We start from the raw sequence: 57,671 nt of genomic DNA, 5'->3' as shown, positions 1-57,671 counted from the left end.
GGCTGTTGGAGGAGCGCATCGGCACGCCGCTCTTCGTTCGTCTTCCGCGCGAGGTTCGGCTGACGGCGGCCGGGCGGCAGCTGGCGCCGAAGGTGACGGAAGCGATCGACCTTCTCGGGGCGGCCTTCTCGGAGATTGCCGACAAGACCGAACACCACCTGCACATTTCCGTGCTGCCGACCGTCGTGTCGAGCTGGCTCGGCCAGCGGCTCGCCTCGTTCCAGACGGCCCATCCGAACATCAGCATCCGGGTGCACATGTCGACCGAGCTGATCGACTTCAAGCGTGACGCCATCGATCTCGTGGTGCGCAGCGGCAACGGCGACTGGCCCGGCAACGACGTGTTCCCGCTTTTCCCTATCGATTACATGCCGGTCTGCACGCCGTCTTTCATGGAGAAGCACCAGCTCAGGCATCCCTCGGACGTCCTGCGTGTACGGCGCTTCGGCAACGCCAGCTGGTGGCGGCGATGGATGATCGAAACCGGGGTGGAGCCACCGGCGAGCAACGGTACCGAACTGATCTTCGACGTCCAGGCGATGGACGTCACGACGACTTTGAACGACCATGGCATCGCGATTGCCGTTTCAACCTTCCTGATGGACGAACTGAAGAGCGGCAGGCTCATCCGGCCCTTCGACCATGTGGTAAGAGATGGTCGCGCCTATTGGCTGGTCTATCCGCAGAGCAGCAGGCGGCAGAAAAAGATCCAGGCTTTTCGCGATTGGATTATTGCCGAGGCCGACGCATCGAATGCGCTGCTGGCGACAGTCGTGGGCGATTCCAGGTCGGCATCACCTCAAGCCGGGGTTGGAGCGAGCGCGCTCATGAAACCTGAATAGGGCTTGCTGAGCGGCGACGCATAGGCCCCGCGCTTGCTGGTCATAAGTCCCTGTGACACGAGTGCTTCCGCCTGCTTGACCGCGGCCGAAACGCCGTCGATGACAGGGACGTCATAGTCCGCTTGGAGCGCCCGGGCGAGATCGGCCATGCCGGCGCAGCCGAGCACGATCGCTTCTGCGCCATCCTGATTGAGCGCCAGCTCGATCTCGCGCCGGAGTTTGGCGAGCGCGTCTGATGCCTTGTCCTCCAGTTCGAGCACCGGGATGTTGGCGGCGCGGACCCTTGCCCGGTCGCCCATGCCGTAATGCCGGACGAGATTCTCGATCAGCACCCGTGACCGTTCGAGCGTGGTGACCACGGTGAAACGTTGCGCCAGCATGGCAGCGGTCGCGACGGCGGATTCGCAGAGCCCCACCACCGGTATGCGGGCGAGCGCACGGGCCGCCTCGAGGCCGGTGTCGTCGAAGCAGGCGATGACCGCGGCATCGGCGCCTGCGGCCTCGCCGTCGCGGATTTCGGCGAGCAGGCCCGGCAGGGCGACGGCGCCGTCATAATGCCCCTCGATCGAGGCCGGTCCCGATCTGGAGGTGCGCGCGAGAATTTCCGTGGCAGGGTTGGCGACAGTCCGAGCGGCCGCGGCTGCCTTGGCCGTCATCGACGCGGTGGTGTTGGGATTGATGATCAGGATGCGCATCTAGCCTAGCTCAGCTTTGCCTGGCGGCGTCGCAAGGTCAGAATGACTGCGAGCGCGACGAGGATGATGGTGAAGGAGAAGAGGGTGGTGACCGTGCCGAGCGCATAGAGCACCGGCGTCGTCACATTCGTAGTCATGCCGTAGATCTCGAGTGGCAGAGTGTTGTAGCTGCCCGAAGTCATCAGCGTGCGGGCGAATTCGTCGTAGGAGAGCGTGAAGCCGAAGAGGCCGACGCCGATCAGGCTTGGCGCGATCATCGGCAGGAGAACGTGCTGGAAAGTCTGCCAGGACGTCGCCCCGAGATCGCGCGCCGCTTCTTCGTAGGCCGGTGAGAACCGGTTGAAGACCGCAAACATGATGAGCACGCCGAAAGGCAGTGTCCAGGTGAGATGCGCGCCGAAGCCGGAGGAGTACCAGGCGGGCTTCAGGCCGAACTGCTGGAAGACGACGCCGATGCCGAGCGAGATGATGATCGACGGCACGACGAGACTTGCGACGGTGAGATAGAAGAGCGCGGTTGCGCCGCGGAAGCGTCGGCGGAAGGCAAGGCCTGCAAGCAGGGCGACCACGACGTTGACCGTCATTACCATCAGGCCGAGCGTAAAGGAGCGCCGGAATGAGGCGCCGAAGTCCCCGACCGCCTGCCGTTCGAAAAGGTTGTAGAACCAGTGCAGCGATAGGCCGTTCAGCGGAAAGGTCAGGCCGCCGTCCGGTCCCTGGAAGGACAGGATCAGCACGGCCGACAGCGGGCCGTAGAGAAACAGCACGAACAGCGTGAAGAAGATTGCGAGCAGGTAGAATTCCTTGCCGCGTCTCTCGTGGTTCATGTCAAAGCTCCTTGCGGATGTCGACGACGCGCAGGATCGCGGCGACCATAAAGAGCACGACGATCAGAAGCACCACGGCATTGGCGGCCGCTGCCGGATATTGCAGCAGAGACATCTGGTTTTTCATCATCAGCGCGACGGAGGCGCTCTGGCCGCCGGACATGACCTGCACCGTTGAGAAATCTGCCATGACGAGCGTGACGACGAAGATCGAGCCGATCGCGATGCCCGGCTTGGCGAGCGGCAGGATGACGTTCCAGAGGATCTGGCCGCCGGAAGCGCCGCAGTCGCGCGCCGCCTCGATCAGCGAGCGATCGATCCGCATCAGCGTATTGAAGATCGGCGTGACCATGAACAGCGTGTTGAGATGCACCATGGCAAGCACCACGGCAAAGTCGGAGTAGAGCAGCCACTCGATCGGCTGTGGGATCAGGCCAAGCTCGATCAGGGTCGAATTGACAAGGCCGTTGCGGCCGAGCACCGGGATCCAGGAAATCATGCGGATGATGTTCGAGGTCAGGAACGGCACGGTGCAGACGAGGAACAGCACCATCTGCATGGTTGTTGTGCGGACATGGAAGGCGAGGAAATAGGCGACCCAGAAGCCGATTAAGAGCGTCAGCGCCCAGACGAGGACGGTGAATTTCAGCGTGTTGAGATAGGTCTTCCAGGTGACCCACGAGCCGAGCGTATCGGCGTAGTTCATCGTCAGGAAGTCCGGATAGAGACCGGCGAAGTCATAGTCCCAGAAGCTGACGACGATGATGGTCAGGATCGGCAGCACGAAGAAGAATCCGAGGATCAAAAGGAGAGGGGTTGCCTGGAGATGGGAGGCCAGCGCGCGCGGAGCGCCCCGGCGACGTGATGCCTTCTCTGTCCTGATTTCCCCTGGCTGGGACGTCGCAAGTGTCGCCATCGTCGTTCCTCTCTGGATTTATGCGATCGGGGTCCGCCCCTCATCCGCCTGCCGGCACCTTCTCGTCGCTTGCGGGAGAAGGGAGATGCGTCGCCGTCCCGCTCATTCTTGATCGCCTATGTGCACGCTCGGCCGGCCGATGTGGCACGTCCCCTCTCCCCGCCTGCGGGGAGAAGGTTAGGGTGAGGGGGCGCTTCCGCGCCGGCGATTACGCCGCGATGAACTCGTTCCAGCGCTTGATCATGTAACGGTCCTCGTCCATCACAGAGTTCCAGCAGGCGACCTTGCCCATGCGTTCCTCGAACGAGCCGCCGTCGCGCACCGCACCCGCTTTCTCCATGATCTTGCCCTCCGGCGAAAGGATGTCGCCTTGGGCGGGCTTGCCTTCCACCCAGAAACCCCACTCGTCCTCGGACATGAAGCCCTTGGCGGTCTCCATCGCGGCGGAGTAGTAGCCCTGACGGTTGAGGTAGGCGCCGACCCAGCCGGAGAGGTACCAGTTGATGTACTCATAAGCCGCGTCGAGCTGTGCGCCCTGGAGATGGGCGGCAAGCCCGAGGCCGCCGCCCCAGGCGCGATAACCTTCTTTCAGCGGCTGGTACTTGCAGGCGATGCCCTTGGAACGGACGGCGGCGACGGCCGGCGACCACATGGACTGGATGACGACTTCGCCCGAAGCCATCAGGTTGACGCTCTCGTCGAAGGACTTCCAGAAGGCACGGAACTGGCCGTCCTGCTTGGCCTTGATCAGGAAGTCGATCGTCTTGTCGATCTCGTCCGTGGTCATGTTGCCCTTGTCGGCATATTTGATGTTGCCGAGCGCCTCCATGATCATCGCGGCGTCCATGATGCCGATCGAAGGAATGTTGAGGATCGCGGTCTTACCCTTGAACGCCGGGTCCATGATGTCGGCCCAGGTCGAGATCTCGCGCCCGACGAGATCGGGGCGAATGCCGAGCGTGTCGGCGTTGTAGATCGTCGGGATCAGCGTCATCCAGTCGGTCGGCGACTTGGCGAAGGTCTTGGAATCTTGCGCCTCGACGAAGCCGACGGTGTGCGGTGCGGTCCCCTGGGCGACCACGCTTTCGGGTTTCAGCTTGCCGTCGATGAACAGCGGCACGATCTTGTCGAAGTACTTGATCTTTTTCACGTCCATCGGCTGCATCACGCCGGCTGGGAAGACCTTCTTGGCAATCCAGTATTCGATGTCGGCGATGTCGTAGGAATCGGGCTGGGTCACCGCACGCTGGGCGGCGGCGTCGGAATCGGTCGCCGTCATTTCCAAGGTGATGCCGAGGTCCTGTTTGCACTTCTCTGCAATCGCATTGATGTTGGAAACGCCGGTGCCGAACTGGCGAAGCGTGATCGGGTTCTGGGCCCAAATGGTCGGGAAGCCGGTAATGGCACCCGATCCGGCGATGGCGCCGACGGCGGCAGCGCCGGTCTTCAACAACGATCGGCGTGTCAGGCCGGCGCCAGGCTTTTCGGTTTTAGTTTCAGTCGTCATGTGCAGTTCCCCTTCTTGTGATGGTTGATTAGCTCATGCGGAAAGGCGGCCGAGGGGGACGACGTCCTCCAGGGTCCAGCTCAGGGACACCGCGTCACCGACCGCGACAGGCTTCCTGAAATAGTCAGCGTCGCTGACGATCAGCGTGAAGTCGTCGCTGCCGGCACCGATGGCGGTGAGCTTCACCGAGGCGCCGCGGTACTCGATGTTGGAAACCACCGCCTGGAAACCGAGGCCCTTCTCGCCCGGCGGGTCGAGCCGCACGCGATCGGTGCGGATGCCGATGTCGATGGGCCGGCCGACCTCCTGGGCGATGTCGCGCACCGCGAAGGTCTGGCCTTCGGCGGTCTCCATTTCGACGACATCGCCGCTGATCGCGCGGACTTTTCCGGAGAGAACGTTGTGGTCGCCCATGAACCGCGCGACGAAGGCAGTGGCCGGGTGCTCGAACACCGTACGAGGTGCGGCCGCCTGCTCGATCCGGCCGCTGTTCATGACGACAATAAGATCGGCGAGCGCCATCGCCTCTTCCTGGCTATGGGTGACATGCACGAAGGTGATGCCGAGCGTCTTCTGCAGCTTCTTCAATTCCGCCCGCATGCGGATCTTCAGGAACGGGTCGAGCGCCGACAGCGGTTCGTCGAGCAGCAGCGCTTCCGGCTCGGTGATGAGCGCACGGGCGAGTGCCACGCGCTGCTGCTGGCCGCCGGAAAGCTGGGCCGGGCGCCTGGAAGCATAGGCCTCCATCTGCATCAACTTCAGCATCTCGAGTGCCTTGGCGCGGCGCGCGTCGCGTTCTACGCCCTTCATCTTCAGGCTGAAGGCAACGTTGTCGACGAGGTCGAGGTGCGGGAACAACGCATAGGACTGGAACATCATCGCTGTGCTGCGCCTGGCCGGCGGAAAATCGGTGACGACGACGTTGCCGAGCCGCAGGTCGCCTGAGGAGATGCTCTCGTGGCCGGCGATCATGCGCAGCGTCGAGGTCTTGCCGCAGCCCGAAGGGCCGAGGAAGCAGCAATAGCTTCCGGCGGGGATTTTCAGGCTGATGGAATGTACGGCGGTGGTCGAGCCGTAAATCTTGGAAACGGATACGATATCGATCTCTGCGGCTTTCGACATGAGCGTTCTCCTTGCACCAGAGAAGAAGCATCAATCGTGCCAATTTCGTTCGCCGAGCCTAAGGCTATGTTTTCGCGCGAGAATGGCCGTTTCGGTTGCCGGCTGCAGTCGTTATCGGTTTAGGGCGACTGCTCACGAATTGAGCTTTTCGTCGTCAATATGCGCAATTATTGTATACAATAGTATGAAATTTTGAGCACACCCACCGCAACGCTTCCATCGGGACGCGCAAGGGTGAACTTCGCGACCGGTTGGCTTTCCTGAAGGTGACGCTTTCATGGAGAAACTGAAAATCAGCTGAGAACGACTGTTACCAAACTGACATGGCAAGCCCCTAAAGACTGCGGCCAACCGCATCGGAGGGGAGAGAAATCCATCCGATGAGGCACGCCTTGAAGCCATCGTCGGAGGCCCGTTCCCATGAAGATCGTCCAGATCAGCGACACCCATCTCAGCCCCTCCAAGAGCCATTTCAACAACAATTGGGAGCCGGTTCGCGCCTGGATCGAGGAAATGGCGCCTGATCTCGTCATCCACACCGGCGACCTCACGATCGACGGCGCCGACCGTGAAGACGACATCACCTTTTCGCTGGGCCTGATCAACCGGCTCTCGATGCCGGTGCTCGTCGTTCCCGGCAATCATGACGTCGGCCATCTGCCGGGCTCGCACCAACCGGTCGACCCGGAGCGTCTTGCCCGCTGGCGCGGACTCGCCGGCCCGGACTACTGGGTCTCCGATCACGGTGATTGGCGACTGGTCGGCTTCAACAGCCTTCTTGTGGGCTTCGAGGACGAGGAAGAGGAGAAGCAATTCGCCTGGCTGGAAGAGCAGTTGCGAGACCGCGACGGGCGCAAGGTGGCGGTCTTTGCCCACAAGCCGCTCTTCGTCGATGGACCGCAGGAAGGCGACACCGGCTACTGGGGCATCCGCCCCCGCCAGCGCCGGCGTCTGTTTGATCTCTTCGCCGCGTCCGGCGTGGCGTTGCATGCAAGCGGCCATCTGCATTGGGCCTGGACGGGGGAACACGCCGGAATGTCGCTCGTCTGGGCGCCGCCGACCTCCTTCATCATCGACACCCTGGAGCGGCCGATGCCGGGCGAACGGCTGGTCGGTGCCGTCGTGCACACGTTCAGCGAAGCCGGCGTCGTGAGCGAGATCGTTGCCGTTCCGGGGCTTGTCAGCCACGTGCTCGATCCGATCGTCGAGGAGGTCTATCCGCTCGCCGCCAAGAAGAAGCTTAAGGTGGAGGCGGCGCAATGAGCGTGCTTTCGCTTGATGGCATCACCAAATCCTATGGCGGCAACGCCATCCTGAAAGGCGTCAGCCTGGAGGCCGAAGTGGGCGAATTCATCGCGCTTGTCGGTCCTTCCGGCTGCGGCAAGAGCACGCTTCTTCGAATCGTGGCCGGGCTTGATCACGGCGATACCGGCGAGATCGTCATCGGTGGCCGCAGCGTCGTGCGCAAGGCTGCGGCCGATCGCAATGTCGCGATGGTGTTTCAGTCCTATGCCCTCTATCCGCACCTGACCGCCGGAGAAAATATCGCTGTGCCGCTCGCCATGCGGCGCTTGACGGCGGCGCAGCGTCTGCCGTTCGTTGGCAATGTCCTGCCGGGGCAGAAACAGATCCGCACCGATATCCAGCGTCAGGTCAAGGAAATGGCTCTGGCGTTGAAGATCGACCACCTGCTTGACCGCAAACCGGGCCAGATGTCGGGCGGCCAGCGCCAGCGCGTGGCGCTCGCCCGCGCCATGGTGCGGCGTCCGGCCGTCTTCCTGATGGACGAGCCGCTCTCCAATCTCGATGCCAACCTGCGCGTCCATGCCCGCGGCGAGATCGTCGATCTCCACCGCCGCGCCGGCGTGCCGACGCTCTATGTCACCCACGACCAGTCGGAAGCGCTGTCGATGGCCGATCGGGTCGCCGTCATGATCGGCGGCAATCTGCTGCAATTGGCGAACCCGAAGGAGATCTACGACAACCCCTCCCATGTCGAAGTCGCGCGCTTCCTCGGCCAGCCGAAGATCAACGTGGTGGAAACCCGCACTGATGCCGCCGGCATCGTCCGCTTCGGTGATCTGGTGCTGATGGCGAACCGGGGGCAGGCACCTGACGCGCCGGTGAAGCTTGCAGTCCGCCCGGAATTCGTTCGCTTTAGTCCGCAAGGTGCCGGCCGGCTGAGCGCGCGGGTCGAGCGGATGGAATTCCTCGGCTCGGAAGTGATCGTCCATGCCCGCCTCGATGCGATCGGCGAGGTGATGACCTCCAAGTCGGCGCCTGCCGAGGCCGCATCGCTTGCGATCGGCCAGCCTGTCGACGTCGAGATCATGCCCGAACGCGCAATGCTCTTCGATCACGAAGGTGCGCGGCTTCCGGCCGAACCGCTTGCTGTTGCGGCGACGCGGGAGAAGATTCATGGCTAGCGTCGCGGCCTTCGAAACCGCACTCGCCGAGCCCGCGACGCGCGAGGCTCGCATCGCCTGGCTGCTCGCGCTTCCGGCGATCCTCCTCCTCTTTCTCTTCATCCTGCTGCCGACGCTTGCGGTGATCGTGCTCGGTTTTACCGATTTCGAGCTCGGCTACGGCAGCTTTCGTTTTGTCGGCTTCGAGAATTACGCCGAACTCTTCGGCGACCGCACCTTCCGCCGGTCGCTCTGGAACACCGCGGTCTACACGGCGATCGTCACGCCGGTCTCGATCGTTCTGGCGCTTGCGATCGCCATGCTGATCGAAGCGGAAACCAAGGGCCGGGCTTTCTTCCGCACGGTCTATTTTCTGCCGGTCGCCTCGCTGCTCGTCGCCATGGCGACCGTTTGGCAGTTCCTCTTCCATCCGACCATCGGCCCGATCAACACCTTCCTTGCCCTCTTCGGCATTGCCGGCCCCAACTGGCTCGGCGCCTCCGGCACGGTGCTCTACGGCCTCTCGATCATCGGCGTCTGGCAGTCGGTCGGCTTCAACATGGTGCTGTTCCTCGCAGGTCTCACCGCCATCCCGCGGGAGCTCTATTCAGCGGCCGAAGTCGACGGTGCGAGATCCTGGTTCGACCGCTTTCGCCTGGTGACCTGGCCAATGCTTGGGCCGACGACGCTGTTTGTCACCACCATCAGTATCATCAATTCGGTGAAGGTCTTCGAGACGGTGAAGACGCTGACCGAGGGCGGGCCAAACAAGGCATCGGAAGTGCTGCTCTTCACCATCTACCAGGAGGGCTTCGTCTACCTGCGCGTCGGCTACGCCTCGGCGATGACCGTCGTCTTCCTCTTGATCCTCGTCGTCCTGATGTTCCTGCAGTACCGCGTGCTCGACCGGAAGGTGCACTACGCATGATCACGAACGCTCTTTCCGTCGCCCGTATCGTCCGCCTCGCGGTCCTGTCGCTTGGCGCGCTGCTCTTCCTCGCGCCCTACATCTTCATGGTCTCGACCGCGGGCAAGGCGCAAAGCGAGATCTTCTCCTCGTCGCTGTCGCTGATCCCGGAGCAGTGGTCCTACATCGAGAACTTCTCCAAGGCTCTGTCGCGCGTCTCGATGACGACCCTGCTTTTCAACGGCGTTGTCGTCTGCGCACTGATCTTCGTCATCCAGATCGTCGTCGCCATTCCGTGCGCCTATGCCATGGCGAAGCTGAAGTTTCGCGCGGCCCGCGCCATGATGGTGCTGGTCATGCTCGGACTGCTGGTACCGATCCATGCGACGGCGCTGCCGATCTATGTCGCTTTCGACAAGCTGTCGGTGCTGAACAGCTACGCAGCACTTGTGGCGCCGTTCTCGATCTCGGTCTTTGCGATCTTCCTGTTCCTGCAGTTCTTCCGCGCCATGCCCGACGACCTGATCCACGCAGCAAGGCTCGACGGCATGTCGGAGGCGGGCATCGTCGCACGGGTCATCGTGCCGAACGCCTGGCCAGCGATCACCGCCTTTGCGATCTTCTCGGTGGTCGCCCACTGGAACGACCTCTTCTGGCCGCTGATCGTCGTCACCAACCAGGACTACGCGACTCCGCCGCTCGGCCTTCTCTTTTTCCGCGCGGCTGAAGCCGGCGACGACTACGGCGCGCTGATGGCGGCGACCCTCATCATTACCCTTCCCCTCGTTTCTGCATTTCTGCTGGCGCAGAAGCGCTTCGTCGAGGGCATCACCATGACCGGTCTCAAAGGCTGAACGGTCCAACCTGGAGCGCACCCCATGAAACATCTGAGACAGCTTTTCACCGCGGCTGCCGCATCGCTGATGCTCGCAGCCCCTGCCTACGCCGAGACCCAGCTTACGGTCCACTATCCGATGCCCGGGTTCTTCAAGGACGTGATGGACACGATCTCGAAGAAGTTCATGGAAGAAAACCCCGACATCAAGATCACCTTCGCCAACCCGTCGGCCACCTATGAGGAAGGCATCCAGACGATCATGCGTCAGGCAGGCACGGCCGAGATGCCCGATCTGACCTTCATCGGCCTCAACCGCCTGCGCATGGTCAACGAGCGCGACATCCCCGTCGATCTCGGCCCGTTCATTGCCAAGGACGGCAATATGGCCGAGCAGGGCTTTTCAGAAAACATCCTGAAGCTCGCCCAGGTGGGCGGCAAGCAGGTGGGCCTTGCCTTCGCCACCTCCAACCCGATCATGTACTACAATGCCGATCTGGTGCGCAAAGCCGGCGGTGACCCGGACAGCCCGCCGAAGACCTGGGACGAGGTCATCGCGCTCGGGGCAAAGATCAAGGCGCTCGGCGACGGCAACGAGGGCATCGACTTCCGCTGGCAGGGCGACGACTGGATGTTCTCCGCACTGCTCTTCGGCGCCGGCGGCGACATGCTGAGTGCAGACGAGAGCAAGGTTGCCTTCAACGGGCCGGAGGGCCAGAAGGCCGTCGACGTGCTCGACCGCATGGTCAAGGAAGGTGGGCTGCCGGTTCTGACCAAGCAGGCTGGCGAGCAGGCCTTCGTTGCCGGCAAGACCGGCTTTGCGTTCCAGACGACCGGGGCGCTGCGCAACACGATCAAGAATGTTGGCGGCAAGTTCGACCTGCGCACCGCGCACATTCCGCTGATCGATCCGGTAAACGGCAAGCTGCCGACCGGCGGCAATGCCGTCGTCATCCTGACGCGCGATGCCGAAAAGCAGGAAGCGGCCTGGAAATTCGCGAAGTTCGCCGCCGGCCCCTATGGCGCCTCGGTCGTCGTTCCCGGTACCGGCTACGTGCCGAACAACGAGCTCGCCGCCAAGTCGCCGGAGTATCTCGCCAACTTCTACAAGGAAAACCCGTTGTTCCGCGCCGGTCTCGAGCAGATGCCGCTGATGCGCCCCTGGTATGCCTTCCCCGGCAGCAACGGCGTGAAGGTCACGCAGACGATCGTCGAGAACCTGTCGCGCATCGTTGAGCAGTCGACGACGCCGAAGGAAGCGCTGGACGAGGCTGCAGCCGAAGTCGAAAGCCTGCTGCCGCGTAGCTGATACTATTTCCTTGATGATTGTCGCCGCCCCGGAGGAAATTCCGCGGGCGGCGTTCCTGTGTCGCTCAGACGAGGTGGCGAACGGTCCCGCCCGCGTAGAGGCGGCAGTCGAGGTTGAGATGGCGGCAGCCGGAGGCGTTCTCGGCCATGTCGAGCAATAGCGCCGCCGCCGCAAGCCCCATGTCTCCGTCGGGCATCGCTATCGTGGTGAGTGTTGGGCTCATCAATCGCCCGAGGGCGATGCCGTCGAAGCCGGCGACCGAGACATCATCCGGTACGGAAAGGCCTTCGCGTCGGAGCGCCGCGATTACGCCGAGGGCGAGAAGGTCGTTGGAGGCGATGATCGCCGTCGGGCGGTGATGCGCGAGGACCGCCGCGAGGTCGAGGTTCTCGTAACCGTCGACGAAGGGGATCTCGACAGCCTCCATCGGCTGGACGCCCGCCTCCTGCATGGCGGCGGAATATCCGTCGTAACGCAGGCGCGCCCGGTCGGAGGAGTGGAAATGGCCGGTGACCACGACAATGCGATGATGCCCATGCGCAAGGATATGCCGGGTCAATTCGTAGCCTGCGCGGTAATTGTCGACCGTGACGGCGGCGGCGAAGCGGGCGACGGGCCGGTTGTTGAGAAGCACGGTCGGCGGCAGCGCCGCCGAAAGCGCCTCGCTGGTGCGGGCGTCGCAGAGCGTCAGGATCAGCCCGGTCGGGCGCTGCTCGAGCAGCGAGCGCACGGCGCGCGCCTCGAGTGCTGGATCATAATTCGATTGCGCGATCAGAACGCCATGGCTTGCTACCTGCATGCGGTGCTGGATGCCGGCAAGCGAGGCGGCGAAGACCGGGTTGGTGACGCTCGGCACCAGCACGCCGACGACCGGTTGGCTGCGGCTGGCGGTGCGCCCCGCGGCCGTCGCCGGCCGATAGCCGAGCTCGGCGGCGGCCCGACGCACGCGCCGTACCATCTCGTCGCTGACGGGGCCTTCGCCGTTGAGCACGCGCGAGACGGTCGCCAGCGAGCAGCCGGCATGAAAGGCGATCTGTTGCAGGGTGGCCATCGCTGCCCTCTAGCCGATCCCCGTGACAGCAGATTGAAGGCCACCCCTCGCTGTTTTTTCACATCGCGCATGAATTATTATTCATGCCATGAATTATATTGACAGACGGTGAGTCCGCGGCTTTAATCGCAATCGTCGGAAGTCGAGGAGGAGTTCCGGCGAACTCACATATTCAGCGGCCGCAAACAGGCGGTCCATCGGTTTTTGGGAGGGGCTTCGGCCCCGAGGAGGAACGCGTGCGCAAATTTTTCAGCACGACCGCTCTGGCGGTCATTGCAACGTCATTCTGGGCCGGTTCGGCAAGCGCCGAAACGACAAACCCGTTTCGCTGCCAGCCCGGCGAAAAATACGTCATGAACGTCATGGTATCCGGCGTCGAATACTGGTTCCCGGTCTATGAGATGTTCAAGCAGGCCGGCCAGCAGTTCGGCTGCGAGACCGAATATACCGGCACGCCGGAGTATGACGTCAACAAGCAGATCGCCACCTTCGACCAGGCGCTCGCCCAGAATCCGGCCGGGATACTGGTGCACCCGATGAACTCCGATCCGTTCATCGAGCCGATCAACCGGGCGATCGACCAGGGCACGGCCGTCGTCACCTTCGCCGCGGACTCGCCGCTGTCGAAGCGTGTTTCCTTCATCACCTCGGACAACAGCCGCGAAGGCACCTACGCCGCCGACGCGATCGCCGAGAAGATGGGCGGCAAGGGCGAGTACGCGGTTCTCGAAAACCCCGGCCAGGACAACCACGACAAGCGCATCACCGCCTTCGTCAATCGCATGGCCGAGAAGTGGCCTGACATGAAGCTCGTCGGCCGCGCCGCCTCGAACCAGGATCCGAACAAGGCCTATCAGGGCCTGATGAGCATCATCCAGGCCAATCCGAACCTCGGCGCAGTCTTCATGCCGGAAGCGAACTCTGCCATCGGTGCGGCCCAGGCCAGCAAGGAAAGCGGCGGCAAGGTGCTCGTCATGTGCGCCGACGTCAACGCCAACATCCTCGATATGATCAAGGCCGGCGAAGTCTTCGGCTCCATCAACCCGAACCAGGGCATGCAGGGCTATATGGGCTTCATGCTGCTGTGGATGGCCAAGCACCCGGAACTGATCGACCCGATGAACGACGCCAAGCGCGCCGGCTTCAACCCGATGAGCATCCCCTTCGTCGACAATGGTCTCTCGATCGTCACAGCCGAGAATGCCGACGACTTCTACTGGGACAAGTACCTGAAGCGTCGTGGTACCAAGGGTATCGACGAGTAAGGGCGAAAAATGGCTGCCCGGTCCGCTCCGGGCAGCCAATGATACGGGTGGAGGACGGCATGACAGCACAACCGGTTCTGGAGGTCCGGCGCGTCACCAAGCATTTCGGTGCGGTGAAGGCGTTGACCGAGGTGAATTTCCAGCTGGAGCGGGGAGAAATCCACGCGCTCTGCGGCGAAAACGGCGCCGGCAAATCCACGCTGATGAACATCATTGCCGGTGTGCTGCAGCCGAACGAGGGCGAGATCCTCGTTGACGGAGCACCTGTCAAAATAGGCTCTCCGGCGATCGCCCAGACGCTCGGGATCGGCCTCGTCCACCAGGAGATCGCGCTCTGCCCGGACGCGACGGTGGCAGAAAACATGTTCATGGCCGCCACCAATCGCCGCCGCTCGCCGCTGATGAATTACGGCGCGCTTGAGCGCGAGGCGCAAGGTGTGATGAACCGGCTGGCACCGATCGACGTCCGCCGGAAGGTCGCCGACCTCGGCATTTCCAGCCAGCAACTCGTCGAGATCGCCAAGGCGCTGACGCTCGACTGCCGCGTGCTGATCCTCGACGAACCGACGGCGGCGCTGACGGAAGCGGAAGCCCAGGCGCTGTTCGGCATCGTCCGCGATCTCAAGGCCGCGGGCATTTCGATCATCTATATCAGCCACCGCATGGCGGAGATCTTTTCGCTCTGCGATCGGGTCACCGTGTTTCGTGATGGTCGCCATGTGGTCACCGAGAAGATTGCGGACGTCACGCCTGATGACGTCGTGCGCCGCATGGTCGGCCGCGAGATCAGCCAGCTCTATCCGCCGAAACAGGCGCCGGAAGCGCGCTCGGGCGAACCCATCCTTTCGGTCCGCAACTTGAGCGACGGCGACCGCATCGACAGTGTTTCCTTCGATCTGAAGCGCGGCGAAATCCTCGGCATCGGCGGCCTGATCGGTTCGGGGCGCACCGAAATCGCCGAAGCGATCTGTGGTCTGCGGGCGAAATCGACGGGCGAGGTCGCTCTGCGCGGAAAGCCGCAGCGCATCGCCAATTACCGCGACGCGGTCAACGCCGGCATCGTCTACCTCTCCGAGGATCGCAAGGGCTCAGGCGTCTTCATCGACCTGTCGATCGCCCAGAATATCTCGGTCCTCGATCTGAAAACGCTGACTGGCCCGCTCGGATTGTTGAATTCCAGGGCCGAGGCCGATCTGGCGCGTGAGTTCGTCCGCCGCCTTGGCGTGCGCATGGGCGGCATCGACATGCCGGTCTCGTCGCTTTCGGGCGGTAACCAGCAGAAGGTGGCGATCGCCAAGCAGCTGGCCGTCCGCCCCCAGGTGATCCTGATGGACGAGCCGACGCGGGGCATCGACGTCGGCGCGAAATCCGAGATCCACCGGTTGCTGCGCGAGCTTGCGGAAACCGGCATCGGCATCGTCGTGATCTCGTCGGAACTGCCGGAGCTGCTCGGGCTCTGTGACCGGGTGCTGGTCATCCGCGAGGGCACGATTGCTGGCGCACTCGATGACACTGAAATGAGCGAGGAGGCGGTGATCCGCCTGGCGTCCGGCGTGACGCCGACGGATCGGATCGCGGTAGGCAGGGCAGCAAATGTCGCCTGAAAGAACGGAAAGAGCCGAGGAGGCGGAAATGGCAGTTGATACGATGGTTGCAACCGAGAGGGCGGTGCCGGCCTGGAAGCGCATTGGCACGATGCGCGAAGCCGGGCTGATCGCGATCATCCTGGCGCTTGGGCTCGTCATGAGCTTCGCATCGCCGCATTTTCTCACCTTCGGCAACATGCGCGCCATGCTGATGAGCTTCTCGGTCGAAGGCATCGTCGTCGTCGGCATGACGATCCTCTTGATCGTCGGCGGCATCGACCTTGCCGTCGGCTCGGTGGTCTGCTTCGCCATGGTGCTTGCCGGTTCGCTGTTTCTTGCCGGCGTCGATCCCTGGACGGCCTCGCTGGTCGGCATCCTCGCCAGCAGCATGATCGGCATGATCATGGGCTTCTTCGTCACCGTCGTCGGGCTCAACCACTTCATCACATCGCTGGCAGCGATGGTCATCGTGCGCGGCCTTTGCCTCGTCATCACCAAGGGCACGCCGCTGTCGCTCTTCACGCTGCCGGCCTCGTTCAAGGCGGTGGGGCAGGGCACCTTCCATGGTGTCCCCTATGTCATCCTGATCTTCGTCGCCGTCGTCATCCTCTTCGATTTCCTGCTCCGTCGGGCAACCGCCTTCCGCAAGGTGTTCTATACCGGTAGCAACGAGAAGGCGGCGCTCTACTCTGGCATCAAGACCAAGCAGGTGAAGTTCTGGGTGACGGTGCTCTGCTCGACGCTCGCCGGTGTCGCCGGCGTCGTCTACATGTCGCGCTTCGGAGCCGCGACGCCGACCTTCGGCGTCGGCATGGAGCTCAACATCATTGCGGCGGCCGTCATCGGCGGCGCCTCGCTCAACGGCGGCTCGGGCACGATCCTCGGCGCCATTCTCGGCATCGCGCTGCTTTCGGTCGTCACCAGTTCGTTGATCCTGCTCGACGTGTCCGTCTATTGGCAGGACATGATCAAAGGCTGCATTCTCTTAGCTGCCGTTTCCATCGACCACTTGCTGCACAAGCGGAAGGCCGTCTGAACATGCCGATTGCCAAATCCACGCTGTCCCCGGTTTCGAATGCGCGCGAAGAACTTGTCGTCGCAAGGCAGATGCACCAGGCGCTCGTCCTGCATTTCCTCGAAGGGCTGACCCAGTCGCAGATCGCCGACCGGCTCGGCATTTCGCAGCCGACCGTCAACCGGCTGATCAAGCGCGGCCGCCAGCTCGGCCTGGTCGAGATCAAGATCAAATCGCCGATCGAGCCGCTGGTCGACATGGAAGAGCAGCTGCTGGCGATCGGCGGCATCCGCCGTGCGATCGTCGTGCCCACTGTCTCCGACAACCAGCAGACCGCCCTTCAGGCGGTCGGCGAGGCGGCGGCGCGTCTGCTGCTCGAAGAGATCGGCGATGGTGACACCATCTGCATCACCGGCGGCAAGGGCGTCAGCGCCGTCGTTGCCGGGCTGCAGGCACCGCGCCGCTTCGATGTCGAGGTCATCCCGGCGACCGGCTGCGTCCAGGGCAAGCACTATACCGACGTCAACCACGTCTCGACGCTGATGGCCGACCGGCTCGGCGGCCGGTCCTTTCAGATCCATGCGCCGCTTTTTGCCGACAGCGCTGCCGAGCGGGCGATGCTGATCAATATGCGCGCGGTGGCCGACGTTTTCGGCAGGGCGCGAGAGGCGAAGGTCGCGGTGGTTGGCATCGGTTCGATCCTGTCAGACGATTCGAGCTACTACGACCTGCATCCGTCATCGAGCACCGACCGGGCGGCGATCGAGCGCTCCGGCGCGAGCTGCGAACTGCTCGCCCATCTGCTCGATGAACAGGGCCGCGTCTGCGACTACAGCCTCAACCGTTCGCTGGTGTCGCTGACGCTTGAGGAGTTTGCCTCGATCCCGACGAAGATCGGAGTGGCAAGCGGCCCGAACAAGGCCGGGCCGATCCTCAGCGTCATGCGCGGGCGGCATCTCGATACACTGGTGACGGACGAGGCGACCGGTGAGCGTGTGCTCGCCATGGCAAGCGAAAAGGGACTTCTGGCATGAGTGGGGAACAGTTGATGCGCGAGAGCGGCCGATCGGGCGTGAAGGCTTCGGCCGTCGGGCTCGGCACCTGGGCGATCGGCGGTTGGATGTGGGGCGGCACCGACGAGCGGGAATCGATCGCCGCGATCCAGGCCTCGCTCGACGCCGGCGTGACGCTGATCGACACGGCGCCCGCCTACGGCCTCGGGCGTTCGGAAGAAATCGTCGGCAAGGCGCTTGCCGGCCGGCGCGACAAGGCCATCATCGCCACCAAATGCGGTCTCGTCTGGCATACGGACAAGGGGCGGCACTTCTTCGACCAGGACGGCAAGCCGGTGCATCGCTACCTCGGCCGCGACGCCATCCGCCATGAGGTCGAGCAGAGCCTGAAGCGGCTCGGCACCGACTATATCGACCTCTACATCACCCACTGGCAGGACCCGACGACGCCGATTGAGGAAACCATGGCCGCCCTCGAAGAGCTGCGCCAGGCGGGCAAGATCAGGGCGATCGGCGCCAGCAATGTCGGCCGCGGCGAACTGGAACAATACATCGCAATCGGCGGGCTTGATGCGATCCAGGAACGCTTCAGCATGATCGATCGCGAGATCGAAGCCGATCTTTTGCCACTGACGAGGCGCAACGGCGTCGCGACGCTCAGCTATTCCTCGCTGGCGCTCGGTCTTCTTTCGGGCGGCATCGGGCCGGAGCGCGTCTTCTCGGGCGACGACCAGCGGCGCGATAATCCACGTTTCTCCGTCGGCAATCGCGAGAAGGTCGCAGCCTTTGCCAAGTCGATCCGGTCGATCGCCGAGAAACATGGCGCGACGATTGCCCAGATCGTGATTGCCTGGACGTTGGCACAGGAGGGCGTGACCTTCGCGCTCTGCGGTGCACGCAATCCGGGCCAGGCGCTCGACAATGCCCGAGCGGGTACGATCCGGCTCGACGAAGAAGACCTTAAGGGAATCGACGCGGCGATCGCGGCGAAGCTCGTCAACATGGACAGGTAACGGGCTGGCATCATGAACCGTGAAGAGATTTTCAACGGGCTCGTAGAGAGCCCGAAGGTGGACGTGTGCGTCCTCGGCGGCGGCATCAACGGCCTCAGCGTCTTTCGCGAGCTGGCGCTGCAAGGGATAAACGTGCTGCTCGTCGAGAAGCACGACTACTGTTCGGGCGCCAGTGCTGCGCTGTCGCGCATGGTGCATGGCGGCCTTCGCTATCTCGAAAACGGCGAGTTCAGCCTGGTGCGGGAATCGCTCGTCGAGCGTGACCGGTTGCTCAAGAACGCGCCGCATTACGTGGCGCCGCTTCCAACGACGGTGCCGATCTTCGATATTTTTTCCGGTCTCGCCAACGGGGCCGTGCGGTTTATGGGGCTGACCCGCCGTCCGAGCCGTCGCGGCGCCGTTGCGGTCAAGCTGGGCCTCGGCATCTATGATTTCCTGACGCGCAAGCGGGCCCTGATGCCGAAGCACGCCTTTCGAGGCCGGCGCGCGACGCTTGCCCGTTGGCCGGCGCTCAATCCCGACATCAAGAGTTCTGCCACCTACTACGACGCCTGGGTCAGCCAGCCGGAGCGTCTCGGTCTCGAGCTCCTGAAGGACGGACTTGCTGCCGGCCCACATGCCCATGCGCTCAACTATGCCGAACTGGTCCTTGCGGCGCCCGGGCGATACGAGCTGAAGGACGGTGTCAGCGGCGCGGTCGTTACGATCGAGCCCACGCTTATCATCAACGCCACTGGCGGCTGGATCGATATCGCCAACGGAGCGCTGTTTCCCTCGACGTCAAAGCCGGCGCCGCTGATGGGCGGCACCAAGGGATCGCATCTCATCATCGACAACCCGGCGCTGATGGAAGCGCTCGACGGCCATATGATCTATTATGAGAACGAGGATGGCCGCATCTGCATCCTCTTTCCCTATCTCGGCAAGGTGCTGGTGGGCTCGACCGATATCCGCGTCGACGACCCGGAAACGGTGCGCTGCGAACCGGACGAGCGTGACTACATCCTGCAGTCGCTCGCCTGGGTTCTGCCTGATATCAAGATCCGGCGGGAGGAGGTGGTCTTCCAGTTCTCGGGCGTGCGGCCGCTGCCGGCAAGCGAGGACAGTTTTACCGGACGCATCCCGCGCGACCATTTCTGCACCTTCGTCGAAGCAGTCGACGATGGCCCGCCGGTGCTGTGCATGATCGGCGGCAAGTGGACGACCTTCCGCTCCTTCGGCGAAATGGCGGCAGATCTCACATTGGAGCGTCTGGGCCGGGCGCGCCGTGTCAGTACCGGCGAACGCGCCATTGGCGGCGGGCGGCAGTATCCGTCCGATCGCGATACATGGATCGACGACGTCGCGGCATCCACCGGACTTTCGCGCGAGCGCATGCGCACGCTGTTTACGCGTTATGGAACGGGCTCGAGGCAGATCGCCGATTTCATCGCTGGCGGTGCCGATCACGCCTTGCCATATCCGGATTACTCCGCGCGGGAGCTGCAGTTCCTGGTCCGCAACGAGGCCGTCGAGCATCTCGACGATCTCCTGCTGCGCCGCACGACGCTGGCGATATCTGGCGAACTCTCGCTCGACATGGCCGACGCCGCACTCGCCTTGCTCGCGAGCGAAAAACACTGGTCGTTGCCCCTCGCCGATCACGAGCGCAAACGCTTTCTCACCCTCCTCGCCGAGCGCCATGGCGTCGACGAGGAAACCCTTTCCGCACGGAATGAACAAAGGAGTGCATTATGCGAAACAACAGCAAGGTCCGGATGAACCGTCTTTTCGGTGGTGGACGTTGCCTCGATGTCGCGATCGATCACGGCGTCTGCAATGAACCGTCCTTCCTCAATGGTCTCGAAGACATGTCCGCCGTGGTGAAGGCTCTGGTTGCGGCGGCACCGGACGCGATCCAGATGAACTATGGCCAGGCTGACCTCTTGCAGGACGTGCCCGGCAAGGACAAGCCGGCGCTCGTCATGCGTCTCGACATGGGCAACCCCTATAACCGCATCCGCCACCGGCACATGTGGGCGGTGCTGCAGAACGAGGCCGAGCCGCTGATCGGCGCGCTGGCGATGGACGCCGCCTGCGTCGTCGTCAACCTGTTCATGCTGCCGGACGAGCCCGATCTCTTCCGCCAATGCGTCGCCAATATCTCGCGGGTGCGGGCCGATTGCGACAAATACGGCATGCCGCTGATGATCGAGCCCCTGGTCATGCAGCCGGTGACCGAACAGGGCGGTTACATGGTCGATGGCGATGCCGAGAAGATCGTGACCCTGACCCGGCTTGCGCGCGAGATGGGAGCCGATATCGTCAAGGCGGACCCGACCACCAACGCGGAAGATTTCCACAGGGTCGTCGAGGCGGCGCGCTGCCCGGTCCTGGTGCGCGGCGGCGGCAAAGAAGATCTGCGCAACGTCTTTGCCAAATCGGCGGCCTTGATGCGCCAGGGCGCAATGGGCATGGTCTATGGCCGCAACATCTACCAGCACGCCAATCCGAGCGCCGTCGTGCGCGGGCTGATGGCGATCATCCATGAGGATGCGGGCGGCGAAGAAGCTTACGCGCTCTATCAGCGCGGCTGAGATTGGCTGGGACGGCATCGCGCCTCAGGGCGCGACGCCTCTTGTGACAGGGTGGAGCGCGTCGCCGTGGAGGACAGCGGCGACGTCTCGGTCGAACGGATTTAGAACCTTGGGAGGGGTTCGCGCATGGGAGAGTATCTGCTCGGGATCGACGCCGGGAACACCGTGATCAAGGCGGTGCTATTTGACCGAGAGGGCAACGAGATCGCGATGGCCGCTGAGGAAGGGCATAGCCAGGTTCCGACGCCCGGCCATGTCGAGCGAGGGCTCGGTGAGCTCTGGAGCCACGCAAAGGTGGTGATCCGCGCCTGTATCGAGCGTGCCGGTATCCGTGCTGATGAGATCGCTGCGATCGGCTGCGCTGGGCATGGCAACGGCCTCTATGCGCTCGATCGTAGCGGCGCGCCTTTGATCGGCATCCAGTCGCTCGATACCCGCGCAGCCGGCCTCGTGGAGGAATGGCAAGCCGAAGGCGTCGGCCAGCGCACCTATCCGATCGCCGGGCAGCGGCCCTGGCCATCGCAGACGCCGACGCTGCTTGCCTGGCTGAAACGCTTTCGCCCGGACCTCTTCGCTAAGATCGGCACGGTGTTTCTTTGCAAGGACTTCGTCGTCAATCGCCTGACCGGTGCCCGCGTCAGCGACGTCTCCGACATGAGTGGAGCGGGGCTGCTCGACGTCGCCGGGCGACGTTATGACGATGGGCTGATGAAGGCCTATGGCCTTCACGACTGCATGGATCTGTTGCCCGATCTCGCCGAAAGCGACGCGATCGTTGGAAGGGTGAGTGAAGAGGCAGCCGTGCAAACGGGACTGGCGGCCGGTACGCCTGTTGTCGGCGGCCTCTTCGACGTCGTCGCCTCGGCGATAGGATCCGGCGTGACAAAGACCGGAGCGGCCTCGATCATTGCCGGTACCTGGAGCATCAACCAGGTCATCATCGAAAAGCCGGACCTCAGCAATCCGATCTTCATGTTCTCGACCTTCGATCGAAACCGCTACATGGCGATCGAGGCGAGCGCGACGTCTGCCGCCAATCTCGAATGGCTGGTACGGGAACTGTTTCCACACGACGGCAAGGACGGCCGCTCACCCTTCGATCTGTGCTGCCAATTGGCGGCCGAGGTCGCGCCTGCGGCGAACGATCCGCTCTACCACCCGTTTCTCTATGGAGCGCAGCAGGATGGCAACGCGCGGGCGGGTTTCTACGGTGTCGCCGGCTGGCACACCAAGGGCCATCTGGTCCGTGCCGTGCTCGAAGGCGTCGCCTTCGGACATCGGCAGCACATCGCGACGATGCGAGCTGCAGGCGCGGGTTTCGACGAGGCGGTGCTCTCAGGCGGCGGATCGCGCAGCCTGATCTGGCCGCAGATCTTTGCGGATGTGCTTGATGTGCCGGTGACGGTCGCGCGTTCGCGCGAGACCGGCGCGCTTGGTGCTGCGATCACCGCGGGTGCCGGCATCGGTCTCTTTGCGGACATTTCCGCCGGAGCTGCGGCGATGGTGCAAACCGACCGCCACTACCGACCGAATGCCGCGCTCGGTGCACACTATGACCGGCGCTTCGCGATCTACGGTGAGATCGCCGCCGCCATGGCGCCGATCTGGCGCCGGCTGGCGACATCAGAGCCGTTGGCGAGGGAAGCGGCGGAGTGATCCGATTTCGGCGTGACGCCCTGCCGTTTGCCGGGCCTGCAACGGCAGGCCCCCTTTCGGGAAGGTCGTCGGCTTAGCAGGGCGCCGCTGCGAACCGGCGGCCCCGTCAGAAGCGCATGTTGATACCGGCCTTGATGACGTGGCTGTTGATGTCCTTTTCACTGGAGCCTGAAACGGTGCTGGTGCGGACATCGGGCGTCATGATGTAGTTGTACTCAAGCTTGGCCGACAGGCCGCCTGCGAAGGCTTGCTCGATGCCGGCGCCAACGAGATAACCGCCCTTGAAGCCGACGTCGTTGCGAACATCGCCGCCTTTCTTGTAGTTGGTCATCGCATAGCCGGCTGTGCCGTAGACGAGCGTCTGGTCGAAGGTGAGGCCGGCCTTCGCCTTGATCGCACCGCGCCATTTTTCCTTGAGCTTGCCACCATTGACCTTGTGCTCCGTGTCGCCGAGGTAGGAGCCCTCGATCTCGGCACCGACGATGCCCGGGCCCGCCTGCATGTTGTAGCCGGCCTGGACGCCGAGCGCGACGCCATTGCGATCGGCGAAGGGATTGGGGCTGCCGCTGAAGCCGAGGCCACCATGCGCACCGACATAGGCGCCGCTCCAGCTGAATGCTGGCGGATCCTGATAATCGGGCACGGAGAAGTCGGTCGCCTGGGACTGCTGGACGCCGAGGAAGGTTAGCAGGGTGAGACTGGACCAGATCGAAAACTTGCTGGATTGCCGCATGATATTGCTCCGTGGATTGGATTAGGGCGCCCTTCGCGGCGCTTTCGCTCTTCCAATTCGCGTCTCGTGCCGGGTAGCGTGGTCGCGAAGCTTGGAAGATGCGCATCCTTTGTCGGCTCCACGGATTGCGCCAACATTGCACAAATTACCTAAGCTGCTGATTTCGTTATTAATTGTCTATTAATCATGTTGGGAGCCGCGCGATCTGTATCATGCCGCGGGCAAGGTGATGCGGAAGCAGGCGCCGCCGGCGGGTTCATCGACAACGGAAATGTGGCCCTTATGCCGACCGACGATTTCGCTGACCAGATGCAGGCCGAGGCCGGCGCCGTGGTCGCGTGGCTGCAGGCGATGGAACGGCTCGAAGATGCGTTCACGCTCGCGTTCGGGAATGCCGGGGCCTTCATCGGTGACCTCGATCACGCCGCCGCGTTCGACGCGGATGGTGATGAGACCACCGGCATGCTCGATGGCATTGCGCACCAGATTGGTGACCGCCCGCTCAATGGCGCCGGCATCGCCGCGCGCAACGACACGCTCGACGTCCGAGGCGAAGGAGAGTTCGCAGCCGGCCGAAAGCGCGAGCGGCGCGAGGTCGGCGGCGACGTCACGGCACAGCGACACTAGGTCGAGCGTGGAAAAGTCCGCGCCATCGCGATCGATCCGCTCAAGGTCCAGCAACTGTTCCGCAAGCCCCGCGATGCGATTGGAATCGATCAACAGGCGGTTTCTGAGCGGCCCGGCGTCCATGCTTTCCAGCCGCGTCTGCAGGATGGCGACCGGAGTCCTCAGTTCATGCGCCGCATCCAGAATGAAGCGCTGTCGCCGTTCGTACCCCTCGTCGAGTCGCTGCAGCGCGCCATTGAATGCCTCGACCAGCGGACGCACTTCGCCGGGAACCCGATGATCGGACAAGCGGGCGCCGCGGCGATCGACGTCGATCTTCTTGGCCTGATCGACCATATCGGCGAGGCCGGCAAAGGCACGCCTGACGATGATCGGGATGGCAAGGGCCGGGATCAGCACGACGATGAGCACGATCGGCAGCAGCACCAGGTTTGCCAGCAGGAAAACCGCGAAGGACGCGCTCCACAACCGGCCGCCGCCGGCGAGCACCGTGTAGGTTCCGCTTTCCGTGGTCACCGAGCGCACGATCGACGAGAGCGTGTAGGGCTCGACGCTGTCTCGGATATCGCCAAAGGCGATCCGATCCAGATGTTCGCCAATGCCGCGATAGGCGTCCGGCACGGGGCCGCTGCGGATCATGTCGCCGCGTTCGTTTCTCGCGACGAACCAGAAATCCGGCGACTCGGCCCGCATGGCGAGCAATTGCGGTGTCTCGACCAGCGTCAGTCCACCCGCGGGCTGCGAGCGGATCGCTCCGGCGGCGACCGAAGCTGCGTCGGCATCGAGGAACTTTCCGCCAAGATCGGCGCGCGTCAGCAATGCCATGAGGCCGGCGATGACCGCCATCAACAGCAGCACCTGAAAGGTGAGGATCTGCCAGATCAGGCGCTTCTTCAACGAGTTGACGGATGACGTGCTCATGGCGAAGGCCTCAACAGATAACCAACGCCGCGGATGCTGTGGATCTCCACGCCGGCGCCGGTGTCGGCAAGCTTCCGGCGTAGTCGCGAGACATGCGCGTCGAGCGAGTTGGATTGGATCTCGTCATCGTAGCCGTAGACAGACTCCTCCAAGGTCGAGCGCTGCACCGTGCGGCCCTGCCGCCGCGCCAGCGTTTCCAGTACCAGCAGTTCGCGACGGGGCAGGTCAAGCAACTGGCCGTTCACCTGCGCCTGCCTGCCGTCGAAATCGAAGACGAGTTTGCCGATGCGCGCCGTCATGGGGGCGATATCCGGCGAACGCCGCATGAGGGCGCGGATCCGCGCCAACAGTTCTTCCACGGCAAAGGGCTTGGCGAGGTAGTCGTCGGCGCCCATGTCGAGGCCACGGACACGCTCGTCGACCGCGCCACGCGCGGTCAGAACGATCACGGGAATTCCGGATTTCAGCGCACGGACGCGCGGGATCAGTGACAGCCCGTCGCCATCGGGCAATTGGCGATCGAGGATGATGCCGTCATGCACGTGATTGGCGAGCGCCGCCAATGCATGGTCGAGCGTTGGCGCATGATCCAGGATCATGTCGTAGCGACCGAGCGCGGCGCTGAGCGCCGCCGCCATTTCCAGCTCGTCCTCGACAAGGAGCAGGCGCATTGAATTCTCCGAATACGATAGATGTTGCCTCACGTCTGGTCGACGAGGATTGCAGCAACGTTGCGGCGCATGGGTGCGCGGGCGTGTGCCGGTTCTAGCGGGACACGCAATGGCACGGCAATGCAGCCTCGTCAGGCTTTACCGTATTCGGTGGTGGGGCGTCGGATGGCCAAAATCGCCAGCGGCGGCTTGTCGCTTGCGGGGAACGCTCAAGGGGTCGGCTTTTGGGCGGCGGCACTGGATACCGTCGCCCTGTGAGGCTTTAGGCGATGGCCATCATCCGCTGAAACGCGTCGTAGGCGGCAAGCACCGTTTCCTTCTGGGCGTCGTGGCCAGCGATGAAGGCATCGCCATAGATGGTCTCGTCCGGATATTCGGTGATCAGCGTCAGCGGCGCCGTGTGGCGGTCGTCGACCGAGATCATGCAGGGAAAGCCGTTGATGATCCGGAAGCCGGTTTCGCCGGCGTGGGTCTCGTAGAGCGCGATCTGCGCGTCGTTATAGGCGCGCAGGCCAGGAACCTTGGCGAGCCGCTCGGTGACTGCCTCGACCAGCCGTTCGGCGCGGTCGGTCCAATCGGCATGATGGCGCATGATCAGGAAGAAGCCCTTGGGCAGCGTCCACATGGCGAAGCCCCGCGGCACGTAGCCCGAAAGCGGCCGGGTCCATTCGTGCGAGGGATAGCCGTGCAGGTTGACGTGCAATTGTGCGCCGGTCAGGCGTTCGGCTTCCTTGCGGATTTCGCGCTCGTTGAGCGCTGCGCCAGTGCGGTATTCGAGGTCATCGCCAAGTGCTGTGTAGCGGGCGGCGTGATGCATGTGCAGCGGATTGTCCACCCGCAGCCGCTGGTGCACGGCGTAGCCGTCGGGGTTTTCGAGCGGCGAGATGGTGAAATGGGTGCCTGAGCGGGCGGCAAGCGCCTGGGCTGCGCGCAGCACCCCGACGATGCCGGTCGTCTCGTTCGGATGCTGGCCGCCGCTGATCATGACCGGCGCATCAGTCCCCTTGTGGTAGCGGGCCTTCACCGGCCGGCCGGCGCGCGACTGTGCCTCGAAGGGCTGGCCATCGATCGCGGCGAGTTCCGTGTGGATCTGCGCCACCGTCAGCGGCGCTTCGGCGGTTTCGAGCGTCTGGGCTTCGCCCTCGGCATCCCCTGCCTGCAAGGGCCGCGCTTCGACGACGACGGTCGGCTTGCCGACGCCAAAGACGATCTCCGGTATGATCTGACCGGGTTTCAGCCCGCGGTCGCCGAGGGGACGACCGGACTTCTTCTGGAAGACTTCGAGCAGCGAGAAATAGAAGTCCTCGTGCAGCGCCTCACGAAGGCTCAAGACCTCTTCGCCGACGGGCAGGCGGAAGTCGGTGATCGGCAGGGTCACGCGGATGTTGAGCTCTTCGAAATAGGGCTCGCTATCGCCCCAGGCATAGTCGGCAATTGCCCGCATAGTGCCCGCGAAGAGCCGCTCATAGTCGGTTTCGAGATGGCATTCGCGACATTTGTCGCAGCCTTCGTCGAGACGAATCCACCCGGTCGGCGACAGCAGAGTTTCACCGACGAAGTCGGTATGGATACGGTTTGGCGCGAAGACGGCGTGGCTTTGCTGGCGCCCATCGCGGAAAGTCAGCGCGACGTCGTAGGTGAAGGCCGGCTTGCTGCCGGCCTCGAAGCGGATATCGGCATCGCCGACCAGAGCGGCAAGCGGATAGGCTTCGAGCAGGAAGCGGTTCTGCGCAGCACCCTCATGCTGGGGATAGCCGACGACGACGCTGGCGAGCGCATTGCGGTCGACCTCTTCGAGGAAGAAATGCAGCAGCGGCTTGTAGGCGCTCCTGAGTGTCGCCTTCACGCCAAAGCTGGCGAGCTTCTGTTCCGCCGCCTTGCGGCTAGCGGCATCGTCGAAGAGCCAGGCTTCGACTTTGGTGCCGCGGGCCGCTTCCTTGCCGTAGGTGGTGAGAAGGGTATCGAGCGTGCGCTCGAAGGCGCCTTCGAAAATCGTCGTCATCGTGAAGTTCTACCGGTTGGGTCGAGGCTGTCGCGCAGCCAGTCGCCGAGAAGATTGAGGCCGAGGACGGTGAGCAGGATCGCCAGGCCCGGGAAGACGCTGACCCACCAGGCGTTCTGCAGGTAGGTGCGGCCGTCGGCGAGCATGCCGCCCCAACTCGGGATCAGCGGATCGACGCCGAGGCCGAGGAAGGTAAGGCTGCTTTCAAGCAGGATGTTGTTGGCGACGTTCAAGGTCATCAGCACGATGACCGGGCCGATCAGGTTGGGCAGCAGGTGCTGGAACAGGATCTTGTAGTCGCGCACGCCGATGGCGCGGGCCGACTGGATGAATTCGCGCTCGCGCAGCGACAGCACCGAACCGCGAACCAGCCGGGCATATTGCACCCACTGCGAAACGATCAGGAGGATGATGGTGTTGGTCAGCCCGCCGCCGACGATGGCGATGAAAGTGATCGCAAGCAGGATGAAGGGGAGCGCGAGTTGAACGTCGGCAAAGCGCATGACGAGCATATCCCAGAAGCCGCGATAGTAGCCCGAAACGAGCCCCATGACCACGCCGACGACGACGGCGCCGGCAACCGAGGTCAGGCCGACGAGCAGCGAGATCTTGCCGCCGGCAACCACGCGGGCGAGCACGTCGCGGCCGAGCGGGTCGGTGCCGAGCGGATGGGCCCAGTTGACGAAGGGCGGCGTCAGCCGCGCCAACAGGTCGATCTTGTCGACGCCACCCGGAAAGAGCACGCCGGAGAAGACGACGGCGAGGCAGATGCCGCCAGTCAGAAGCGCGCCGAGGATGAATTCGAGATTGCGGAAGCGGGCGAAACGGGTGTTTGCAGCCTTGGTGGTCATCGGCTCACTCCGTCCGGATGCGCGGATCGACGAGGCCATAGGCGATGTCGACCAGGAGATTGACGAACACGATCATCAGGGAAAGCACCGTGATGACCGCCTGAAGCACGGGGTAGTCGCGCGAGGCGACCGCATCGAAGGCGAGCGTGCCCATGCCCGGCCAGTTGAAGACGAGTTCGACGACGACGATGCCGCCGAGCAGGCCGCCGAACTGCAGGCCGAAATAGGTGATCAGCGGGATCGCGCAATTGCGCAGCGCATGCTTGTAGAGCACTTTGGTCTCACTGAGGCCCTTGGCGCGGGCAACCATGATGTATTGCGACTGCAGGGTTTCCAGCATCGCGGTGCGCACCAGGCGCACATTCGTCGCCGTCAGGATGATGCCCATGGTCAGCGCCGGCATGATGAAGCTCGCAAAGCCGTCCATGCCGCTCGGTGGCAGCCATTTCAGAACGATCGAGAACAACAGCACGAGCATGATCGCCAGCCAGAAGTTCGGGAAGGACAGGCCGATCAGCGATAGGATGCGGATCGTCTGATCTGCCCACTTGCCGCGCGCAACGGCGGCGCGGATACCGAGCGGGATGGAAATCGCGATAGAGACGATCAGCGAGGCGAAAGCGAGCAGCATGGTCGCCGGCAGGGCAGAGGCAATCAGCTGCGAAACCGGGGTGCCGCCGAGGAAGGAGCGGCCGAAATCGAGCGTGAACATGCCTTTGATGAAGTCGGCATATTGCGAAAGGAAGGGCTGGTTGAGGCCGAGCCCCTCGCGGATGCGCACGAGGTCTTCCTCAGTCACGCTGCCGGCGCCCTGCGCCAGCATCAGGGCCGGGTCGCCGGTGAACCGGATGGCATAGGAAACGGTCAGTGTCACGACGAACACGACGAAGACCGCCTGCAGAAAACGTTTGATCAGAAATCCGGCCAAGTGACCCGCCCTTTAAAGAAAATGGTCCGCCGCCTCACGCGCGGCGGCGGACCGGATTGTTTACTCGACCGTCACGTCCGTGAGCCGTAGGCGGCTGTCCGGCACCGGGGTGAAGTTCTTGACGCGCTTGCTCACGCCGAAGATGGCATTGAGGTTGTAAAGCGGCATCTCGAGCGACCGGTCGGCGGCGTAGTTGGCGATCTGCTTGAGGATCTCCTCGCGCTTGGCCCGATCGGTGATCGAACGCTGGGATTCGAGCAGCTTGTCGAGTTCCGCATCCTGGTCGTAGGGATTCCACTTTTCGCCGGAGTGGTACATGGAGTAGGCGGTGTTGTCGTAGTCGAGTGTCCAGCCACCCCAGGACTGCTGGAACATCGCGCCGGTCTTGCCGGCCGGGATGATGTCGTTCAGCAGAACGTTGGTTTCATAGGGCTTGATCGTCGCGTTGATGCCGATCAGCTGCAGGTAGCTGGCAATCGCCTGTACGACCTCGTTGAAGGTCGCATCGTTGCCGCGAACGTCGATCTGCACGGAGGCGCCCGGCGCAACACCGGCTTCCTTCAGAAGGGCCTTGGCCTGTTCGGGATCGTAGGGAAGCGGCTTCATCGCCGGGTCGAAGCCGAAGGAGAGCTTGCCCTGGAAGCTGGCGATCGGGTCCGCCTGGCCGCCGAGGATCGACTGGATGATGGTGTCGCGGTCGACGCCGAGGATGAGCGCCTTGCGGACCTTCGGATCCTTGGTGATGCCGTCGCGGGTGTTGAAGCGAAGAGCGTAGACCGTCGGGCCGGCGCTGGTGATGATCTCCAGGTTGCTGTCGTCCTGGATGGTCGGGATCATGCCGATCGGAATGGTCGGCGGGATCACGAGATCGACGCGGCCGGCCTGCAGTTCGGCAACGGCGGTCGCCGGCTCCGAGATGAAGCGGTAGTTGAGGTTCGAAAGCTTCGGCGCGCCGCCCCAATGATCGGCAAAGGCTTCGAGCTTGATGCCGACCTTCGGCTCGTAGGAGACGAACTTGAACGGGCCGGTACCAACCGGATGGGCGTTGAAATAGTCCTCGCCCTTCTCCTGGATGTACTTCGGCGGCACGATCATTGCGCCATAGCCGGCAAGCTTGGTGAGCAGCACCGGATCCGGGGTCTTCAGATGCAGATCGACAGTCTTCTCGTCGATGATCTCGACCTTTTCGATCACGGCATAGTTGGACTTCTGCGGGCCCTTCGAGCCTTCCTCGCCGAGCAGGCGGTCGAAGGTGAATTTTACCGCTTCGGCATTGAATGGCTCGCCATTGTGGAACTTGACGCCTTCGCGCAGCGTGAAGCGCAGGCGCTTGCCGCCGTCGAGCTCTTCCCACGCGGTGGCAAGGCCGGGCACGAGTTTGAGATCCGGGCCGCGATAGGTGAGGCCGTCATAGATGTTGGTGGCGACGGACGCCCAGTTGACGAGGAAGGTGTCGACCGGGTCCCAGCTACCCGGATCCTGCGGCGACGACACCGTCAGCGTGCCTGCGGCAAAGGCCGGGGCTGCGGTCATGAAACTGCCGGCCATCGCGAGGGCGATGAAGGCGGCGTGGATCCCCTTTTTGTTGATCATTTACTCACTCCTGTTTCGACAGCCTTCTTCTGAAAAAGAAAGCGGCTCACGCACCCTTGGCCACGAAATGGCCGGGGGCGATTTCTTTGCGGGGCAGAACCGCGGGTTCGTTGCCGACGCGACGTATCGGGCTCGGGATTTCGCCTTCCAGCAAAGCGCGCTCGCGGCCCTTGCCGGGCTCGGCGACCGGGACGGCGGAAAGCAGCCGGCGGGTATAGGGATGGGATGGCGTTTCGAAGACCTGCTGGCGGCTGCCGAATTCCATGATCTGGCCGAGATAGAGCACGGCGACGCGATGGCTCATGCGCTCGACCACCGCCATGTCATGGCTGATGAAGAGATAGGCGAGGCCTTCCTGCTCCTGCAGCTCCATGAAGAGGTTGATGATCTGCGCCTGGATGGAGACGTCGAGGGCGGACAGCGCTTCGTCCGCGATGATCAGCTTCGGGCGCGAGGCGAGCGCTCGGGCGATGCAGACGCGCTGGCGCTGGCCGCCGGAGAACTCGTGCGGATAACGCCGGGCGTGCGCGGCCGTCAGGCCGACACGCTCGAGCAGTTCATGCACGCGCTTTTCGATATCCTTTTCGCCGAGGATCAGCCCATGGGTGCGGATCGGCTCGGCGACCGAGAAGCCCACGGTCTTGCGCGGGTCGAGCGAGGCGAACGGGTCCTGGAAGATGTACTGGATTTCCTGCTTCAGTCTCTGCCGCTCGGCATAGCTCATCGCCGAGACGGGCCGGCCGTCGAAGAGGATCTCGCCCGATGTCGCGTTCTGCAGCTGCTGGATCGTGCGGCCGATCGTCGACTTGCCCGAGCCGCTTTCGCCGACGAGCGCCAGCGTTTCGCCTGGGAAGATGTCGAAGCTGACGTTTTCGATCGCGTGCACGCGGTGCGTCGCCTTGCCGAAAAGGTTCTTGCGCACGTCGAAACGGGTGACGAGATCGCGCACCGAGAGGATTGGTGCGGCCTCATAGCGGGCGGTGCGCTGGATATGGACGTCGCCGACGCGCTTCGGCTCGCCGTCGACCATCATGGTCAGCGGCAGGCGCTTCGGGAATTCTTCGCCCACCATGCTGCCGAGCTTCGGCACGGCGGAAAGCAGCGTCTGGGTATAGGGGTGCTTGGGAGCGGCGAAGATCTCGTCGACCGGACCTTCCTCGACCTTGCGGCCTTTCCACATCACAACGACGTCGTCGGCCATCTCGGCGACGACGCCCATATCATGGGTGATGAAGATCACCGCCATGCCGAGTTCCTTCTGCAGGTCCCGGATGATTGTCAGGATCTGCGCCTGGATAGTGACGTCGAGCGCCGTGGTCGGCTCGTCGGCGATCAGCAGCTTCGGCCGGCAAGCGAGCGCCATGGCGATCATGACGCGTTGGCGCATGCCACCGGAAAGCTGGTGCGGATAGCGGCCGATCAGTTCGGCGCTGTCGGGAAGGCGGACCATGTCGAGCAGCCGACGCGTCTCGGCGAGCGCCTCGGCCTTGGTCATCTTCTCATGCAGCATCAGCACTTCGGCGACCTGGTCGCCGATGGTGAAGACCGGGTTCAGCGAGGTCATCGGCTCCTGGAAGATCATGGCGATCTCCTTGCCGCGGATCGCACGCATGGTCTTCTGCGGCGCGCTCGTCAGGTCGATCTCGCCACCCTTGCCGCGAAACAGAATGCGGCCTGAGGGGAACTGGCCACCCATCATGTCGGATAGCCGCATGATCGACAGGGACGTCACGGATTTGCCGGAACCGGATTCGCCGACGATCGCGAGCGTCCGCCCGGGCGTGACCGTGAAGCTTAGATCTTCGACGACGGGGTTGCCGTTGAAGGCAACGGAAAGCTTCTCGACGGCGAGCAGGGGCGCAGGCATTTCGACAGTCACGCGGTCTTCCTCGTTACAATGTGGTCGCGGCGCGCGCGGACTGTTCATAGGCGCCCGACATGAAACGCAGGACGGCGGCGATCTCGGAGAGTGTCTCTTCGGAGGGGCGGGCTTTCGCGGTCGAGGAAACCAGCAGGCGTTCGCGGATCTGAGCGTAGCGCGTGCAGGCGTCCGACCCCTTGTCGGTGATGAGGATGGTCTTTTCCTTGCCTTCCTTGCCCGTGGTTACCAGGCCGGCGGCTTCGAGCTTGCGGATGGCATAGGTCGCGACATGGGTGTCTTCGATATCGAGGACCAGACAGATGTCGGCGAGCTTCTTGCCGCGGTCGCGGTGGCGGATCGTGTGCAGGATCAGGATTTCGATCGGCGAAAGGCCCGGCACGCCGGCGGCCGCCATGCAGCGCATCATCCAGCGATGAAAGGCGTGCGACGCGAGGATCAGGCCGTATTCCACTTCCGAAAGACCAGGGGAACCGCCTTCCGCCAAGTGCGCGGAGGAAACGATCGGGCCGATGGCCGCGACCGGCTTTAGATGTTCGGGCAGGGCGTTTTCGGCCCATTCCCGACCTTCGAAGCTATCCTCAGGCTTCTTCGTCATTCAGCTCTTCCTCATCTTGACGATTTTATGTCATCATTTTATCGACATTTTGTCAACGAACTGCTTTGATGAATTTCCGGGCTTGCACAGTCATGCGGCTCGCGAACGAGAGGGATGGACAATGAGCGCACGCGAAACCGGCAGTTGGGACTTCTGGGTCGACCGCGGCGGCACCTTCACCGATGTCATCGGCCGCGATCCGCAAGGGGTGCTGCATGCGCGCAAGGTGCTTTCGGAAAATCCGGAAGCCTATCGCGACGCCGCAGTGCAGGGCATTCGCCTGCATCTCGGCCTTGCGACCGGTGCCGCGATCCCGACCGGTCTCATCGGCGAAGTGCGCATGGGCACGACCGTTGCCACCAATGCACTGCTCGAACGCAAGGGCGAGCCGCTGGCGCTCGTGACCACCAAGGGTTTCCGCGACGCTCTGAAGATCGGCTACCAGGAGCGCAAGAAGATCTTCGCAACCGAGATCATCAAGCCGGAAGCGCTCTATCAGGACATCGTCGAGCTCGACGAACGCGTGCTGGCCGACGGAACAGTCGAGACGCCGCTCGATGAGGCGAAGGCGCGCGCGGCACTCGAAGACCTGAAGGGCAAGGGCTACAAGGCCGTCGCCATCGTCTTCATGCACGCCTACAAATATCCCGAGCATGAGGCGGTCGTTGCCCGAATTGCCCGCGAACTCGGCTTCGAGCAGGTCTCGGTCAGCCACGAAGTCTCGCCGCTGATCAAATATGTCGGGCGCGGCGACACCACCGTCATCGACGCCTATCTGTCACCGGTTCTCCGCCGCTACGTCGCCCAGGTCTCGGGCGAACTCGATATCGCCCGCACCGGCGCGCGCGTCATGTTCATGATGTCTTCGGGCGGCCTGACTGCGGCTGAAATGTTCCAGGGCAAGGATGCAATCCTTTCCGGTCCGGCGGGCGGCGTCGTCGGGCTCGCAAAAACCGGCGAAGCTGCCGGTTTTGAGCGCGTCATCGGCTTCGACATGGGTGGCACCTCGACCGACGTCGCCCATTTCGACGGCGAATATGAACGTGCGTTTGAGACCGAGGTCGCCGGCGTGCGCGTGCGTGCGCCGATGATGCTGATCCATACGGTTGCCGCCGGCGGCGGCTCGATCCTGCATTTCGACGGCGAGCGCTTCCGCGTTGGGCCGGATTCGGCCGGCGCCAATCCGGGTCCTGCCTGCTACCGAAACGGCGGCCCGCTCGCGGTTACCGATGCCAATGTGATGCTCGGCAAGCTGCTGCCGGAATTCTTCCCGGCGCTCTTCGGCCCGAACCAGGACGAACGCCTCGATGTCGAGACCGTGCGCGGGCGCTTTTCAACGATGGCCGGCGAGATCGGCGACGGCCGTAGCCCGGAGGATGTAGCCGACGGCTTTATCCGCATCGCGGTTGCCAACATGGTCGAGGCGATCAAAAAGATTTCCGTCCAGCGTGGCTATGACGTGACGCGCTATGCGCTAAGCTGCTTCGGCGGCGCCGGTGGGCAGCATGCTTGCCTCGTTGCCGATCAGCTCGGCATGAAGAGCATTCTCGTGCACCCGATGTCCGGTCTGCTTTCGGCCTATGGCATGGGGCTCGCCGATATTCGTTCGACGCGCCAGAAGGCGCTCGGCGTGGCGCTTGACGACAAGGCGCCGGTAGCGCTCAGCACCCTTGGCGCCGAGCTCGAGGTCGAATGCCTTGCCGAACTCGACGCGCAGGGTATCGCCCGCGACGAGATCCGCACGCATCTGCGCGCCCATATCCGTTACGCCGGCACCGATACGGTGCTCGCGGTCGACGCGACCTTCCCGGATCATGACGACATCGCCCGCCTGCGCGCCGAGTTCGAAGAGTTGCACAAGCGCCGCTTCGGCTTCGTCGCCGAGAACAAGGCGCTGGTCATCGACGCCGTCGAGGTCGAGACGGTCGGTGGCGGTGCTGCCCAGATGGAGCGCGAGGGTGGGGCGGTCACTAAGGGAACGCCGGATATCGTCCGCAGCACGCGCTTCTATTCGCAGGGCCAGTTCCACGACGCGCCCGTCCTGCTGCGCGCCGAGATCGCGCCCGGCCAGCGGCTCGACGGTCCGGCGATCATCATCGAACCGAACCAGACCATCGTCGTTGAGGATGGCTGGCAGGCGGAACTGACGGCCAAGGACCACATCGTGCTTCGCCGCGTGAAGGCGTTGCAGCAGCAGAGCGCGATCGGCACCCATGCCGATCCGGTCATGCTGGAGATCTTCAACAACCTGTTCATGTCGATCGCCGAGCAGATGGGTGTGACGCTGCAGAACACCGCCTATTCCGTGAACATCAAGGAGCGGCTCGATTTCTCCTGCGCCGTTTTCGACAACCGCGGCAATCTCGTTGCCAACGCGCCGCATATGCCGGTGCATCTCGGCTCCATGGATGCCTCGGTCGCGACCGCGATCCGCGAGAATCCGGTGATCCAGCCGGGCGACGTGTTCCTGATCAACGCGCCCTATAACGGCGGCACACACCTGCCTGACCTTACCGTCTGCACGCCGGTCTTCGACGATGCCGGCAAGGAGATCCGTTTCTGGGTCGCCAGCCGCGGCCATCACGCCGATATCGGCGGCATTTCGCCGGGCTCGATGTCGCCGTTGGCCACCAATATCGAGGAGGAAGGCGTCTATATCGACAACTTCAAGCTCATCGATGCCGGCCGCTTCTGCGAGGCAGAACTCGAGACGCTGCTCAATGGCGCGCGCTATCCGGTGCGCAACATCCTGCAGAACGTCAACGATCTGAAGGCGCAGGTCGCGGCCAACGAAAAGGGCGTCGCCGAACTCAAGAAGATGATCGCCCAGTTCGGCGAGGACGTGGTCGAGGCCTATATGGGCCATGTTCAGGACAATGCCGCCGAGAGCGTGCGCCGCGTCCTCGATCAGCTGCCCGATGGTGAATTCTCCTACGAGATGGACCAGGGCTGCAGCATCGTGGTCAAGATCACCGTCGATCGCGACAAGCGCGAGGCGACCGTCGATTTCACGGGGACGTCCGAGCAACGCGGTGACAATTTCAACGCCCCGGCGCCGGTCACCCGCGCCGCAGTGCTTTATGTCTTCCGTGTACTGGTCGAGGCGGACATCCCGATGAATGCCGGGTGCCTGCGTCCGATCCACATCGTCATTCCAGAGGGAACGATGCTAACGCCGCGCTATCCGGCTGCGGTCGTTGCCGGCAACGTCGAGGTCAGCCAGGCCGTGACGAACTGCCTGTTCGGCGCCGTTCAGAGTCAGGCGGGCGCGCAAGGCACGATGAACAATCTGACCTTCGGCAACCAGAACTACCAGTATTACGAGACGATCTGCTCCGGTGCGCCGGCCGGTCCCGGTTACAACGGCGCCGATGCGGTCCATACCCACATGACCAATTCGCGCCTCACCGACCCGGAAATCCTCGAAACCCGCTTCCCGGTGGTGCTCGAAGATTTCCATATTCGTGTCGGCTCGGGCGGCCGTGGCCAATGGAACGCCGGCAACGGTACCAAACGCACGATCCGCGCTCGCGAGAAACTGGATTTCGCCATCCTCTCCGGCCATCGCCGTGTAGCCTCCTTCGGCATCAAGGGCGGCAGCCCCGGCGAGCTTGGCCGCAACCTGGTACGCCGCAACGACGGCCGGACGGAAGAATTGCCGGGCTGCGCCCACACGGTTCTCGAAGCCGGTGAAGCCTTTACCGTGGTAACGCCGACCGGCGGCGGCTACGGCCGGTCGTAGGCTTCGAAACAAGATCTCCCAAGACTGCTGCGGTGGTCTGCGGGCGGGCGAGCGATCGTCCGCCCGTTTTTCGTTTTCGCTCCCGTCTCCATTTTTTGCTGCACTGCGAAAAGCTGCGATCGCTTTTTTAACCCGAATTTAAATGCAAGATTACTATGTACTTATCGGTCAGTGCGCGCTGCAATTCCTCCTAAATAGCGCACGCAAACAGCCGGTCCTCCTCCCGCCGGTATGGCTGACCATGTCCTCCCAACAACGCGATCGCGACATCACAGGAGTCACGGCAGTGACGTTCAAGAACCTATCGATATTGACCAAGGTCGGCCTTGTGGTCGTGGTCATGGGCATATCTTCCATTCTGATCGCGCTTGCCGGTGCGCGCGGTCTTTCCTCTCTCGGCGCGACGATCATCGACGTCGGCGCGCGCGAAGAGGCAGCACGCGAGGCGATGGACCTGCGCGTCGATATCATCGCCATCAGCCGCATGACCTACCAGCTTGCTGCAGCGCCCGAGAAAGCCGCCGATTTCGGCCAGGAAACCGAGAAGCGCGCCGGGGAAATGCTCGGCCGTCTGACGAAGATCGAGGCTGTTGCCGACGATGCGGAAGACAAGCTGCTGAACGACATCCGCATCACGCTCAACAGTTATTTCGACGAGATCCGCGCGATGATCGCCGTTGCCGCCGACACGGGCACAAACACTGGCGCCGTCAAGGCGGCACTCGACAAGGCGCTCGAAGCCCAAAAGACGGTGACGGCGACGGTCAAGACCTACAGCACCTACTCCGGCGACGCGCTCGCCGCCGCCCGCTCCGAAGCGCTCAATTCCTCTTCCGTCGCGATGACCATCCTGGCCGCCGCCGCTGCGGCCTGCGTCCTCTTCGGCGTCGGCGTCAGCCTCTTCGTTGCCCGTCGTGGTATCGTCATGCCGGTGCGCGAACTCACCTCGACCATGAGCGAACTTGCCGACGGCAAGCTTGATGGCAACGGTACCGATGTCTCGCGCCAGGATGAAATCGGCGAGATGGCCCGTGCCGTCGAAGTCTTCCGCAAGAACGGCATTGCCATGCGCGCGATGAAGGCGCAGGAAGCCGCACTGCATGCCCGCAGCAGCGACCTGCAGTCGAACATCAGCGTCGTCGTCGCTTCCGCCGTTGCCGGCGACTTCACCGGCCGCATCACCAAGGACTATGAAAACGACGACCTCAACCGCTTCGCATCGAGCGTCAACGAGCTCGTCTCGAGCGTCGACCAAACGGTCAACGAAGTCCGCCGCGTGATCGCCGCACTCGCCGATGCCGACCTGACGCAGACCATGCGTGGCGAATTCCACGGCGCATTCGCCGAACTGCAGACGAACGTCAACCAGACGATGGTGACGCTGCGCTCGACGATGCAGAACGTACGCACCGCGGCAAGCACCATCAACGACAACTCTGCCGAGCTGAGTTCTGCCGCCAACGATCTGTCGAAGCGCACCGAACAGCAGGCCGCAGCGCTCGAAGAGACGGCCGCCGCTCTCGACGAGATCACTTCGACCGTGCGCACAGCTTCCGAGCGGGCGAATGAGGCGCATGAAATGGTGCGCGCCACCAAAGACAGTGCCGGCCGATCCGGCGCGATCGTGCGCAGCGCGGTCGATGCGATGGGCCGGATCGAGGATTCGTCCAACCGCATCAACCAGATCATCTCGGTGATCGACGAGATCGCCTTCCAGACCAACCTTCTGGCGCTAAACGCCGGCGTCGAAGCGGCCCGCGCCGGCGAGGCGGGTCGTGGTTTCGCCGTCGTCGCCCAGGAAGTGCGCGAACTGGCGCAACGCTCGGCCAACGCCGCAAAGGAGATCAAGACGCTGATCCACAGCTCAGCGTCGGAAGTCGAGAATGGCGTGGCGCTGGTGCGCTCCACCGGTGAGGCTCTGCTGGAGATCGAGACGCTGGTCAACAATGTCAGCGGCCACGTCAACACGATCGCGACGGCCGCCCGCGAACAGGCGACGGCGCTGCAGGAGATCAACACCTCGGTCAACCACATGGACCAGATGACCCAACAGAACGCGGCGATGGTGGAAGAAACGACGGCGGCAAGCGGCACGCTTGCCGAAGAAAGCCGCCAGCTCCGTACGATGCTGGCGAAGTTCAAGCTCGAAGCGCAGAGTGCACGCGACAGCTGGAGCCGGGCGGCCTGATCGAGGGGCGAAAGTTACACGCGCTCAAGTGAAGCCATATCTGCGGCGGCACTGTCCTTCCTGCACTGCATTTGCGGGGCAGGGCGCGGAGGCCGCCGCAGGCTTTTCAGAGGGGCGATAGTCTCCGCATTGCCGCCCCCGGGGATCCGGGCGCTGGTGCGTCTGGCGAAGACGCTCCTTCCCACCCGCCGATAGCGCCGCGTCGGTTCGGCCGGCCCCGTTTGCGAGAACAAACCCGGTCGGCCTGCGGGGCTTGCGCGGGTGGTGGCTCCATCATTCTTCCTGAATTGCTGTGAAGCGCTGTTAGCGGCTATTCTGGAAGGCACACGTGTGAGTCGTTGATTTGCGGGACAACCGAATGACGCAGCAGTTCGACCTCTTTGCTTCGAACGAGGCAGCTACCAAAAAGGCAGGCGGCGGGTCAGCGGTCAAGAGGACCTCGTTGAACGAGGAAGATATGGTCCGTCACCTTCAGGCGACGGGCCGCTACCGCCTGCTGCAGCGGCTTGTGCCGCGCGCCGTGGTGCCTGTTGCTCGTCCCGGCTTTCCGCTGAAAGGCGTCATCCTCGATACCGAGACCACTGGGCTCAACAATCGCAAGGACGAGATTATCGAGATCGGGCTGATCGCTTTTACCTTCGATGAAAAGGGGAACCTCGGCGATGTGACGGGCGTTTATGGCGGTTTGCGGCAACCGGCCAATCCGATCCCTGCGGACATCACGCGCCTGACCGGCATTACCGATGCGATGGTCGCGGGAAAGGCGATCGATCTCGCCGAGATACGGACGCTGATGGAAAGAGCGGACCTTGTCATCGCGCATAATGCCGGCTTCGACCGTCCCTTCTGTGAGGCCTTTTCACCCGTCTTCGAAGGAAAGGCATGGGCCTGTTCCGTCTCTGAGGTCGATTGGTCCTCTCGCGGCTTCGAAGGCACGAAACTTGGTTATCTGATCGGGCAGGCCGGCTATTTCCACGACGGCCACCGGGCGGTCGACGATTGTTTCGCCCTGCTCGAAGTCCTTGCCAAGGATGGCGGCTCCGAAAACACGCCCTTTGCCGAGCTTTATCAGGCAAGCCAGCGAACGCGCATCCGCATTTTCGCGGAGAACAGCCCGTTCGACATGAAGGACCATCTGAAAGCGCGCGGTTATCGCTGGTCTGACGGAAGCGACGGCCGTCCGAAATCCTGGTGGATCGAGATCGCCGATGCTGCGCTTGAGGACGAGCTCCTTTATCTGCGCTCGGAGATCTATCGCTGGAATGAAGCCGATCCGCCGATCAAACGCTTGACCGCTTTCGATCGGTTCCGCGCCTGACAATCAGACGAGCACGCGGGATCGCCAGGGTAGACCTTGCGTGGACGCGGCCCCTGTCAATCAAATTATCCCGTTTTCTGCCGGCCTTTGTATGAAGGCAACCTGCCGATCGTAGCGCCAGCGCTGGCACCGGGCTGCACTGGCGGCGCCTTTCTCCTCGGTCGCGCCCGATGATGCTCAGTGCGGCGCTGTTCGAGATCCGGCAGCCTAACTGCTTCACCGACCCGCCTCTTCTCGATGAGCGGCCTTCAGGTCAATCGTGGCCTTGAGCTCTCTGCCTTCGGTGAGCCGATGGACGGTCTTCGTCTGCTTGGCGGCATTACTTTCATGGATGTCGAGCTGGCAAAGACACAAGGCGGCCTGCACGACGGCAAGAGCGTCACGGGCGTCCCAAAAAAACGGTGATCAGCCTTTACGGCGAATACGATATGCCCTGGGTTTGAGGACCTGACGCTCACGGGTCGCGTCATTTACACCGGCAGCAGCTATTATGATCGGGCGAACACGCAGAAGGTTTCGGACTGGACGCGGGTTAATCTCGGCGCGCGCGCGAGAAAACGGCAATCCGTTGGAATTCCGGGCGACGGTCGAGAACGTTTTCAACGAGAACTACTGGGCATCGTCTGCCTGTGGCTTCCTCTCGGCCGGCGCACCACGCACGTTCATGCTTTCGGCTTCGGTTGATTTCTGAGGCTGCTGCCCAGATTTCAGTTAGCAAAAAGAAACGGCCGGCATATGCCGGCCGCTTCTCGTTTAAACTGCGTATCGATCACGTTTCCGGCGCATAGCCGAAGACGATGGCCGGATTTTCTGCTGTTTCAACCCAGACGCTCTTCGTCTGGGTATAGGCCATCAAGGCATCACGACCGGAGGAACGGCCATAGCCGGAGCGACCAAAGCCGCCGAAGGGCGACATGACGCTGATCGTCTTGTAGCCGTTGATCCAGAAGGTTCCGGCCCGTACCTTGGAAGCAACGCGATGCGCGCGACCGACATCGCGGGTCCAGACCGCACCGGCAAGGCCATAGGGGTTGTCGTTGGCGAGCGTGATTGCCTCTTCTTCATCGTCGAAGACGGTGACACCGACGACAGGGCCGAAGACCTCCTCACGGGCGATCGTCATCTCCGGTTTGACGTTGTCGAGAATGGTCGGGGCGAAATAGAAGCCGCCGGAGGATTGAAGTGCCGTTGGCTTGGCGCCGCCGGTCGCAAGCGTGGCGCCTTCCGCCACGCCCTGCTTGACCATTTCCTCGATCTTCGCCCACTGACGGGCATTGTTGATCGGGCCGATCTGCGTCGTTTCGAGATAGGGATCGCCGACCGGGATGCGCGCGGCGGCCTCGGCATAGCGCTCGACGAACTGCTGATGCACCGAGCGGTGGACGAGCAGGCGCGAGCCGGCAACGCAGCTCTGGCCGGCGCCGGAGAAGATCGCCGACTGAGCGCCGACGATGGCGCGGTCGATATCGGCATCGGCAAAGACGATGTTGCCGGACTTGCCGCCGAGTTCGAGGATGCAGGGCACGACGTTCCTTGCGGCCGCCGCCGCAATTGCCGAACCGGCCAGCGCCGAACCGACGAAGACGACGAGTGCCGTCTTCGGATGCGCGACCATCGCCTGGCCTGCCGTCACGCCCTGGCCGGCGATGACGTTGACGAGACCACGCGGCGCGCCGCCCGCCTCGCAGAGCGCACCGAGCACCAGCGTGCTGAGCGGCGTCAGTTCCGACGGTTTGATGACGACGCCGTTGCCGGTGCAGATCGCCGGTGCGATCTGCCAGCCGCCGGTAAAGAGCGGCGCGTTCCAGGGGGTGATCTGCGCGACGACGCCGAGCGGCTCGTTCCGGGTGTAGTTCAGGTGCGAAGTCGGCACCGGGATGACCTCGCCATGGAGCTTGTCGCACCAGCCGGCATAATATTCGAACATTTCGGCGACGCGGACGGCCTCGCCGCGGATGTCGCGGATCGGTCTTCCGGCCGAACGGCTTTCGAGCTCGGCGATCTCGCCGGCGCGCTCGCGGATATTGCGGGCGATCTCGTTCATCACCCGGCCACGGGCCGAAGCGGTCATCGAAATCCACTCGCGCTGGGCACGCGCTGCGGCCTGCATCGCCGCGTCGACGACGTCCTTGCCGGCATCCTTGAAGGTGGCAAAGACTTCGCCGGTCGCCGGATCCGTCAGCTTCTGCTCATCGCCGGAGCCGGGCACAAGCGCGCCATCCACATAGCTGCCGATTTCCGTGCCAGGAAGGAAACCGTGAAAGAGAGCGCGGATGCGCTCGGCCTTGGCGGGCATGGTCATTTCGTTCATCGTCGTTCCCTTGGGTATCAGTTGTCGTTGGCGGGGCGGAAGGCGCCCATGCGGGTGAAGTCATCTGCATTGTCGAGCGGGCTCTCGGCCCAGAGCCTTGCGACAGCACGCGAAAGCGGCAGCTCGGCGCCGGTGCGCGCTGCAAGTTCGCTCGCAAGCCGCACGTCCTTGCGCATCAGCCCCATGGTGAAGCCGCTGTCGAAGCGGCCGTTCATCACCCAGGTCGGGAAATGCACCTCGCTGATCATCGACTTGCCGGAGGCGGCGTTCAGCACCTTCAGCGCCACTTCCGCGTCAAGCCCGGCCGCAAGCGCCAGCTTCAGGCCTTCGCCCGTCGTAACCATATGGGCGGCGGCGAGCAGGTTGTTGACAAGTTTGGCGACGTTGCCGGCGCCGCTTTCACCCACATGCAGCGCCTTCGCCGACATCGCCTCGATGACGGGGCCGGCAAGGGCGACGTCCGCATCGCTGCCGCCGATCATCATCGTCAGTTTGCCGCTTGCGGCACCGGCCGGCCCGCCGGACACGGGCGCGTCGATGAAGCCGTGGCCGAGGCCGGCAAGGGCTGCGGCGAGATCACGCGAGACATCCGGCTCGGATGTCGAGGTGTCGATGATCACGACCCGCGGGCTGGCCGATTTCAGCGCCTCGAGATTGGCCTCGACGACAGCGGCGACGTCCTTCGCGGTCGGCAGAGAGAAGACGATGAAATCGGTATCGAAGAAGACGTCGGCGAGCGAGGCGACCGGGGAAACGCCACCTTCGGCCGCAAGGGTGCGCCGGGCTTCCGAAAGGTCGAAACCTTTGACCGCGAAACCCTCTCGGGCGAGCGTCGTCGCGATGCCGAGCCCCATGGCGCCCAATCCCACCACGCCCACTGTCGTTCGTTCCGCCGTCATGATCTTCTCTACCCTCGTCTGGTTCTGATGATCGGGCGAAGGTGGCATGCGGGGTGGCGAGCGGGTAGACGGCGCGCCTGGTACAATGCGTTGCTGGCGTGGCAACGTCTGCGGCGTTGTCCAGCGGCGCCGAGAGGGCGCGCTTAGCTGCCGAGAACCGTGGACGGCCGTTCAGAACTAAGGGCGAGGTGGCGCGGAGCCGATGCGTCAGCCGCGGAAGGATTGCATTTCTTCCGCGAGATGTTGGCCGAGTTTTTCGACCGAGAGCGGCAGGCGGCGGTGGGCGCGCACCATGAGGTGGGCACTCGCCTCGCGCAGCAGCGGATCGGCGAGGTCGATCGCCTGCATCGCCCCGCGCGCGATTTCGACGGCAACGGCCGTGCGCGGCAGGAATGTGACGCCGAGGCCGGCGGCAACGAAGCGGCGCAGCACCTCGATCGAATGGGTTTCGAGCAGCGGCGCCAGCGCCAGTCCCGCATCGGCCGCCACCCGCGCCACCAGTTGCGTCACGCCATTGCCCTTGCCGAGCAGCGCACAAGACGAGGTCAGGCAATCGGCGAGCTTCAGGTCGCGGCGTGTTGACAGCGGGTGACCTGTCGGCACGATGACGCAGAGCGGTTGGCGGGCGATTGCCAGCGCCCGGATGCGCGGGTCGGTGAAGGGGGTGTAGGCGATGCCGATATCGGCGTCGCTGTTGGCGATGGCGTCGACCACGTCTTCGGTGCTGCCGAGCTCGACGATGTAGCGCACGTAGGAGTGCGCCCTGGAGAACGAGGAAAGCCCGTTTTCCACCAGATCGGCCATGAAGCCCTCGCCGCAGCGAATACGGATGCGGGTCTGCTGCACGCCGCGGATCTGGTCGAGCTGTTCAGCGAGCAGTCCGTTGTCTTCGAGTACCCGCTTGCCGTGTTCGAGCACCAGTTCGCCGGCATCGGTCAAGACCGTGCCGCGCGCGGTGCGTTCGAAGAGGGAAAGGCCGATGTCGCGTTCGGTGTCGGCGACCTGCCGGCTGACGACCGATGGCGCCAGCCCCATATGCTCCGCAGCACCCCGGATCGAACCGATGCGCGCAACCGCCATAAAGATCCTGAGCGCTTTCGCGTCGAGTACATCCATGGCGGTCATGGATGCGACGGAATCCCCTCGGGGTCAACGACCAAGCGATGTGGAGATGAGGCGTGTCCAGAGGTTTACGCCCTCACCGATGATCGCGTCGTTGAAATCGTAGTGCGGTGAATGCAGGCCGGGATTGGCGCCTTCGCGCCGGGCGCCGAGCCAGAGATAGCAGCCCGGGCGTTCGTCGAGCATGAAGGCAAAATCTTCCGCGGCCATGCTTGGCGGCGCGTCGACGACGGTCAATGTGGTGTCCTCGGCGGCAATGGCACGCACAAGGGCGGCGGCAGCCGGGTCGTTGATCGTGGCGGGATAACGCCGCTGATAGTCGAACTCCGCCTTGCAGTCGAGCCCTTCGGCAAGCGCCGTGACGAGTACGCGCATGCGTGTTTCCAGCGTGTCGCCGACCGATTTGTCGAACCAGCGCGTGGTGCCGCGGATCACGGCTTTTTCCGGGATGACGTTCCAGGCGTCGCCGCCATGAATCTGCGTGACGGAGACGACGGCAGCTTCGAGCGGCGAGACGTTGCGGCTGGCGATAGTCTGCAACGCGGTGACAATCTGGGCGACCGCGACCAGCGGGTCGGCGCCCTCGTGCGGCATGGCGCCGTGGGCGCCGCGGCCGGTGATGGCGATTTCGAAAACGCCGAAGGCGGCCATCATCGCATCGTCGCGCGCGACCACCGAGCCGACGTCGAGCGCCGGCCAATTGTGCAACGCATAGACGGCATCGGCCGGAAAATCGCGGAAGAGCCCGTCGGCGACCATGACCTGCGCGCCGCCTTCGGCCTCTTCGGCCGGCTGGAAGATGAAGTGCACCGTGCCGTCGAAATCCATTTCGCTTGCCTGCCGCGCGGCGGCAAGCAGCATTGCGACATGGCCATCATGGCCGCAGGCATGCATCTTGCCCTGCGTTTTCGAGGCATAGGCAACGCCGCTCGTCTCTATGATCGGCAGCGCGTCCATGTCGGCGCGGATGGCGATGGCGCGGCTCGACGTGCCGCGCGTGAGCGTGCCGACGAGGCCGGTGCCGCCATAGCCGTCCTTCACCGTGATGCCCCATTCGGCCAGCCGGCCAGCGATGAAGGCCGCAGTCTGCCGCTCTTCGAAGGCAAGCTCGGGATAGGCATGCAGGTGATGACGCCAGCGGATCGTTTCCTCGATGCGTTCGGGGCTGATGTCGTGGCGTGTCATGGTTTGCATCCTGTCGATGAAGGGATGGCTGGCCGGCCTGCGCGGGCCGGCCAATCCTTGTGTCAGGGTCTCGGTTATTGCCCGAGGCGCAGGAAGAGGTCGGCAACGACGACGGAACCCATGTAGGTGCCGACCATCACGCAGATCGCGACGATGACGATCTTCCAGCCCGAGCGGCGGGCGATGGTGAATTCGCTGGCGGTGAGCGCGAGGCCGCCATAGGCAAGCGCCGGCGTTGCCAGCGCGAGAAAGTTCAGGTGTTCAACCTGTTCGCTGACCCAGGCCGCACCCGGGACGCCGGGGATGGTGATGAGGATCGCGATCAGCGACACCCAGGCGACACCAGGCAGGTAGAAGGGCACAAAGCGGGCGAGCGCCAGGCCGACGATGCAGGCGACGTAGAGCGTTGCCATGCCCGGGAGCGCCGTCAGCGGCGAGGTGCCGGTGCCGACCCAATTGGCGATAAGCCCGATGGCGCAAGCGATCAGAAGCAGGCCGGCATGGCCGACGACATCGATCTTGCGCTCGTCTTCGGCGTTAAGAGGGAGATCGTCGGCGTAGTTGGCGGAGGTGTTGGTCTGGTTGGCCATGATATCTCTCCCGATCAGGCTTGAGCGCGACGCTCGGACGGCCGAGCCTTGTTGTAGAGCCACTCGGTCAAGGGCAGCGCGACGAACATGCCGACATAGAGCCCGGTGGCATAGGTCAGGATGTTGCTGGCGGCGGCAAGCGCGAGGATGATGTCCTTCTGGTCGGGCACGGCAGCCACGAGGCCGCCGGTGCAGGCCGCCAGCATCGAGCCGGAGCCGACGCCGCAGGACATGGCGAGCGCACGCACGTCGAAGATGCCGAGGCCATGGACGATCGGCGGCATGATGGCGAAGACGAAGGTGCCGATCAGCGTGCCAGTGGCATAGACGCCCATGGCGCCCGCACCTTCCGGCGAGTTGAGACCGTACTTGTCGGCGATCAGCGCGAGGTTCGGTTCACGGTCGATCGAATAGGTCGCGCCGACGGCCTCGCGGCCCATCTTGAGCAGGAATACCGCGACCGGGAAGGCGACGAGAATCGTGCCGAGATTGCCGAGCTCCTGGAGCACCAGCGCCGGGCCGGCCTCGATGATCTTGGAGATCTGCGGGCCGACGGTCGTTCCGAACTTGGCGATGAACGGCATGATGGCGACGGTGATCATCGCGCCGGAAAGCTTGACCGCATCGCGCGACAGGAACTTGGCGCTCGCCTTGAAAATGGCGGGATTGACGAGGATGCCGAGCGCGAAAGCGTAGAGGATCGGCAGGAAGATGACGGTGCCGATGCCGATCGGAAGGCGTTGAATGCCGATCAGCTCGGAGACGATGACGATCGCCAGCACAAGGATGTGCAGATAGAGCGCGCCCGAGGCGGCTCCGGTTTTTCCGGTCATGATGTTCTCCTCTGGTTGGGAGCCAGTTGTTGTTCTTTGCCCAGATTTCACAGTAGGGGGAGAGGGCAAATTGCGGCTAGCCGGCCGGCAAGCAACGAAGTGTTGCGATTTGAGCAACGGGCTGGCCGTCGCTCCGGCGGCAATCGGGATCAGTCCCGCAGCGCCTTCATGTCATGGCTTCATTCCTGCATTTCATTCCAGCTGGCGTCACGACGAATCGTCGTCGCCTCTGCCCCAGCTGTTGCACAGCGGGAAGGGGGTGCCAAGCGCTATTGCCCCCTCCTTTGCACTCCTCCGGAAGTGGCCAGGCGTCTGCGCGTTGCCGCATTCCATTGCTCCGGGGGTCAGGTGAGTGGCCGAAATAGAATCCTCTGTAAAAATCCCTGGAAAACCCCCATTGAAATCGATTACATTTTCTGGCTTCATAGGTTTCGCAAGATTTGGGAGGATCTTATGAAGAGATTTATCGCCGCAGCGCTTGGCGCTGTCGCTACCATTGCCATTTCCGCTTCTTTCGCCAATGCCGAGACCTTCAAGATCGGCCTGTCCAACGGCTGGGTCGGCAGCGAATGGCGCACGCAGATGATCGACGAGGCCAAGGAGGCCGCGGCGAAGTGGAAGGAAAAAGGCGTCGACGTCGAAGTCTCGGTCCAGAGTGCCAATGTCGACGTGCCCGGGCAGATTGCGCAGGTGCGCAACTTCATTGCCGAGGGCGTGAACGCCATCATCATCAACCCCAACAGCCCGACCGCCTTCGATCCGATCTTCGCTCAGGCGAAGGAAGCCGGCATTCTGGTGATCGCGACGGACGCCGAAGTGTCGTCGCCGGATGCGATCTATGTCGGCATCGATCAGACGGCCTGGGGTGCGGCCGGCGCCAAGTGGCTGGCCGATACGCTCGGCGGCAAGGGCAAGGTCGTTGCCATCAACGGCGTCGCCGGTCATCCGGCAAACGAGATGCGCGTTGCCGGCTACAAGAGCGTCTTCAAGGATTATCCGGATATCCAGGTGGTCAACGAAGTCAACGCCAACTGGGATCAGGCGCAAGGCCAGCAGGCGATGCAGAACATCCTTGCGACCTATCCTGACATCAACGGCGTCGTCGTGCAGGACGGCATGGCCGCCGGGGCCTGGAAGTCGATCATGGATGCCGGCAAGACCGGCCAGATCGCCGCCACCGGCGAAATCCGCAAGGACTTCATCGACCTCTGGGTGAAGGACAAGCTGAATTCCGGCGCGACCGTCAACCCGCCCGGCGTCATGGCGAGCGCGCTCAACGTCGCGGTGCTGATGCTGCAGGGCAAGGAACTGAAGGAGCCGGCAACGGCGGGGCAGTACAAGAACGCCATGTATCTGCCGATCCCGTTCATCGATTCCAAGAACCTCGCGGACGCGGCCAAGCAGCTCGACGGCAAGCCGGGTTATTACTCCTACACCAACGCGCTTTCGATCGACGACGCGACGGCGTTGTTCAAGTAAGCGCTGATCCACCGGGCAGCTCGCATCTGAGTTGCCCGGCGGCCAATGCCGCCGACGGCTCCCAGGGCAGGATCGTATCGGGCATGAAATCAGCTGCAGCGGAGCTCGCCAAGGCGCGACTTGAGGTGGTGCAGCAAGCAACCAAAATGGTGGACAGCCGATGTCGAAACTGAGACTGAACGGCGTGAGCAAGGCTTACGGCGCGACGCTGGCGTTACGCCGCGGCGATCTCGACGTCGCCGCCGGCGAGGTGCATGTGCTGATGGGCTCCAACGGCTCCGGCAAGAGCACGCTCTGCAAGGTCATCGCCGGCAGCGTGCGCCCCGACGGCGGCCAGATCCTGATCAATGACAAGCCCGTGACGATTTCCGGGCCGCAAGCCGCGCGCGTTGCCGGCATCGGCATCTTCTATCAGGAACTTAGCCTGGCCAGCCATCGTTCGGTCGAAGAGAACATCTGCCTCTCCGCCCTGCCGGTGAAGGCCGGCTTCTTCATCGACCGGCGGGCGCTGAAGGCGCGGGCGGCGCGTTACATCGCGCTGTTCGCCGAGGTCGCCGGCGAAGGCTTCCATGCGGAGGCGCTCGTTGGCAATCTTAGGGCCGACCAGCGGCAACTGGTCGAAATCATGAAGGCGCTCGCCAGTGAAGCACCGATCCTGATCTTCGACGAGCCGACCTCGGCGCTCGATCGCGCCCAGGTCGATCGCTTCTTCGAAATCCTGCGTGGCCTCAAGGCGCAAGGGCGCGGCGTCATCTTCATCTCGCACCGAATGGACGAAATCACCGCGATCGGCGATCGCGTGACGATCATCCGCGACGGCGAGACCATCGAGACGCTCAAGCTCTCCGATACCGATCCAGCAACGGTGATCCGGCTGATGGTCGGCGGTGCCAGCGACATGCCGGCGGCCCGGTCCTCGGCGCCAGCGGTGGTGGAAACCCGGGCGAAGGCGGCGATCTCGGTCCGAAATCTAACCGGCAAGGGCTTTCGCGATGTCAGTTTCGAGGTGGCACGGGGAGAGATCCTCGGCCTTGGTGGTCTGCACGGCCAAGGGCAGTCGGCGCTGCTGAGAGCGATCTTTGGCACAAGCGCCGTGACGTCAGGTGAGGTGACGATCGGCGGCGAACGCTATAACGCCAAGAGCCCGCGCGATGCGATCCGGCGCGGCTGCGCCTATGTCTCCGGCGACCGCGGCCGTGACGGGGTCATCAGCGGCCGCCCAATCATCGAGAATGTCACGCCGATCCACTATCTCCGCGACCGGCTGATGATTGCGCGGCCCTCAAGCCTGAAAAACAAGGCGATGCCGGCGCTCGCGGCGATGCACACGAAGTTTGCCAGCCTCTTCCATCCGATCAATTCGCTTTCCGGCGGCAACCAGCAGAAGGTGATCATCGCCCGCTGGCTGATCGACCGGCCCGACGTGCTGCTGCTCGACGATCCGACCAAGGGCATCGACCTCTCGGCCAAGGCCGATCTCTTCGCGCTGATCCGGCAGCTTGCGGCCGACGGCCTCGGTATTCTGCTCTATTCGTCTGAAGACGCCGAGCTGCTTGGCAATGCCAACCGCATCCTCGTCTTCAACGGCGGCTCGGTGACGCGTGAACTGACCGGCGACGATCGCACCCGCTACAATCTCTACCAGGCTGCATACGAGGCCGCGTGATGACATCGACAACGACCGACATGCGAACTTCCGGGGCGGGCGGCCTCCGTTCCTGGCTGGAGCGCTACCCCTTCCTGCCGGCGCTTGTGATCGTTGTTGCACTACTGGCGCTCAACGGCCTCTTCTCTCCGAATAGCCTGAGTTTTCGATCGCTGACTGGACTTCTCAGCACCTATATGGCGCTGATCATGCTGGCGATCGCCCAAACCTATGTGGTGTCCGCCGGAGACATCGACCTCTCGGCCGGCGCGACGCTGTCGCTGGTCAACGTGGCGATCGTCGTCTTGATGGAGCGCTGGGGCGGCGGTGCCGGTGCGGTGCTGCTCGCGCTTGCGCTCGGCGTCTTGATCGGCCTTGCCTGCGGCCTGGTCAACGGCCTCGTCGTCGCAGCCCTTCGCCTGCAGGCGATCGTCGCCACCTTCGCCACCAGCATCTTCTTCATCGGCCTGGCGCTCTACGTCATGCCGGTCGCCGGTACGCCGGCGCCGGCGCTCTTCTGGCACACCTATGGCGGACGCCTGCTCGGCCTGCCTTTCGTCTTCTACGTGCTCGCGGCTCTCGCCGTGCTGCTCTATCTCCTGTCGCGCACCCGTATCGTGACCGAACTGCTGGCCGTCGGCGATGACCAGCAGGCCGCCTATCAGACGGGGCTGCCGGTCGTGGCTGTCCGCATTAGGGGCTACCTGCTCAGCGGCCTCTTCTCGGCGCTCGCGGCCTTCTGCCTGACCGGCGATACGGCCAGCGGCGATCCGCTCGTCGGCGGCAAGATGACGCTCTACAGCGTCGCGGCGGTCGTGCTCGGCGGCAGTGCGCTCGCCGGCGGCTGGACGACGGTGGTTGGTTCGCTGCTCGGCGCTCTGACGATCGGCCTCGTCAACTCGCTGGTCTTCTTCATGGGCACGCCTTCGGAATGGCAGAACTTCGTCCAGGGCCTTGCCATTCTCCTGGTGTTGATGGCCGGCGTGCTTGCCGGCCGGAGGGCACGCGTATGACTGCGGTTACCACCTTCTTCAAACAGCCATTGGTCGTTGCGCTGATCCTCATCGTCGCGCTGCTTTATCTCGGTCAAAGCCTTTCGCCCGGCTTCGCCTCGGCCGACCAGATCCTGCGTCTCCTGATCGTCGCCTCGCTGCTCGGCATCGTCGCCGCCGGCCAGAACGTCGTCATTCTCGGTGGCCGCGAGGGCATCGACCTCTCCGTCGGCGGTATCGTCTCCTTGTCGGCGATCATCGCCGGCAACGTCATGAACGGCGCCGATGGCGGTATCCTGCCGGCGGTGCTGGCCTGCCTGGCGGCCGGCGCGTTCTTCGGCTTCTTGAACGGTCTCGGCGTGACGCTTTTGCGCATACCGCCGCTGGTCATGACGCTTGGCATGCTCGGCGTGCTGCAGGGCCTGCTCGTCGTCATCCGCCAGGGTATCCCTTCGGGTCGGGCCGCGCCGGGGCTTTCGGCCTTCGTCACGCAACCCTTCGCGCTCGGCATTCCCGGCATCATCTGGCTCTGGATCGCGATCGGCCTGTTGATGGCCTTCATGTTGAACCGCACCGTCTTCGGCCACCGCATCTATGCGATCGGCTCGAACGAACATGCGGCCTATATGACCGGCGTCCCGGTCCGCCTCATGCGCGTCGGTCTGTTCATGATTTCGGGCATGTTCGCTGCGATCGCCGGGCTCTGCCTGCTCGGCTATTCCGGCTCGTCCTTCGCCAATGTCGGAGAGCAATACATGCTCTCCTCGATCATCGCGGTCGTCTTCGGCGGCACCTCGCTTGCCGGCGGCAAGGGCGGCTACACCGGCACCATGGCGGGCGCCCTGCTGCTCGTCATCCTCCAGGGCATCCTGACGACGGTCAATATCGACGAATCCGGCCGCCAGATGGTGTTTGGCGCGACGCTGCTGCTCCTGATGTTGTTCTACGGCCGTGGGCGGGCGATGCGGGCATGAGCGAGCGGCCGAAAATCAAGGACATTGCGGAGAGGGCCGGAGTCTCGGTCGCGACCGTTTCCCGCGCGCTCAGCGGCTCCAGCCTGGTGACCGACGAGACGCGCAAGCGCATCCACGAGCTTGCGCGCGAGTTGAACTACCGGCCGAACGTCAGCGCAAGAAACCTGAGGACACGCCGGTCGATGTCGGTGCTGCTCGTCGTGCGAGATGTTGGCAACCCCTTCTATCTCGAGATCCTCAAGGGCGTGGAGGCGACGGCCCGGGCGGCCGGGTACGCCGTTCTCATGGGCAATACCGAGAATGATCCGGATCGCGAGGTCGAATACTTCAACATGCTGCGCGATGGCCATGCCGACGGCATGATCCTGATGACCGGCAAGCTGCCGGAGCCGCAGCCGGGCGAAAGCGCTGCGGTTTCTCACCTTCCCATCGTCGTGGCGCTCGAAATGATCGAAACTGCAGGCTTTCCGCATGTGCAGATCGACAACTCTGCCGCGGCGCGTTCGGCGGTTGAGCATTTGATTGCACTCGGGCATCGCCGCATCGCCCATGTCGCCGGCCCATTGCCGGAGGTGATGGCGATGCACCGGCGTGACGGTTACCGGGCCGCGATGGCAGCCGCCGGTCTGCCGATCCCTGAGGGTTACGAGGTGCGCGGCGACTACCTGCTCGAAAGCGGAGAGGCCTGCGTCGCCGAACTCTTCGCCCTGCCGGAGCCACCGACGGCGATCTTTGCCGCCAACGACGAGATGGCCTATGGCGCGATCCACGCCTTGCGACGGCTCGGCTGCGATGTTCCGGGCGACGTCTCGGTCGTCGGCTTCGACGATCTCTATCTGAGCAAGGCCTTCTATCCGCCGCTGACGACGGTCAGCCAGCCGCGCGCCGATATCGGCCGCACGGCGATGTCGCTGCTTCTCGATATCCTGTCCGGCGACGATGTTGCCGCTGCACCGGCCGTCGTGCTGCCGACCGCCCTCAACATTCGCGGCAGCACCGCGCCGCCGAAGAAATGACCAGAGCGGGATGAGGAAAGTGAGGGCGGTATTCCGCCCGCATCCCGCGCCGACTTCAGAAAAACGACAACCCGGGAGAACAGAATGACACAGCTACCGAAGCAGACGCTGCGTGTGGGTTTCGTCGGATCGGGCTTCATCGCCCATTTCCATCTGAAATCGATGATCGGTGTGCGCAATGTCGAGGTGACCGGCGTCTTCAGCCGCAAGCCCGAAAACCGGGAGAAATTTGCCAAGGAGGTCGCCGCACTTGGTCTTGGCACCTGCCGCACCCATGGGAGCCTGGAGGCGCTGCTGACCGCCGATGATGTCGACGCGATCTGGATTCTCTCGCCCAATTACACCCGCCTCGACGTCATGCGTACTCTCCACAAGGCGGTCAAGGATGGCCGCAGCACGGTGTTTGCCGTCGCCTGCGAGAAGCCGCTTGCCCGCACCATTGCCGAGGCGCGAGAGATGCTATCGCTTGCCGAGGACGCCGGCCTCAATCACGGCTATCTTGAAAACCAGGTGTTCTGCACGCCGGTGCTGCGCGGCAAGGAGATCATCTGGCGGCGCGCCGTCTCGACCACTGGTCGCCCCTATCTGGCGCGCGCCGCGGAGGAACATTCCGGCCCGCACGAGCCCTGGTTCTGGCAGGGCGACAAGCAGGGCGGCGGCGTGCTCTCCGACATGATGTGCCACAGCGTCGAGGTGGCGCGCTACTTGCTCACGGCGCCCGGCGCACCGCGCAACTCACTGAAAATCAAGGCTGTCAACGGCACCGTCGCCAACCTCAAATGGACGCGACCCAATTATGCCGAACAATTGCGCAAGCGCTTCGGCAACGAAGTGGACTACCGCAACCGGCCGTCGGAAGATTTTGCCCGCGCCACGGTGACGCTCGAAGACCAGGACGGTAACGAACTGATGATCGAGGCGACCACCTCCTGGGCCTATGTCGGCGCCGGGCTGCGCATCCAGCTTGAACTGCTCGGGCCGGAATATGCGCTCGAATACAATTCGCTGAGCACGGGCCTGAAGATCTTCATGTCGCGCGAGGTGAAGGGCTCCGAAGGCGAGGATCTTGTCGAGAAGCAGAACGCCGAGCAGGGTCTGATGCCGGTGCTTGAGGACGAAGCCGGTGTCTATGGCTATACCGATGAGAACCGCCACATGGTCGAGTGCTTCCGCAAGGGCGAGAAGCCGCTCGAAACCTTCGAGGACGGGCTCGCCGTCGTCGAGATGCTGATGGGCCTCTACCGCTCGGCGGAAATCAACGCGACGCTCAAGTTCCCGGCACCGGAGCTCGAGCACTACGTGCCGGTCGTCGCGCGCCGAAGTGCCTGACGACCGCCTTTCCTCCCCGAACTCCATCACCAAACGTAGAGGTGTCGAGACGACGGGGCCACGTTCTGGGTCGTGCAGTTCATCGGCGGCGCTATGCGCCCATCCCACCTGTTCTCGCCGCCGCGAAAGACTGCGGCTGCGTGAGGGCAAAACTCTTTCGGAATTATACGCCCATGTCCGCGATCTTTGTTGACGGGGATCAATGCCGCCGCACGGGCTTCTACCTACGCTGATGCTGACCCCAAATCTGGTCGCCAGGAGAAAACCCGATGACATACAAGACCATTCTCGCCGTCGTTGGTGTCGATCATTCCGTGGAGCATCTGCGTTCGGCAGCACAGGTCTGTGCTTCCGCAAACGCCCACCTCTCCCTGTTGATCGTCAAGCTCGCCGCCTCACCGCCGATCGGCGATTATGCCGCCGCCATCTCCATTGATTGGCTGAACGAGCGGCAGCGTGACGTCGACAAACTCGAATCCTGTGCGGAAAAAGCTGTTGATGTTCTCACCAAGGAAGGCATCTCGTTCGGCGTCGAGACGAAATATACCGAGGTCGCCTGGGCCGATGACGAGATCGGCGAGCGTGCGCGTTACGCCGACCTGACGCTGGTCGGTGATGGCCTGATGCTGGACCCGGAACTGCGCTCCCGCACCATCGACGGGACGTTGTTCAGCTCAGCGCGCCCAGTCCTCATCATGCCCAGGGGCAAGGCCGTGCGGCTTGATCCGAAGACCGTGGTACTCGCCTGGAACTCCAGGCTGGAAGCCGCGCGCGCGGTGCGTGAAGCGCTCGATCTGCTGATCGGAGCCGAGACCGTCTACGTCACGATGGTCGACCCCCGTTCCGCCTATGGCAAGAACGGTGAGGAACCGGGCGCCGATATCGCCGGCTATCTCGCGCGGCACGGCGTTTCCGTCTCCGTCGAGAGACTGCCGAGCGGCGGACATCCGGTTGACGACGTGATCAATCGGTTTGCGTCGGATGTTGCGGCCGACCTGATCGTCATGGGTGCCTATGGGCACTCCAGGATGCGTGAACGCGTCTTTGGCGGCGTTACCCGTTCGATGCTCGAAAACGCCGTGGTCCCCGTGCTCATGGCGCATTGACCGGCAGCGCCCGGAACGGCGCGCAGCATTTGCCTGCGCGCCGACAATCGTTAGCCGGCAGAGGCGGCACGTCCGGTCACATCGTCGATCTCGATTTCGAAAAAGAGATGCGGCGATGCGCCTGCAACCGGCTGTTCACCGGGCTTCAGGCCACCCGGTTCCCACCAGTTGATGCGCTGTTCGAGAAGCGACCAGGCATTCATGCGCTCGCGGTGCCATTGCTTGGTGTCCGGCAGTTCCTGGTAGCGGCCGTGGATGACGACGCTTCGCCAATTCTGCCGATCCGTTGCCGTGTCGACCTGTACGCAGACACGCGGATTGGCGCGCATCCAGTCTATCTTCTGCCCGGGCATCGAAAAGCTGTAGAGCCGGTTGGCGGCCAAAGCATATTGGATGGGAACGATATAGGGCTGGCCATCTCGGGTACAGCCCAGGCGGGCGATATGGTTCTCAGCGACAAGGTCGAGACATTCCTGTCGCGTCATTTCTCTGATCAACATGAGGCTCTCCTCTTCTAAAGAGATCGTCCAACCGCCAGTCTCCGCCGACCAGGTATCCTGGCATTGATCTCGCTCAAGTCTCGTCGATTTCGGCTGCGTCCGTCGCCAGGCCCGAAGGCGGAGACGGATATGCGCCCGCCTCGTCGCTCGAAACCGTCGACGCCTTTCTGACATCGATCGGCGCCGGCCAGCCGCTAGATGCGGAAGCGGAGAAAAAGGCGCTCACGGGCTCGAAATAGGGGGGTGGAACAACGCCATTCGAACGGCGACTGTTAGTGGCACCACTCTAAATCGGCACCGACAGGCCGACCTTGACCGGGTCCATCGTCACGAAGGTGCGGAACCGCCTGATATTGGCATTGCCGAAGAACATTCGCCGCGTAAAGGCCTCGTAGTCGGCCATCGTCGGCACGATGACGACGAGCATGAAATCGACATCGCCGGTCACGTAGTAGCATTGCTGCACCTCGGGCGCGGCGGTGAATGCCACCTTCGCCGCGTCGAGCAGGGCGATCTGCTCGCTCTCGACCTCCACCTCTACCAGGATCGTCAGCGCCTGGTTGACGCTGACCGGATCGATCAGCGCGACATTGGCGCGGATGACGCCGGTTTCCTCCATGCGCTTGATCCGCCGCTGAACGGCCGGAGCGGATAGATTGACCGCTTCGCCGATCTGGCGCTGCGGCGTCGTGTTGTCCTTCTGCAGAATGGCGAGGATCGCGAGGTCGAAACGATCCAGTTCGACCTGGGGTTTTTTCGAAGGGGCCATCCGGTGCCTATCGGTTCATGCGTTCAGAGCGGTTGTGAGCGGAATGCCATGCGTCGGCATACCTGATCTGCTTTACAAACTTGCATCAGCGGTGATCATTTAGAGCGCATTTCTCGCCCGCGATGAAATAGATTTTCGCTGGTCTACGGAGATTGCACCATGTTCCTTGCCAACACCCATGCCGATTTCGGCCATCACCTGCTGCCCGAGGATGAGGACATGCTGTCGCTCGCGGCCGCAGCAAATGTCGAGCGGCAGCTTGCCCGGCGCCCCGATCATCGGCCGACACCGCTTCATGCCTTGCCTGCCTTGGCCAGCGAGATCGGTGTT

The 57,671-nt window shown here is 63.5% G+C and carries 49 protein-coding genes (2 of these 49 only partly in view); 26 read left to right on the top strand and 23 right to left on the bottom strand.

All coding sequences use genetic code 11. The features are described 5' to 3' along the window. Positions 1-842: the 3' portion of a LysR substrate-binding domain-containing protein gene (locus tag IB265_RS16850; RefSeq protein ID WP_057251812.1), read on the top strand. 103 nt of this gene lie to the left of the window's left edge; only the last 842 of its 945 coding nucleotides appear in the window; the start codon falls outside the window, past its left edge; the stop codon is at positions 840-842. Here IB265_RS16850 and IB265_RS16845 read toward each other — a convergent pair. From IB265_RS16845 to IB265_RS16825, 5 genes are all read right to left on the bottom strand, one after another. Then, entirely contained in the window at positions 800-1,537 is a 738-nt protein-coding gene (locus IB265_RS16845) for an aspartate/glutamate racemase family protein (RefSeq protein ID WP_057251811.1), read from the bottom strand. The genes IB265_RS16850 and IB265_RS16845 overlap by 43 nt on opposite strands. Positions 1,538-1,542: 5 nt before the next feature. Beyond that, on the bottom strand, positions 1,543-2,364 hold the full coding sequence (locus IB265_RS16840; protein WP_057251810.1) for an ABC transporter permease: 822 nt from the start codon (positions 2,362-2,364) through the stop codon (positions 1,543-1,545). Between the two features lies 1 nt (position 2,365). Further along, positions 2,366-3,280 (bottom strand): ABC transporter permease, encoded by a 915-nt coding sequence (locus IB265_RS16835; protein ID WP_057251809.1) that lies wholly within the window; start codon positions 3,278-3,280, stop codon positions 2,366-2,368. A 208-nt stretch (positions 3,281-3,488) separates the two neighbouring features. Beyond that, positions 3,489-4,787 (bottom strand): PotD/PotF family extracellular solute-binding protein, encoded by a 1,299-nt coding sequence (locus IB265_RS16830; RefSeq protein WP_057251808.1) that lies wholly within the window; start codon positions 4,785-4,787, stop codon positions 3,489-3,491. Between the two features lie 33 nt (positions 4,788-4,820). Further along, entirely contained in the window at positions 4,821-5,909 is a 1,089-nt protein-coding gene (locus IB265_RS16825) for an ABC transporter ATP-binding protein (protein ID WP_057251807.1), read from the bottom strand. A 420-nt stretch (positions 5,910-6,329) separates the two neighbouring features. Here IB265_RS16825 and IB265_RS16820 point away from each other — a divergent pair, with 420 nt between their 5' ends. The 5 genes from IB265_RS16820 to IB265_RS16800 are packed head-to-tail and all read left to right on the top strand — an operon-like array spanning position 6,330 to position 11,365. Beyond that, positions 6,330-7,172, top strand: coding sequence for a metallophosphoesterase (locus IB265_RS16820; RefSeq protein ID WP_057251806.1), 843 nt, complete (start codon positions 6,330-6,332; stop codon positions 7,170-7,172). Then, on the top strand, positions 7,169-8,335 hold the full coding sequence (locus IB265_RS16815; protein WP_057251805.1) for an ABC transporter ATP-binding protein: 1,167 nt from the start codon (positions 7,169-7,171) through the stop codon (positions 8,333-8,335). The genes IB265_RS16820 and IB265_RS16815 overlap by 4 nt, the downstream gene beginning before the upstream one ends. After that, a complete protein-coding gene (locus tag IB265_RS16810; RefSeq protein ID WP_057251804.1) occupies positions 8,328-9,242 on the top strand; it encodes a carbohydrate ABC transporter permease in 915 nt (304 codons plus the stop codon). The genes IB265_RS16815 and IB265_RS16810 overlap by 8 nt, the downstream gene beginning before the upstream one ends. Next, complete coding sequence (locus tag IB265_RS16805; protein WP_057251803.1) at positions 9,239-10,075, top strand: carbohydrate ABC transporter permease; 837 nt, start codon at positions 9,239-9,241, stop codon at positions 10,073-10,075. Before IB265_RS16810 ends, IB265_RS16805 begins: the two co-directional genes overlap by 4 nt. A gap of 24 nt (positions 10,076-10,099) precedes the next feature. Continuing rightward, complete coding sequence (locus IB265_RS16800) at positions 10,100-11,365, top strand: ABC transporter substrate-binding protein (protein ID WP_057251802.1); 1,266 nt, start codon at positions 10,100-10,102, stop codon at positions 11,363-11,365. A gap of 64 nt (positions 11,366-11,429) precedes the next feature. Here the strand turns inward: IB265_RS16800 and IB265_RS16795 are convergent, their stop codons facing one another. After that, on the bottom strand, positions 11,430-12,416 hold the full coding sequence (locus tag IB265_RS16795) for a substrate-binding domain-containing protein (RefSeq protein ID WP_057251801.1): 987 nt from the start codon (positions 12,414-12,416) through the stop codon (positions 11,430-11,432). 236 nt (positions 12,417-12,652) lie between these two features. Between IB265_RS16795 and IB265_RS16790 the strand changes: the two genes are divergently transcribed. The 8 genes from IB265_RS16790 (at position 12,653) to IB265_RS16755 (ending at position 22,540) form a co-directional block, all read left to right on the top strand. Further along, entirely contained in the window at positions 12,653-13,681 is a 1,029-nt protein-coding gene (locus tag IB265_RS16790; RefSeq protein WP_057251800.1) for a substrate-binding domain-containing protein, read from the top strand. 59 nt (positions 13,682-13,740) lie between these two features. Next, complete coding sequence (locus tag IB265_RS16785) at positions 13,741-15,285, top strand: sugar ABC transporter ATP-binding protein (RefSeq protein WP_192494928.1); 1,545 nt, start codon at positions 13,741-13,743, stop codon at positions 15,283-15,285. Positions 15,286-15,313: 28 nt separating this feature from the next. Then, complete coding sequence (locus tag IB265_RS16780; RefSeq protein WP_057251798.1) at positions 15,314-16,303, top strand: ABC transporter permease; 990 nt, start codon at positions 15,314-15,316, stop codon at positions 16,301-16,303. A gap of 2 nt (positions 16,304-16,305) precedes the next feature. Continuing rightward, positions 16,306-17,316, top strand: coding sequence for a sugar-binding transcriptional regulator (locus tag IB265_RS16775; protein WP_057251797.1), 1,011 nt, complete (start codon positions 16,306-16,308; stop codon positions 17,314-17,316). Next, positions 17,313-18,308, top strand: coding sequence for an aldo/keto reductase (locus IB265_RS16770; protein WP_057251796.1), 996 nt, complete (start codon positions 17,313-17,315; stop codon positions 18,306-18,308). Before IB265_RS16775 ends, IB265_RS16770 begins: the two co-directional genes overlap by 4 nt. Positions 18,309-18,320: 12 nt before the next feature. Then, a complete protein-coding gene (locus IB265_RS16765) occupies positions 18,321-20,069 on the top strand; it encodes a glycerol-3-phosphate dehydrogenase/oxidase (RefSeq protein WP_057251795.1) in 1,749 nt (582 codons plus the stop codon). Continuing rightward, the gene (locus IB265_RS16760; protein ID WP_192494951.1) at positions 20,066-20,884 is read left to right on the top strand and encodes a class I fructose-bisphosphate aldolase; all 819 of its coding nucleotides are present in this window, start codon (positions 20,066-20,068) and stop codon (positions 20,882-20,884) included. The genes IB265_RS16765 and IB265_RS16760 overlap by 4 nt, the downstream gene beginning before the upstream one ends. Positions 20,885-21,010: 126 nt before the next feature. After that, complete coding sequence (locus IB265_RS16755) at positions 21,011-22,540, top strand: FGGY-family carbohydrate kinase (RefSeq protein ID WP_057251793.1); 1,530 nt, start codon at positions 21,011-21,013, stop codon at positions 22,538-22,540. A gap of 106 nt (positions 22,541-22,646) precedes the next feature. On the opposite strand, the gene IB265_RS16750 is transcribed toward IB265_RS16755, so the two are convergent. The 9 genes from IB265_RS16750 to IB265_RS16710 form a co-directional block, all read right to left on the bottom strand. Continuing rightward, positions 22,647-23,273 carry an outer membrane protein gene (locus tag IB265_RS16750; protein WP_057251792.1) on the bottom strand — a complete coding sequence of 209 codons (627 nt, stop codon included), beginning with the start codon at positions 23,271-23,273 and terminating at the stop codon, positions 22,647-22,649. 210 nt (positions 23,274-23,483) lie between these two features. Beyond that, positions 23,484-24,821, bottom strand: a complete 1,338-nt coding sequence (locus IB265_RS16745; RefSeq protein ID WP_112996789.1) for a sensor histidine kinase KdpD — start codon at positions 24,819-24,821, stop codon at positions 23,484-23,486. Next, a complete protein-coding gene (locus IB265_RS16740) occupies positions 24,818-25,492 on the bottom strand; it encodes a response regulator transcription factor (protein ID WP_057251790.1) in 675 nt (224 codons plus the stop codon). The genes IB265_RS16745 and IB265_RS16740 overlap by 4 nt, the downstream gene beginning before the upstream one ends. A gap of 262 nt (positions 25,493-25,754) precedes the next feature. Next, positions 25,755-27,494 carry a M14 family metallopeptidase gene (locus IB265_RS16735; RefSeq protein ID WP_057251789.1) on the bottom strand — a complete coding sequence of 580 codons (1,740 nt, stop codon included), beginning with the start codon at positions 27,492-27,494 and terminating at the stop codon, positions 25,755-25,757. After that, positions 27,491-28,345 (bottom strand): ABC transporter permease, encoded by an 855-nt coding sequence (locus IB265_RS16730; RefSeq protein ID WP_057251788.1) that lies wholly within the window; start codon positions 28,343-28,345, stop codon positions 27,491-27,493. The genes IB265_RS16735 and IB265_RS16730 overlap by 4 nt, the downstream gene beginning before the upstream one ends. Before the next feature lie 4 nt (positions 28,346-28,349). After that, positions 28,350-29,273 (bottom strand): ABC transporter permease, encoded by a 924-nt coding sequence (locus IB265_RS16725; protein ID WP_057251787.1) that lies wholly within the window; start codon positions 29,271-29,273, stop codon positions 28,350-28,352. 60 nt (positions 29,274-29,333) lie between these two features. After that, on the bottom strand, positions 29,334-30,821 hold the full coding sequence (locus IB265_RS16720) for an ABC transporter substrate-binding protein (protein WP_375293071.1): 1,488 nt from the start codon (positions 30,819-30,821) through the stop codon (positions 29,334-29,336). Between the two features lie 91 nt (positions 30,822-30,912). Further along, positions 30,913-32,733, bottom strand: a complete 1,821-nt coding sequence (locus IB265_RS16715; RefSeq protein ID WP_057251785.1) for an ABC transporter ATP-binding protein — start codon at positions 32,731-32,733, stop codon at positions 30,913-30,915. A gap of 25 nt (positions 32,734-32,758) precedes the next feature. Then, on the bottom strand, positions 32,759-33,343 hold the full coding sequence (locus tag IB265_RS16710) for a winged helix DNA-binding protein (RefSeq protein ID WP_057251784.1): 585 nt from the start codon (positions 33,341-33,343) through the stop codon (positions 32,759-32,761). Between the two features lie 121 nt (positions 33,344-33,464). Between IB265_RS16710 and IB265_RS16705 the strand changes: the two genes are divergently transcribed. The 4 genes from IB265_RS16705 to IB265_RS36770 all read left to right on the top strand — a co-directional run bounded on the left by IB265_RS16705 (position 33,465) and on the right by IB265_RS36770 (position 40,996). Beyond that, complete coding sequence (locus IB265_RS16705) at positions 33,465-37,085, top strand: hydantoinase B/oxoprolinase family protein (RefSeq protein WP_057251783.1); 3,621 nt, start codon at positions 33,465-33,467, stop codon at positions 37,083-37,085. Between the two features lie 286 nt (positions 37,086-37,371). After that, positions 37,372-39,273, top strand: coding sequence for a methyl-accepting chemotaxis protein (locus IB265_RS16700; RefSeq protein WP_057252100.1), 1,902 nt, complete (start codon positions 37,372-37,374; stop codon positions 39,271-39,273). Between the two features lie 358 nt (positions 39,274-39,631). Beyond that, a complete protein-coding gene (locus IB265_RS16695; protein ID WP_057251782.1) occupies positions 39,632-40,591 on the top strand; it encodes a 3'-5' exonuclease in 960 nt (319 codons plus the stop codon). A gap of 237 nt (positions 40,592-40,828) precedes the next feature. Beyond that, a complete protein-coding gene (locus IB265_RS36770; protein ID WP_244495652.1) occupies positions 40,829-40,996 on the top strand; it encodes a hypothetical protein in 168 nt (55 codons plus the stop codon). A gap of 364 nt (positions 40,997-41,360) precedes the next feature. Here IB265_RS36770 and IB265_RS16685 read toward each other — a convergent pair whose 3' ends face one another. The 6 genes from IB265_RS16685 to IB265_RS16660 form a co-directional block, all read right to left on the bottom strand. Further along, positions 41,361-42,893, bottom strand: a complete 1,533-nt coding sequence (locus IB265_RS16685) for an aldehyde dehydrogenase family protein (RefSeq protein WP_082615917.1) — start codon at positions 42,891-42,893, stop codon at positions 41,361-41,363. Positions 42,894-42,919: 26 nt separating this feature from the next. After that, on the bottom strand, positions 42,920-43,801 hold the full coding sequence (locus IB265_RS16680) for an NAD(P)-dependent oxidoreductase (RefSeq protein WP_057251780.1): 882 nt from the start codon (positions 43,799-43,801) through the stop codon (positions 42,920-42,922). 207 nt (positions 43,802-44,008) lie between these two features. After that, complete coding sequence (locus IB265_RS16675; RefSeq protein ID WP_244495651.1) at positions 44,009-44,926, bottom strand: LysR family transcriptional regulator; 918 nt, start codon at positions 44,924-44,926, stop codon at positions 44,009-44,011. Between the two features lie 24 nt (positions 44,927-44,950). Continuing rightward, a complete protein-coding gene (locus tag IB265_RS16670) occupies positions 44,951-46,108 on the bottom strand; it encodes a M20 aminoacylase family protein (protein WP_057252098.1) in 1,158 nt (385 codons plus the stop codon). Between the two features lie 74 nt (positions 46,109-46,182). Then, on the bottom strand, positions 46,183-46,698 hold the full coding sequence (locus tag IB265_RS16665) for a hypothetical protein (RefSeq protein WP_057251779.1): 516 nt from the start codon (positions 46,696-46,698) through the stop codon (positions 46,183-46,185). A gap of 14 nt (positions 46,699-46,712) precedes the next feature. Next, positions 46,713-47,531 carry a DUF3100 domain-containing protein gene (locus IB265_RS16660; RefSeq protein ID WP_057251778.1) on the bottom strand — a complete coding sequence of 273 codons (819 nt, stop codon included), beginning with the start codon at positions 47,529-47,531 and terminating at the stop codon, positions 46,713-46,715. Positions 47,532-47,984: 453 nt separating this feature from the next. Here IB265_RS16660 and IB265_RS16655 point away from each other — a divergent pair, with 453 nt between their 5' ends. The 7 genes from IB265_RS16655 to IB265_RS16625 all read left to right on the top strand — a co-directional run bounded on the left by IB265_RS16655 (position 47,985) and on the right by IB265_RS16625 (position 56,072). Next, a complete protein-coding gene (locus tag IB265_RS16655) occupies positions 47,985-49,010 on the top strand; it encodes an ABC transporter substrate-binding protein (RefSeq protein ID WP_057251777.1) in 1,026 nt (341 codons plus the stop codon). A 160-nt stretch (positions 49,011-49,170) separates the two neighbouring features. Then, positions 49,171-50,676 (top strand): sugar ABC transporter ATP-binding protein, encoded by a 1,506-nt coding sequence (locus IB265_RS16650; protein WP_057251776.1) that lies wholly within the window; start codon positions 49,171-49,173, stop codon positions 50,674-50,676. Next, the gene (locus IB265_RS16645) at positions 50,676-51,668 is read left to right on the top strand and encodes an ABC transporter permease (RefSeq protein WP_057251775.1); all 993 of its coding nucleotides are present in this window, start codon (positions 50,676-50,678) and stop codon (positions 51,666-51,668) included. Before IB265_RS16650 ends, IB265_RS16645 begins: the two co-directional genes overlap by 1 nt. Then, positions 51,665-52,621 carry an ABC transporter permease gene (locus IB265_RS16640; protein ID WP_057251774.1) on the top strand — a complete coding sequence of 319 codons (957 nt, stop codon included), beginning with the start codon at positions 51,665-51,667 and terminating at the stop codon, positions 52,619-52,621. Before IB265_RS16645 ends, IB265_RS16640 begins: the two co-directional genes overlap by 4 nt. Further along, positions 52,618-53,637 carry a LacI family DNA-binding transcriptional regulator gene (locus IB265_RS16635; RefSeq protein WP_057251773.1) on the top strand — a complete coding sequence of 340 codons (1,020 nt, stop codon included), beginning with the start codon at positions 52,618-52,620 and terminating at the stop codon, positions 53,635-53,637. The genes IB265_RS16640 and IB265_RS16635 overlap by 4 nt, the downstream gene beginning before the upstream one ends. An 84-nt stretch (positions 53,638-53,721) precedes the next feature. Continuing rightward, positions 53,722-54,966: a Gfo/Idh/MocA family protein gene (locus IB265_RS16630; protein WP_057251772.1), complete on the top strand. Its 1,245-nt coding sequence runs from the start codon at positions 53,722-53,724 to the stop codon at positions 54,964-54,966. A 269-nt stretch (positions 54,967-55,235) separates the two neighbouring features. Continuing rightward, a complete protein-coding gene (locus tag IB265_RS16625; protein ID WP_057251771.1) occupies positions 55,236-56,072 on the top strand; it encodes a universal stress protein in 837 nt (278 codons plus the stop codon). A gap of 50 nt (positions 56,073-56,122) precedes the next feature. Here IB265_RS16625 and IB265_RS16620 read toward each other — a convergent pair whose 3' ends face one another. Together IB265_RS16620 and IB265_RS16615 are read right to left on the bottom strand one after the other, a co-directional pair. Continuing rightward, complete coding sequence (locus IB265_RS16620) at positions 56,123-56,572, bottom strand: pyridoxamine 5'-phosphate oxidase family protein (RefSeq protein ID WP_057251770.1); 450 nt, start codon at positions 56,570-56,572, stop codon at positions 56,123-56,125. A 286-nt stretch (positions 56,573-56,858) separates the two neighbouring features. Continuing rightward, entirely contained in the window at positions 56,859-57,341 is a 483-nt protein-coding gene (locus IB265_RS16615; protein ID WP_057251769.1) for an Lrp/AsnC family transcriptional regulator, read from the bottom strand. A 159-nt stretch (positions 57,342-57,500) separates the two neighbouring features. Between IB265_RS16615 and IB265_RS16610 the strand changes: the two genes are divergently transcribed. Next, positions 57,501-57,671: the start of a diaminopropionate ammonia-lyase gene (locus IB265_RS16610; RefSeq protein ID WP_057251768.1), read on the top strand. It continues 1,035 nt past the right edge of the window; 171 of the gene's 1,206 nt are visible here — the first part of the coding sequence; its start codon is at positions 57,501-57,503; its stop codon lies beyond the right edge, outside the window.

Source organism: Ensifer sp. ENS10, assembly GCF_014852025.1.
Classification (GTDB): domain Bacteria; phylum Pseudomonadota; class Alphaproteobacteria; order Rhizobiales; family Rhizobiaceae; genus Ensifer.
The sequence above is the reverse complement of the archived record's forward strand: the minus strand, read 5'-3'. Positions and strand labels throughout refer to the sequence as shown.

What these genes read in the sequence shown, in the direction of transcription:
- IB265_RS16630 (WP_057251772.1), top strand. Translation starts at nt 53,722, where the DNA reads ATGACACAGCTACCGAAGCAGACGCTGCGTGTGGGTTTCGTCGGATCG.
- IB265_RS16810 (WP_057251804.1), top strand. Translation starts at nt 8,328, where the DNA reads ATGGCTAGCGTCGCGGCCTTCGAAACCGCACTCGCCGAGCCCGCGACG.
- IB265_RS16820 (WP_057251806.1), top strand. Translation starts at nt 6,330, where the DNA reads ATGAAGATCGTCCAGATCAGCGACACCCATCTCAGCCCCTCCAAGAGC.
- IB265_RS16730 (WP_057251788.1), bottom strand. Translation starts at nt 28,345, where the DNA reads ATGACCACCAAGGCTGCAAACACCCGTTTCGCCCGCTTCCGCAATCTC.
- IB265_RS16765 (WP_057251795.1), top strand. Translation starts at nt 18,321, where the DNA reads ATGAACCGTGAAGAGATTTTCAACGGGCTCGTAGAGAGCCCGAAGGTG.
- IB265_RS16695 (WP_057251782.1), top strand. Translation starts at nt 39,632, where the DNA reads ATGACGCAGCAGTTCGACCTCTTTGCTTCGAACGAGGCAGCTACCAAA.
- IB265_RS16800 (WP_057251802.1), top strand. Translation starts at nt 10,100, where the DNA reads ATGAAACATCTGAGACAGCTTTTCACCGCGGCTGCCGCATCGCTGATG.
- IB265_RS16625 (WP_057251771.1), top strand. Translation starts at nt 55,236, where the DNA reads ATGACATACAAGACCATTCTCGCCGTCGTTGGTGTCGATCATTCCGTG.
- IB265_RS16660 (WP_057251778.1), bottom strand. Translation starts at nt 47,531, where the DNA reads ATGACCGGAAAAACCGGAGCCGCCTCGGGCGCGCTCTATCTGCACATC.
- IB265_RS16710 (WP_057251784.1), bottom strand. Translation starts at nt 33,343, where the DNA reads ATGACGAAGAAGCCTGAGGATAGCTTCGAAGGTCGGGAATGGGCCGAA.
- IB265_RS16780 (WP_057251798.1), top strand. Translation starts at nt 15,314, where the DNA reads ATGGCAGTTGATACGATGGTTGCAACCGAGAGGGCGGTGCCGGCCTGG.
- IB265_RS16720 (WP_375293071.1), bottom strand. Translation starts at nt 30,821, where the DNA reads ATGGCCGGCAGTTTCATGACCGCAGCCCCGGCCTTTGCCGCAGGCACG.
- IB265_RS16760 (WP_192494951.1), top strand. Translation starts at nt 20,066, where the DNA reads ATGAACCGTCTTTTCGGTGGTGGACGTTGCCTCGATGTCGCGATCGAT.
- IB265_RS16635 (WP_057251773.1), top strand. Translation starts at nt 52,618, where the DNA reads ATGAGCGAGCGGCCGAAAATCAAGGACATTGCGGAGAGGGCCGGAGTC.
- IB265_RS16640 (WP_057251774.1), top strand. Translation starts at nt 51,665, where the DNA reads ATGACTGCGGTTACCACCTTCTTCAAACAGCCATTGGTCGTTGCGCTG.
- IB265_RS16670 (WP_057252098.1), bottom strand. Translation starts at nt 46,108, where the DNA reads ATGACACGCCACGACATCAGCCCCGAACGCATCGAGGAAACGATCCGC.
- IB265_RS16835 (WP_057251809.1), bottom strand. Translation starts at nt 3,280, where the DNA reads ATGGCGACACTTGCGACGTCCCAGCCAGGGGAAATCAGGACAGAGAAG.
- IB265_RS16665 (WP_057251779.1), bottom strand. Translation starts at nt 46,698, where the DNA reads ATGGCCAACCAGACCAACACCTCCGCCAACTACGCCGACGATCTCCCT.
- IB265_RS16615 (WP_057251769.1), bottom strand. Translation starts at nt 57,341, where the DNA reads ATGGCCCCTTCGAAAAAACCCCAGGTCGAACTGGATCGTTTCGACCTC.
- IB265_RS16775 (WP_057251797.1), top strand. Translation starts at nt 16,306, where the DNA reads ATGCCGATTGCCAAATCCACGCTGTCCCCGGTTTCGAATGCGCGCGAA.
- IB265_RS16655 (WP_057251777.1), top strand. Translation starts at nt 47,985, where the DNA reads ATGAAGAGATTTATCGCCGCAGCGCTTGGCGCTGTCGCTACCATTGCC.
- IB265_RS16805 (WP_057251803.1), top strand. Translation starts at nt 9,239, where the DNA reads ATGATCACGAACGCTCTTTCCGTCGCCCGTATCGTCCGCCTCGCGGTC.
- IB265_RS16825 (WP_057251807.1), bottom strand. Translation starts at nt 5,909, where the DNA reads ATGTCGAAAGCCGCAGAGATCGATATCGTATCCGTTTCCAAGATTTAC.
- IB265_RS16735 (WP_057251789.1), bottom strand. Translation starts at nt 27,494, where the DNA reads ATGACGACGATTTTCGAAGGCGCCTTCGAGCGCACGCTCGATACCCTT.
- IB265_RS16685 (WP_082615917.1), bottom strand. Translation starts at nt 42,893, where the DNA reads ATGACCATGCCCGCCAAGGCCGAGCGCATCCGCGCTCTCTTTCACGGT.
- IB265_RS16845 (WP_057251811.1), bottom strand. Translation starts at nt 1,537, where the DNA reads ATGCGCATCCTGATCATCAATCCCAACACCACCGCGTCGATGACGGCC.
- IB265_RS16620 (WP_057251770.1), bottom strand. Translation starts at nt 56,572, where the DNA reads ATGTTGATCAGAGAAATGACGCGACAGGAATGTCTCGACCTTGTCGCT.
- IB265_RS16650 (WP_057251776.1), top strand. Translation starts at nt 49,171, where the DNA reads ATGTCGAAACTGAGACTGAACGGCGTGAGCAAGGCTTACGGCGCGACG.
- IB265_RS16745 (WP_112996789.1), bottom strand. Translation starts at nt 24,821, where the DNA reads ATGAGCACGTCATCCGTCAACTCGTTGAAGAAGCGCCTGATCTGGCAG.
- IB265_RS16840 (WP_057251810.1), bottom strand. Translation starts at nt 2,364, where the DNA reads ATGAACCACGAGAGACGCGGCAAGGAATTCTACCTGCTCGCAATCTTC.
- IB265_RS16815 (WP_057251805.1), top strand. Translation starts at nt 7,169, where the DNA reads ATGAGCGTGCTTTCGCTTGATGGCATCACCAAATCCTATGGCGGCAAC.
- IB265_RS16675 (WP_244495651.1), bottom strand. Translation starts at nt 44,926, where the DNA reads ATGACCGCCATGGATGTACTCGACGCGAAAGCGCTCAGGATCTTTATG.
- IB265_RS36770 (WP_244495652.1), top strand. Translation starts at nt 40,829, where the DNA reads ATGAGCGGCCTTCAGGTCAATCGTGGCCTTGAGCTCTCTGCCTTCGGT.
- IB265_RS16740 (WP_057251790.1), bottom strand. Translation starts at nt 25,492, where the DNA reads ATGCGCCTGCTCCTTGTCGAGGACGAGCTGGAAATGGCGGCGGCGCTC.
- IB265_RS16785 (WP_192494928.1), top strand. Translation starts at nt 13,741, where the DNA reads ATGACAGCACAACCGGTTCTGGAGGTCCGGCGCGTCACCAAGCATTTC.
- IB265_RS16645 (WP_057251775.1), top strand. Translation starts at nt 50,676, where the DNA reads ATGACATCGACAACGACCGACATGCGAACTTCCGGGGCGGGCGGCCTC.
- IB265_RS16680 (WP_057251780.1), bottom strand. Translation starts at nt 43,801, where the DNA reads ATGACGGCGGAACGAACGACAGTGGGCGTGGTGGGATTGGGCGCCATG.
- IB265_RS16830 (WP_057251808.1), bottom strand. Translation starts at nt 4,787, where the DNA reads ATGACGACTGAAACTAAAACCGAAAAGCCTGGCGCCGGCCTGACACGC.
- IB265_RS16795 (WP_057251801.1), bottom strand. Translation starts at nt 12,416, where the DNA reads ATGGCCACCCTGCAACAGATCGCCTTTCATGCCGGCTGCTCGCTGGCG.
- IB265_RS16705 (WP_057251783.1), top strand. Translation starts at nt 33,465, where the DNA reads ATGAGCGCACGCGAAACCGGCAGTTGGGACTTCTGGGTCGACCGCGGC.
- IB265_RS16755 (WP_057251793.1), top strand. Translation starts at nt 21,011, where the DNA reads ATGGGAGAGTATCTGCTCGGGATCGACGCCGGGAACACCGTGATCAAG.
- IB265_RS16715 (WP_057251785.1), bottom strand. Translation starts at nt 32,733, where the DNA reads ATGCCTGCGCCCCTGCTCGCCGTCGAGAAGCTTTCCGTTGCCTTCAAC.
- IB265_RS16750 (WP_057251792.1), bottom strand. Translation starts at nt 23,273, where the DNA reads ATGCGGCAATCCAGCAAGTTTTCGATCTGGTCCAGTCTCACCCTGCTA.
- IB265_RS16770 (WP_057251796.1), top strand. Translation starts at nt 17,313, where the DNA reads ATGAGTGGGGAACAGTTGATGCGCGAGAGCGGCCGATCGGGCGTGAAG.